The organism is Streptomyces sp. NRRL F-2580 (assembly GCF_000720115.1).
Taxonomy (GTDB): Bacteria; Actinomycetota; Actinomycetes; order Streptomycetales; family Streptomycetaceae; genus Streptomyces.
The window spans coordinates 1-57,671 of sequence record NZ_JOIR01000014.1 but is presented as its reverse complement, the minus strand read 5'-3'; the positions used below and the strand labels follow the sequence as shown (position 1 = coordinate 57,671).

Genomic DNA, 57,671 nt, shown 5'->3' with positions numbered 1-57,671 from the left:
TCGCGGCTGAAGGCGAAGACCATCCGGCTGGCGGCGGCGACCTCGGCGTTGCCGCAGAACAGCTGGGCGACGATGACGACGAGGAGCAGGGCGCTGGCGCCTCCGGAGCCGAGGGCGTCGAGGAAGATCTGGGCCGGCGGGACACCGGTGGCGCTGCCCTGGACGGCGGCGTAGTCCTGGATGGCGAAGGTGAGTCCGGCGAGCAGCGCGAACCCGGCGATCCAGGAGACCCAGATGGCCCGGACGATGCCCTTGGCGGCGGAGACGGAGGCGTTGGAGGTCTCCTCCGAGAGGTGCGCGGAGGCGTCGTACCCGGAGAAGGTGTACTGGGCGAGCAGCAGGCCGACCGCCGCGACGTAGAACGGGTTGGCCCAGCCGGTGTCGTTGACGAACTCGGTGAAGACGAACGAGGGCGACTGGTGGTGGTCGGGTACGAAGGCCAGGGCGCCGACGATCACGGCGACGCCGGCCAGGTGCCACCAGACGCTGACGGAGTTGAGCACGCTGACGAGGCGGACGCCGAAGAGGTTGAGCACGGCGTGCAGCAGCAGGATGGCCAGGAAGATCAGGAAGGTCGAGCCGGCGGTGGGCACGAAGCCGAACTGGAGGTTGAGGAAGGCGCCGGTGAACAGGGCGGCGCCGTAGTCGATGCCGGCGATGGCGCCGAGCAGGCCGAGCAGGTTGAGCCAGCCGGTGTACCAGCCCCAGCGGCGTCCGCCGAGCCGGTCGGCCATGTAGTAGAGCGCCCCCGAGGTGGGATAGGCGCTGGTCACCTCGGCGAGGGCGAGACCCACGCAGAGGACGAAGAGGCCGACGCCGACCCAGCCCCACATCATCACGGCCGGACCGCCGGTGCCCAGGCCGAAGCCGTACAGGGTCATGCAGCCGGACAGGACGGAGATGACCGAGAAGCTGATCGCGAAGTTGCCGAAGCCGCCCATCCGGCGGGCGAGGACGGGCTGGTAGCCCAGTTCCCTCAGTCGTTCCTCCTCGTCCTGCCGGGGCGGGGCCTTGCGGTCCTGGCGGACGGTCGGCGCGGTTCGGGACATGGGGAGGTACCTCCAGGGGTTCGTGGAGCGCGGGGACGGGGAGCGGGGGGTGGGGGCGGTGAGTCGGTGGGGCCGCGGGGCCGCGGGTGAGCGGGGGAGCGGCGGTCAGTCCCGGCCGGCGAGGCTGCGGGACCGGGCCTGCAGGAAGACCTCCGCGGCCAGTTCCTGGTCGGCCGGATCGCGCGTCCGGTAGGCCCACGGCAGCGTGGTCCAGTACCGGTCGATCACGTCGAAGACCTGGGCCGCCTCGTCGAACCGGTTGGCTCCCCACAGGGCGTGGGCGAGGTGGTTCAGATCGAGCGGGGAGGCACGGCGCAGGTCGGCGTACCGGAACCAGGTGTCCAGGGCGTGGCCGGCGTCACGGACGGAGTCCTCGGTGACCCAGTGCAGGTCGAGCGCCCTCTCCTGGCCGCGCTCGCGGCGGTAGCGCTCGATGCTCAGATAGAGCGGCAGGAGGTGGACGGCGGATCCGGGCGATGCCGAACCGGCAGCCCAGTGCACGAAGTTGGCGGCCTCGGTGAGCGGTCCGGGGGTGCCCGCCCAGACGAACTGGAGCATCCGGTGGTACGCCTCGCGGTTGTGCGGATCGCGCTTGTCGGCCTGCGCGAGGATGCCCCAGGGGCCGGGGGGCAGCATCACGGCGGGCGCCCGGAGCCGGTGCTCGTCCATCGAGCGGCGTTCGTCGAGGGAGGCGAGGGCGAGCAGGCAGACCCACGGCACCGGGTCGGCGGGGCTGGCCTCGGCGGTGTCACGGCAGGCCTCCCACGCCTCCCGCCACAGCTCGCGCGTGCGCGGGTGCCGTGCGCGGTGTGCGCGGACGGCGCGTTCGACGACGACACGGGTGTGCATGACGGAGGCGGCGACGCTGCGCGGTTCCTCGGCGCGCCAGGCCTGGACCACGTCCGAGCCGGCGGCGACCGCGGCGAGCACCTGGGTGCGCTGGGTCCACAGCCCCCAGCCGTCCGTGCGGTCCAGTAACTGGGCCATCGACACCCAGCGGCCGGTGCGCAGGTCCTGTACGGCGACGCGCAGCTCGTTGTCGTGGCCGGCGGGGTGGTAGACGGGCCGGAAGTCGCCGCCCGCCATCACCTCGTCCCGGTCGACGGGTGGCCGGGACGGGCGCGTCTTGCGGTGGTCGTGGTCATCGGTCCTCGCATCGCATGCCTTCGCGCCTGGTGATCGGCGATCACTATAGATCGAGTGTGAGCGTTAGGGTCATGCAACCTTCCAAATGCAACTATCAAGCCACGTACGCCATATGAATTCACGTCAGTTCGACCGCCGGGCGACCGCCGCCCGCACGGACGGATCTTGACGGGCGACGTCCGCTGGTGAAGGCTTCCGGGCGACGATCACACGCATGTCGATCCAGGGACGGAGTGGTGATGACGGGCCCGGTGCTCGCTGTGGACCAGGGCACGTCGGGAACCAAGGCCCTCGTCATCTGTCCCGTACGCGGCGTCATCGCCTCCGCCTCCGCCCCCGTACGGCCCCGGTACCTGCCGGGCGGCCGCGTGGAGGTCGACCCGCGCGAGCTGCTGGACTCGGTCCTCGACGCGGGGCGGGCCGCCCTGGCGGCGGCCGGCGAGCCGGTGGCGGCGGTGGGCCTGGCCAACCAGGGCGAGACCGTGCTCGCCTGGGACCCGGCGAGCGGGGAGCCGCTGACCGACGCGATCGTCTGGCAGGACCGCCGGGCCGAGCAGCTGTGCACGGAACTGGCCCCGCACGCCGAGTCGTTGCGGGAGCGGACGGGCCTGCCGCTCGACCCCTACTTCGCCGCGCCGAAGATGGCCTGGATACGCCGCAGCCTGACCCGGCGGGGAGTCGTGACCACCAGCGACGTGTGGCTGGTGCACCGGCTCACCGGCGGCGCCTTCGTCACCGACGCGGCGACCGCGGGCCGCACCCAGCTGCTCGACCTCGACACCGTCGACTGGTCCCCGGCCGCACTCGACGTGTTCGGCCTCACCGGCGAGCGACTGCCGGAAGTCGTCGACGCGGACACCCACGTCGCCGCCACCACCGCGTTCGGGCCCCGGCTGCCGCTGACGGGACTGCTCGTCGACCAGCAGGCCGCGCTGCTCGCCCAGCGCGTGACCGAGCCCGGCACCGCCAAGTGCACCTACGGCACGGGGGCGTTCCTCCTCGCGCAGACCGGCCCGCTGCCCCGGCGCAGCACCTCGGGGCTGGTCGGCTGCGTCGCCTGGCGGCTCGGCGGGCAGACCAGCTACTGCCTGGACGGACAGGTGTACACGGCCGCCTCCGCCGTGCGGTGGCTCACCGACCTCGGGGTCATCTCCGGCGCCGCGGACATCGACGTCGTCGGAGGGGGCGCCCCGGACGCCGGCGGCGTCACCTTCGTCCCCGCCCTCGCCGGGCTCGCCGCCCCCTGGTGGCGCGGCGACCTGCGCGGTTCGGTCACCGGCCTCGGCCTCGACACCACCGCCGGGCACCTCGTGCACGCGCTGTGCGACGGCATAGCCGCCCAGGTGGCGGAACTCGCGGACGCGGTCGCCGCCGACCTCGGCGCGCCCCTGGCCACCCTGCGCGTCGACGGCGGGCTGACCCGGTCCGCGCTGCTCATGCAGGCACAGGCCGATCTGCTGCGGATCCCCGTCGAGGTGTCCGCGCTGCCGGACGCCACCGCGCTCGGCGTCGGGGCGGTCGCCCGGCTCGGCCTCGACCCCTCGCTCACCGTGCACGAAGCCGTCCCGGAGTGGAAACCGTCCGCCGTCTACGAGCCGAGGGCCGGCGCGGCCGACGCCGCTGAGCGCCGCGCACGGTTCCGGACGGCGGTGTCGGCCCTGCTCGACGGGTCGGCATGACGGTCATCCCGGGCGCCCCTGGCACTCCCGGAGCCCCTGGCACCCCCGGCATCCCCGGCGCCACCGTCACCACCCGGGGCCCGCTGCCGGGCGGCCCCGCCTACGACGTGACGGTCGTCGGCGCCGGCGTCGTGGGCTCGGCCATCGCCCGCGAACTGGCCCGGCTCCCCCTGCGGATCGCCCTGGTCGACGCCGGCGACGACGTCGGCAACGGCACATCCAAGGCCAACACCGCCATCCTGCACACCGGTTTCGACGCCGTGCCCGGCTCCCTGGAGTCCCGGCTCGTCCGGGAGGGACAGCGGCTGCTCGCCTCGTACGCCACCGGCAGCGGCATCCCGGTGGAACCGCTCGGGGCGCTGCTCGTCGCCTGGAACGAGGAGCAGCTCGCCGCCCTGCCGGGGCTCGCCGACAAGGCCGTACGCAACGGCTACCGCGCGGCCCGGATCCTCCCGGCCGCGGAGGTGCGGGCCCGCGAACCGGAGCTCGGGCCCGGCGTGCTGGGCGCGCTCCACGTACCCGACGAGTCGATCATCTGTCCCTGGACGACCACCCTCGCGTACGCGACGCAGGCCGTCCGCGCCGGCGTCCACCTGCACCTCAACTGCCCGGTGCGGTCGGTCGCCCCGGGCGATCCGCACGTACTGGCCACCGGCCGGGGCCCGCTGCGCACCCGGCACCTGGTCAACGCGGCGGGTCTGTACGCCGACGAGATCGACCGGTTCCTCGGCCACGCGGACTTCACCGTGACGCCCCGGCGCGGCCAGCTGATCGTCTTCGACGAACTCGCCCGCGGCCTCGTACGCCACATCCTGCTGCCGGTGCCGGACGCGCGCGGCAAGGGGGTGCTGGTGACGCCGACCGTGTACGGGAACGTGATGCTCGGGCCGACCGCCGAGGACCTGGACGACAAGACCGCCACCGGATCCACCGCCGAAGGGCTCGCGCGGCTGCGGGAGAAGGGCCGGCGGATCCTGCCGGCGCTCCTGGAGGAGGAGGTCACCGCCGTCTACGCCGGACTGCGGGCGGCCACCGGGCAGGAGGACTACGCGATCCGGGCGCATCCCGCGCAGCGGTACGTGACCGTCGGCGGGATCCGGTCCACCGGGCTGACCGCCTCGATGGCGATCGCCGCCCACGTGGTGGAGCTGCTCGCCGACGGCGGTCTGCCGGTGGCCGGCGCCCGGGAGCTGGAGCCGGTGCGGATGCCGAACCTCGGCGAGGCATTCCCCCGGCCCTACCGCGACGCGGCGATGATCGCGGCGGACCCGGAGTACGGCCGGATCGTCTGCCACTGCGAGCGCGTGACCCGCGGGGAGATACGCGACGCGCTCGCCGGGACCGTCCCGCCCGGTTCGGTGGACGGCCTGCGGCGGCGCACGCGCGCCCGGGGCGGCCGCTGCCAGGGCTTCCACTGCGGGGCCGCCGTCCGCGCGCTGTTCGAGGAGGCCCGCCGGTGAACCGTACGGTCGACGTGCCGGACGTGTTGGTCGACGTACTGGTCGTCGGCGCCGGGCCCGCCGGACTGGCCCTGGCCGCTCGGCTGGCGCAGGCGGGTGCCGGGCGGGTCGAGGTCCTGGAACGCGAGCCGGAGCCGGGCGGAATGCCGCGCCACCTCCACCACGGCGGCTTCGGCCGGCCGCCGCGCCCCTGGCTGAGCGGTCCCGAGTACGCACGGCGGTCGGCGCGGGCGGCGGCCGCCGCCGGGGCCGCGCTCCGCACCGGCGTCACCGCCACCGGCTGGGCCGGACCGCTGTCCCTGGAGACCACGAGCCCGGCGGGCCTGGAGCGGATCACGGCCCGGGCCGTCATCCTCGCCACCGGCGCCCGGGAGCGCCCCCGCAGCGCCCGCCTGGTGCCGGGCTCCCGCCCGCAGGGCGTGCTCACCACGGGCGAGCTGTTCCAGTCGGTCCACCGGTACGGCCTGCCCGTCGGCCGGCGGGCCGTGGTCGTGGGCGCCGAGCCGGTGGCCCGGCACGCGGTGGGCACGCTGCGCCGGGCGGGTACGGACGTGGTGGCGATGGTCACGGAAAGCCCGCGCGCCGCCGCCGTACCGGGGGTGCCGCTGCTCACGCGGACCACGGTGGGCGAACTGCGCGGCCGGGGCCGGCTGACCGGTGTGACCGTCCGCCACCGGGACGGCCGGTCGGGGGTCCTCGCCTGCGACACGGTGGTCTTCACCGGCGACTGGGTCCCCGATCACGAGCTGGCCCGCCGCGGCGGCATCCCCCTGGACCCCGGCACCCGGGGGCCCGGCGTGGACGCGTCGTTCCGTACCTCGACCCCGGGCGTCTTCGCGGTCGGCAACGCCCTCCACGGCATCGAACGCGCGGCCACCGCGGCCGGGGAGGGCGCCGCCGCCGCGGCCCCGGTACTGGCCCACCTGGCGGGCGCCCCCTGGCCGGAGCCCGGCCCCCCGCTGGAGGTCCGGGCCCCGCTCCTGTGGGTGACGCCGAACCGGGTCACGGGCACCGCCGCGCGGCCGCTCCTCCTGCGCTCCGGGGAGCCCCTGACCGCCCCGCTGGTGACGGTCCACCAGGACGGCCGCCCGCTGTGGCGCCGACGAATCGCGGGCCCGGCGTCCCCGTCCCGCTCACTGCGACTGCCCCCGGCGTGGACGTCCCGCGTCGACCGGACCGGCGGCCCGGTCGTGGTGGCCATCGACTGACGCGGGCACGGACGCACGAGGGGTGCTACTGGGAACGGTCGAGAGGGGCACGCTCTCGATGGTGGCCGGCCCGTGGGCCCGGTAGTCGGCAGTCCACAGGGGGCGGTCTTGATCCGCTGCTCCAGCACGACCCGACGGCGTCCCCCGTGACCACGACCCCGTTCGCGGGGGCGTGACCGCCGACGGCCCACGGGGTTCGGGTCGGCCGCAGACGTGCTGGGCACGGCCTTGCTGCTCGACGGCTGTGGGGCAGGGGGTCGTTGATCGTCCGCGGCCCGCGGAGGAGCTGAGGGGGCGGAGGCGGCCACCGGCTGCCGCGCCCGCGGCTATCGCCGCGCGCTGCCACCAGGCGTTCGGCAGACTGAGGCGGAATGGGCGGCGGGGTTGGCGGTGAGCCGGGAGCGTGCACCGGGGAAACACCTTGCTTTGCGCGTGGTCGGCGTGGATGCTGGCCGGCCGGAGGTGCTGAAGATGATCGATGTCGTGCTGAAGCTGTCGGCCCGTGATCTGGTGCATGCGGACCTGGCGTCGTGCGGTTGGGCAGGGTCCGACCATCATGTGGCCGACGTCGCACGGCAGTTGGAGCGTGCCCGGGCCGGTGAGGTCGACTACCTGGCGGTCTGCCCCGCCACCGACATTCCGGTGGCGAAGGGCGGCGTCGACTACGAGGTCAAGGCGGGCGTCGGCACGCTGTGGCAGCTGGCAGTCCACCCCGCATTGCAGTCGTGCGGGATCGGCACGTTCCTCGTCGAGGCCGCGGAACTGCGGATCAGGAACCGCGGTCTGCGGCAGGCCGAGCTGGCCGTGGAGGAACGCAACCCCCGGGCGCGTGCGCTGTACCAGCGGCTGGGTTATGTCGCGTACGACCGCCGGCCCGACTCGTGGGACGAACGAGCCCCTGACGGATCGCTGCGCCGCTACGAAACGATGTGCACGCTGATGCGGAAGGAACTCTCCTAGGCCCAGCCGCGGACGCCGCCTGCCACGTCCGTCGCCCTGGCGGCGATGCCTGTCTCCGCCCCACGGGGCACGGGTCAGGGGCCGGTCCGGAGAATAACGGAACGGCCCCTGATCGGCCGGGGTCCCGGGCGGGGGGACGCCGGCCGGTGGGTCAGGAGGACTGGTCCGTGAGGATGGCCGGGTCCGAGAGGCCGGCCGCGCCCGTTTCGACCTTGCCCGCGAAGCGGCGGACGAAGTCCGGGGTCTCCGAGGCGGTGACCGTCACGTCGTACCAGCGCCGCGTGTTCTTCAGCGAGACGCTGTACGTGACGGTGGCGCCCTTGGCGACCGTCAGGCGCTTCGGCCCGCCGCCGTAGGCGTTGGTGACCGTCAGGGTGGCGGTCGACGTCCCGGCGTTGGTGGCGGTGAGGTCCAGGTTCCCGGTGGCGGCGTTGTGGCGGGCGGTGACCTCGGGGCCGGGGGTGGTGCCGGGGTTGTGGAAGGCGCGCAGGAAACCGTTCGGGCCGTGCACGGTCAGGTCGGTGACCCCGGCCGAGTACTGGGTGTTCCAGGTGTCCCCGATCGACTTGCCGGCCTCGGTGGTGTACGTCCAGGGGGCGTCGCTGCGGTTGCCGGAGGTGACGTAGAACTGCGCGCCCAGGTCCGGGCCGCCGCTGAACGTCAGCCGGAACTTGCCCTCCGCGACGAGCGCCGCGCCGTCCACGTACGGGGCGTACTTCAGCGCACGTGTGGGACGCAGGCCCTTCTCCTGGCGGGGCATGACGCCCACGGCCGGCGGGGTGGCCCGGAAGTCGGGGTGGCGCTCGCGGTCCTGCGGGAACCAGGGGCCGGTGTCGGGCAGCGGGGCCGTGCCGGTGTCCTTGCGGGCGAAGTCGAAGGCGGAGGTGAGGTCACCGCAGACGGCGCGGCGCCAGGGCGAGATGTTGGGCTCGGTCACTCCGAAGCGCTTCTCCATGAAGCGGATGACGGAGGTGTGGTCGAAGGTCTCGGAGCAGGAGTAGCCGCCGGTGCTCCAGGGGGAGACCACGAGCATCGGCACGCGCGTGCCCAGGCCGTACGGTCCGGCGACGTAGCCGGGCTTTCCGGGGAAGACGTCCAGGGCGGTGGGTGTGGTCGAGAGGCCCTGGGCGGCGCTGGCGGGGGCGTACGGCGGGACGACGTGGTCGAAGAAGCCGTCGTTCTCGTCGTAGGTGATGAACAGCGCGGTACGGGCCCACACGTCCGGGTTGGAGGTGAGGGCGTCCAGGACCTGCGAGATGTACCAGGCGCCGTAGTTCGACGGCCAGTTGGAGTGCTCGCTGAAGGCCTCGGGGGCGGCGATCCAGGAGACCTGGGGGAGGGTGCCGGCCGCGACGTCGGCGCGCAGCTGGTCGAAGTAGCCCTCGCCGGCCTTGGCGTTCGTACCGGTGCGGGCCTTCTCGTACAGGGCGTCGCCCGGCTTGGCGTTCCGGTAGTTGTTGAAGTAGAGCAGCGAGTTGTCGCCGTAGTTGCCGCGGTAGGCGTCGTTGATCCAACCCCAGGAGCCGGCGGCGTCGAGGCCGTCCCCGATGTCCTGGTAGACCTTCCAGGAGATCCCGGCCGTCTCCAGCCGCTCCGGGTAGGTGGTCCAGCCGTAGCCCGCCTCGGCGTTGTCGAGGACCGGGCCGCCGCCCTTGCCGTCGTTGCCCGTGTGGCCCGACCAGAGGTAGTAGCGGTTGGGGTCCGTGGAGCCGATGAACGAGCAGTGGTACGCGTCGCAGATGGTGAAGGCGTCCGCCAGGGCGTAGTGGAAGGGGATGTCCTCGCGCGTCAGGTGGGCCATGGTCGTGGCCGTCTTGGCGGGCACCCAGTTGTCGTACTTGCCCTTGTTGAAGGCGCTCTGTCCGCCCGCCCAGTCGTGGTTCAGGCCCTGGAGGAACTCCATGCCGAGGTCGTCGGACGGCGGGCGGAAGGGCAGCGTCTCCTTCGTGCCGTCGGACTGGTGGAAGACGGACTTGCCGCTGGGCAGGGTCACCGGGCGCGGGTCGCCGAAGCCGCGGACGCCGCGCAGGGCGCCGAAGTAGTGGTCGAAGGAACGATTCTCCTGCATGAGCACCACGATGTGCTCGACGTCGGCGATGGTGCCGGTGGTGCCCTGTGCGGGGATGGCGGCGGCGCGGGCGATGCTGTCGTTCAGCATCGTCAGCGCGGTGGCGCCGCCGGCGAGCTGCAGGAAGCGGCGGCGGTTGAGTTCTGCCATGGCGGGAACGACCTCTGCGGTTGAGGGTGGTTGAGCGCCCTCAGCAGAGCGCGCCCGGGGTACCGGACGGGGAGCCTGGCGTGACGGCGGCGCATACGCCAGGCGAACGGCAGTCGGATTCCGGCGGAGTTCGGCCAGAATCCGCCCGGCGGGGTGCGTGGCCCGGTGGTGAGGGTCGGCGGTCCGGGCCCGCGCGCGGGCCGACGCGCCCCGGTACGGCCGGCTGCCCCGGCCGTCGGCCTCCCTCGGCCTCCCTCGGCCTCCCTCGGCCTCCGCCCGCCCCGCGTGGGACCCGCTCCCCGGCCCGAGGCGGGGTGTCGCCCGGCGCGGTGGCTCCCCTACAGTGCGTGATGACCGCACCCGGTGCCACCGAACAGGAGCACGCCCGTGGCCACCCACGCCCGCCCCGGTCCCCTTCCGAGTCCGTCCTCCGCCGGCCGCCGGGTCCCCGAGCTGGATCCCGGCCTCGTCGGGGAGTGGCGGGACGGGGGAGGGGAGCTGATCGACCTCTTCGCCCAGGCCCGCCAACGGCTCGGCGGGGTCGCCGCGTTCCGGCTCGGGCCTCGCCCCACCGTGCTGGTCACCGGCGCCCAGGCCGTGCAGCACGTACTCGCGCTGCACCCGGACCGGTACGTGAAGCGCTCGCACCGCGCCCGGCTGCTGATCGGCGACGGGGTCCTGGCCGCGACGGGCGAGGCGTGGCAGCGGCAACGCAAGCTCCTGCAGTCGCAGTTCACCGGCCCGGGCATGCGCCGGTACGAGCAGCGGATCGCCACCGCCGCCCGGACCACCGCGGCGCGCTGGGCCGCGTACGCCCGCAGCGGGGAGGTCCTCGACGTCGGCGAGGAGATGCGCCGCTTCGCCCTGGACACCATCTGGCGTTCCCTGACCGGGCACCCCCTCGACCCGGCCACCGAGCGTGAACTGGCCGCCGTACCCACCGTGGTGACCGCGCTGCCCCAGCTGCCCTCCGACGGCGCCGCCGCCCGGCAGGCCGTCTCCGCCGAGCTGGCCGCGATCGACGCCGTGGCGAGCCGCGCCATCGCAGCCGCCCGCGCGGGCGAGGCCGGACCCGACGGCCCCGGCCTCCTGCACGTCCTGCTGGACGCGGCCGGAACGCGCCCCGAGTACACCGACCGGCTGATCCGCGACGAGCTGGTCACCCTGCTGGTCGCCGGTCACGAGACCACCGCCACCACCCTGACCTGGCTCTACCTCCTGCTGGACCGGAACCCGCGGGCGCGGGAACAGGCCCTCGCCGCGGGCGCCGAAGGGTCACCCGAGCGTCGGCGGGCCGTCCAGGCGCTCGTCAACGAAACGCTGCGCTTCTACCCCTCCGCGTGGATCCTGCCGCGCTGCGCAGCGCAGGACGACGTCCTCGCCGGGTACGAGGTCGAGGCCGGAACCGACGTCATCGTCTGCCCCTACCTCACGCACCGGGACCCCGGACTGTGGGAGGACCCCGCCCGGTTCGATCCGGGGCGCTTCACCACCCCCGGCCGACGCCCCGCCCACCCGGGGAGCTACCTCCCCTTCGGCATCGGGCCCCGGGCCTGCCTCGGCCTGCAGTTCGCCCTCCGCGAGTCGACCGTCCTCCTGGAGCGGCTGCTGCCCGCACACGTCCCGCACTTCCGTTCGCTCCCCGCCCGGGCCCTGTACGGCCTTACCGTCCGCCCCGACGGCCCCACCCCCGCGGTGCTGGCGGGCGGTTAGGTCGTCTCTGCGAAAATCGCCGAAGGCGGGATCCGATAACCGTCGTTGTGGGTAATCGACAAGACTCTGGATGCGTTTGTCGGGCGTCAGGCCGGGCTGACGGCCCTCGCGGGGACTCGCGAAGCAGGAGTGGCCGGCGGCGAGGTCGGCCTGGAGGACCAAGACGGCGCCGGCCACTGGCTGCCCGACCAGGTCCCCGACTTGGTCATTCCCCTCACCGAACACCTCGAGGCCCACGCACGGTGAAGGCCGCATCGCCCTCCAGCATCCGCCGCATCGTCTCCGCCGCCTGTACGGACGCGTCGGCACAGCAGTTGTTGAACAGCACGTGGACGGAGGCGGCCCGCTCTGCCATGTCCCGCAGCCGCGGCAGCCACTCGGCCAGCTCCGCCTCGGTGTAGGTGTGGCGGTACTTCGCCTCCTTGGCGCCGGGGCCGCTGGAACCCCACGCGGGGCTCCGCCCGTGGAAACGCACCACGGCGAGGTCCGGGGAGGTGACGCACGCGACCGGAGGAACGGACGTGGGCAGTTCCTGGGCCGTGTCGACGGCCACGGCCGCCATTCCGTGCCGGTCCAGGAGGGCGGCGGTGGCCGTCCGCCGCTCCTCGGCCCACCACCCCGGATGGCGCAACTCCACGGCCAGCGGCCAGCCGACCGCCCGTTCGGCGCACTCCTCCACCGCCGCCTCGGCACGCGCCCCTGGGGCGAGCGAGGCCGGGAACTGGAACAGAAGCGTCCCGAGCCGTCCGGCCTCGCGGAGGGGCGCGAGCGCCCCGCTGAAGCGCTCCCACACTTCCTTGCGGAGTCCGTCGTCGGCCCGCACCCAGGCGGGGCCGCTCCCTGCCGGTCGCAGATCGGCGGGGAGGGCGGCCGTCCGGGTCGGCTGACCGGTGAGCAGTGAGAACGCCTTGACGTCGAACCGGAAGTCCGGTGGGGTCCGTTCGATCCACAGCCGGCTGTTGCGGGAACTCGGCAGCCCGTAGTAGGTCGAGTCGACCTCCACGACCGGGAAGCGGGCGGCGTAGTGCCTCAGCCGCCCCTCCGCGTCCCGCCGCCGGGCGGGGTACCAGCCGCTGGCGACCAGCGCCGGATCCGTCCACGAACACGTGCCCACCGAGATGTCACCCATGGGTCGCCGTATACCCCGCCGGGCCGCCGGCACCGGCGAACCGCTCCACAAGGGGACCGCCAGTCAGGGCAACGGGGTCCCGCCGGTGGCGTCGACGATCTTGCCGGGGACGCAACGCGCCTCGTCGGACGCCGGGAAGACGCACGCGGGGGCCATTCGCGCCGGGTGGGCGGGCGACCCGGCGGAGACTGCTTCCCGATCCCGACGGGTCCGGCATCGTCAATGGGGTTGAGCGGCGTCCACACCGGGCCCGGAGCGGCCGCGTTGACGCGGAGTACGTGGCCTCGATCTCGTCGGGCCGGGACATCCGGTACGCCGCCTTGTCCGCCGGTGACCAGTGCCGCACGCTCCCGCGGGACGTCGGGACCCCGGTAGGAGGAGGACCTGGCGCAGGAGCTCCTCGCGGTCGCCGGACGCCACCGCGCCGAACACGAGGTGCACCACATCGCCACCGACCTGGCCGGATGGTCCTTCGAACACGTGCGGCGCCTGGCCGTGGGCGGCGCCGCCCACGGCCTCACCCTCGACGGCGTCCCCGCCGACACCGGCCGGGACTCGGCCCCCGCGCCGACGGATCCGCGGCCGCCGGCCCTGCTCCTCCTGACGGACCTCCGCGAACTCCACGTGGCCGCCGCCCGGAACTCCCTCCACTGGGAGATGCTCGCCCAGAGCGCCAAGGCCACCCACGACCAGGGGCTCACCGCCCCGCCGCCTCCTGCCACCCGCAGACACTGCGGCAGATGCGCTGGACCAACACCATGACCAAGAATCTCTGCCCGCAGATCCTGACCAGCTCGTGACCCCCGGCGGCCTCACGTCGCGGGCCGTCCCGGTTCGGCGGCGCCGCCCGGGGCAGGCGCCTGGCAGCACGCAATTCCCGGGGGGACGAACCACCGAGGACGAACCCACGAGGAGAGATCATGAGGGCATTGACATGGCACGGTAAGCGGGACGTACGGGTCGACACCGTTCCCGATCCCGTCATCCAGGACCGTGACGACGTGATCGTGAAGATTACGACCACCGGCCTGTGCGGCTCCGACCTGCACCTCTACGAGGTGCTCGGTGCGTTCCTCGAAGCGGGCGACATCCTCGGTCACGAGCCCATGGGCGTCGTGGAAGAGGCCGGCCCGGACGTAAAGGAACTCAAGCCGGGCGACCGGGTGGTCGTCCCGTTCAACGTCTCGTGCGGTGCCTGCTTCATGTGCGGGCAGGGCCTGCACTCGCAGTGCGAGACGACGCAGGTCCACGAGCATGGCACCGGAGCCTCGCTCTTCGGGTACACCAAGCTCTACGGGCAGGTCCCGGGCGGACAGGCCGAGTACCTGCGCGTCCCGTTCGGGAACGCCCTGCCCATCAAGGTCCCCGACGGGCCGGCCGACGACCGCTTCGTCTACCTGTCCGACGTGCTGCCCACGGCATGGCAGGCCGTGGCGTACGCGGACGTCCCGCCGGGCGGCAGCGTCGCGGTCCTGGGATTGGGCCCCATCGGGGACATGAGCTGCCGCATCGCGGCCCATCGGGGCGCCGGCACGGTCATCGGCATCGACCTGGTGCCCGAACGCCTCGATCGCGCCCGCCGGCGCGGAGTTCACACCCTGGACCTGCGCACATGCGGGCCCGACGGCCTCGTGGACGCCGTGCGGTCGCTGACCGACGGACGCGGACCGGACGCCGTCATCGACGCGGTGGGCATGGAAGCCCACGGCAGCCGCGTCGCCGCCGCCGTGCAGGGCATGACCACGCTCCTGCCGGACGCCCTCGCCGCCGCCATGATGAAGCGCGCCGGGGTCGACCGCCTGTCCGCGCTCCACACGGCCATCGACCTCGTCCGCCGGGGCGGCACGGTGTCCGTATCCGGTGTGTACGGCGGCGCGGCCGATCCGCTGCCCCTGCTGACCATGTTCGACAAGCAGATCCAGCTGCGGATGGGCCAGGCCAACGTCCACCGGTGGGTCGACGACATTTTGCCCCTCCTCATCGACGGCGACCCGCTGGGTGTGGACGACTTCGCCACCCACCGGCTGCCGCTGGAGGAGGCTCCGGACGCGTACGACATGTTCCAGAAGAAGCGGGACGGCGCCGTCAAGATCCTCTTCACTCCTTGACGGCCCCGGGCACTGGGCCCCGGGCACTGCGTTGACGGCGTCTCGCCGCGCCATCGGGTGTGCGTGCAGGCATGCTCGGCGCGGCGGCTCCCGCCCAGGGCGGTGACGCGGGGAGCCGAACGAGTGGGTTGCACGACTGTGATCCACCTGAACCGGTGCCGGCCCGGACCGGTGCCGTCCTGAACTGGTGCCGGCCCGGTGCCGGATCAGGCTGCGGTGCCGAGGCCCTCTGACCGGGGAACCGGCCGGAGCCTCACGCGTCCGGCGAAGCCCCGTACGAGCCGCTCCGCCAACGGGGTGGGTCGGCTGGGGGCCGGGTGTGCGGGCGGGACGGGCGGGTAGCCGACCGGTATGCCCCTACTCAAGACGGCTTCCGCCCCCTGGACCGACAGCACTCTCTCCCTCCTCGCCCGCGGCTACGCGTGGCTGCCCGACCGGATGCGCGCCACGGACGGCGAGCCGGTGCGCACCAGGCTGATGGGGCGCCCGGTGATCGCCCTGCGCGGCCCGGAGGCCATCGGCTTCTTCTACGACGAACACGTCAAGCGCACCGCAGCCGTGCCCGGACCCGTGCTCGACACCCTTTTCGGCCGGGGCGCCGTGCACACCCTGGACGGCGACGACCACCGCGTCCGCAAGGCCATGTTCCTCGCACTCCTCAAGGACGCCGCGGGGGTCGCCACGCTGGCCGAGCACGTGGCCCAGCAGTGGTCCAAGGCCGCGACCGAGTGGGAGGACGGCCGGTACGTCGTGCTCTTCGACGAGGTGGCGGTGATCCTGGCCCGCGCCGTCTGCGCGTGGACGGGCGTCGAACTGTCCGACGAGGCCGACCGCCAGATGGGCGAGGACTGCACCGCCATGGTCGACGGCTTCGCCACCCCGGGACCCCGGCACTGGCGCGCCCGCACTGCCCGCCGACGCCAGGAGGAGGCACTCGCCGCCCTGGTCCGCGCCACCCGCGAGGGCGGGGAATTGGTGAGCGACAACGGCACCGCCCTGGAGGTCGTGGCCTGGCACCGCGACGCCGACGGCCAGCTGCTCGACCCGCACACGGCGGCCGTCGAGCTGCTGAACATCATCCGGCCCACCGTCGCCGTCGCATGGTTCGCCGCCTTCGCCGCCCACGCCCTGCACCGCTGGCCGGCCCACAGGGAGGGGCTCCGCAAGGACGCGGACAGCCGGTACGCGCGGGCGTTCGCCCACGAGGTGCGGCGCTTCTACCCCTTCGCGCCCTTCGTCGGCGGCATCGCCGCCACCGACCTGACCTGGCGGGGCGAGACCATCGCGAAGGACACCTTGGTCCTGCTCGACCTGTACGGCCACAACCACGACTCCCGCCTGTGGGACGCCCCGTACCGCTTCGACCCGGAGCGCTTCGTCGGCCGGGAACCCGGCGCCGACGAGCTCGTTCCGCAGGGAGGAGGCGACCCCGCCCGGGGCCACCGCTGCCCCGGCGAGGACGTCACCGTCTCCGTGCTGGCCACCATCGTCACGCAGCTCGCCGGCCTTGACTACGAGGTCCCCGACCAGGACCTGACGATTCCGCTGTCCAAAATCCCCACCCGCCCGCACAGCGGATTCGTCCTCAGGGCGGCGCGTTAGCGTCCGGCCCGGCGTGGCGGGCGCCAGAGCGGCGTCCGCGTTGGGCAGGGCAGACAGGACACGGACCATGGACGAGTGCCGACACCAGTAGGAGGCGTAGTCGGCGGCCGATCGCCGGCGTCCCTGCAGCGGCCCCGTCCCGGTGACTGCGCCGTGCGGGTGGCACGGTGCGGGGAAACGCGGAGCAGTCGGTGGCCCCACCGCGTGCCGGTGCCGATCACGGGGTACGCGTGTGTCGGCGTCCGGCGCGGGGCTTTGGCAGCCCGCGCGCACCGAACGCGACAGGAACACCCCGAACGAAAGGGATCACCGTGGCAGAGAAAGAACACCGCAAGCCGACCCCACCCTCCGAGGCGCCCGGGGAGAGCGGCGACCGCGCGGCTCGCCGCGAAGCGGAGGACGCCATCGCCCCCGGGAACGAGGACGGCGAGGCCGGTGACGCACTGAGCCCCAACACCGACGCCCAGCGCCGCACGGCCGAGCGCGGCGAGCGGGACGGCCGGGGCGGGCACGGCCAGGGGCACGGCAAGAAGCCGACTCCATAGGCGCGCCGGCGCCCCTTGCGGTGCCGCGGCCGAAGCGGACGGCCGACGGCCCCCAAGGGCGTCGAGCGGGGGAGTGGCCGGAGCCGCCCGGGCGCGTCAGGCCGCCGCGGCGGGCCGGGGCCGAGAGCGCGGCGACGGCCTGACGCGCCGGCGGGATGGACGACGCGGCCCCCTACGGTTGGACCGCACGCTGCTCGACCCGGACGGCCGGCCGCGCTCCGGCGGCGACGCGCTGTGCACCCTCATGCAACGCATCACTCCGGTGCTGGAGACGGGTGACCTGCGCGAGGTGAGCGCACTCGTTCAACGGCTCCCGCGGGAGGGGACCCCTGCCGACCGTCACGCCGGGCCCTGCCCGAAGGCGGGCTGCCGGCGCTGGTCGGCCTGGTCCCGGGTGGGGAGCCGGCGGCCCGGCGGCCTGAGCACCCCCGGCCGCGGCGGCTCTGTCAGACGCGCTGGGCGCGGTGGAGGAGCGTTCGCAGACCGTGCGCGCGCAGGGCCGCGCGGGCGGCGTTCGCGCCCGGCGCGCCGTGCACGCCGCCGCCGGGATGGGCGGCTGCGGAGGCGAGGTAGAGCCCCCGGACGGGGGTCTCGGGCCGGCCGGTGCCGGGGGTCGGGCGGAAGACCGCCTGTTGGTGCAGGGCGGTGGTGCCGTTGTTGATGGCGCCGTTGTGCAGGTTTTCGTCCAGGGCCTGGAGGGTGGTGGGGGCCAGGATCCGGCGGGCCCCGATCAGCGCGCGGAACCCCGGTGCGTACCGTTCCACCTGCGCTTCGACCCGGTCGGCCATGGCCTCCTGCTCCCGGGTGTCCCAGCGGCCGGTGATGCGGTCGGGGCCCGCGTCGGAGACGACGCGCTGCGGGAGGTGGGTGTAGGCCCAGGCGGATTCGGTGCCTGTGGGCGAGCGGCTGGGGTCCGCGGTGGTCATCTGGCCGAACAGGGCGAACGGCTCGTCGGGGACGTGTCCCACGGCGATCTGGGCCGCGAACCGGGTCAGACCGTCGACACCGTCGGCCACGTGGACCGTACCCGCCCCGGAGGCCTGGGGCGCCGTCCAGGGCACCGGGCCGGTCAGTGCCCAGTCGACCTTGAACGTGGCGAAGTCCCACTGGAAGCGTTCCAGGTCCTGCACGAGCCGGGCGGGCAGGTGCTCCTCGCCGACGAGCTCCCGGTACAGGGCCGGCGCCGATGTGTCGGCGAGCACGGCCCGGCGCGCGCCGACGGTTTCCCCGCCCGCCGTCCTGACCCCAACGGCGGCGCCGCCCCGGACGACGACGGATGCGACGCGTTCCCCGCAGCGCAGGACGCCGCCGCGGCTGCGCAGCCGTCGCACGAGGGCTTCGGTGAGGGCGCCGGCGCCGCCGACGGGGACCGGGAAGCCGTGGCTCTGGCCGAGCATCGACATCAGCCAGCCGAAGCCCCCGCTCCCGGCGGCCTCGGGCGCCAGGTCGGCGTGCAGGGCGTTGCCGGCCAGCAGCAGCCGGCCGCCGTCCCCGGCGAACTCCTCCTCGCCGAGGCGGCGCACGGGCAGGGCCAGCTTCCGGGCGAGGCGCAGCCCTCCCGCGGTGCGGAGTTTCGCCGCGAGGTGGAGCCCGGACCGTACCGGCGGGAACGGCGTGAACAGCGCCTTCACCAGGTCCGGCCCGATGCGGGTCCAAGCGTCGTACAGGGCCCGCCAGGCGTCGCCGTCGGCTGGTGCGAACCCGGCCAGCCCGGCCGAGGTCTCCTCCACCCGGCGCTCCAGAACGGCGCACCGGCCGTCCCTGAGGGGGTGGGCGAGGACGCGCGGGGCGTGACTCCACCGCAGTCCCTGGGCGGCCAGGTCGAGTCCGGCGAGGACGGGGGAGGCGGCGGCCAGGGGGTAGAAGGCGCTGAAGACGTCCGAGACGTAGTCGGGGTGCACGCCGCGGTCGCTGCGTACGGCGCCGCCCGGCTCGGGCTGGGCCTCCAGGACCTCGACGCTCCAGCCCGCGTCGACCAGCAGGTTCGCGGCCACCAGGCCGTTGGGGCCGGCGCCGATCACCACCGCATCAGGCACGGTGCGCTCCGGGGCGTTCTCGTTCCACGACCTTGGCCAGCCGGGCGAGCATGCCCCGGTGGCGGATCTGCAGCAGTGCCTCGCTCGCGGAGTTGTGCAGGGCGCCGCCGATGCCGCGCAGGGGGTGTTCGTCGCAGACCACGAGCGTTTCCTCGCCCCAGGGCCGGAGCTGGAGGAAGATCCGCGCGGTGCCCAGTCCCTTGGCCAGGGCCTCCAGCTCCAGTTCCCTGCCGGGCTCGTTGTGGCGGACGGTGGTCACGCTCTCCACCGTCCAGGGGCCCAGTCGCACCGTGTAGCGCAGGCGCGATCCGACGGTGGGCCAGTGCGCGTCGAGGGGGGTGGACTCCGAGGGGCCCACGACCCACTCCCCGTACCGGGCCGGGTCGGCCAGGACGGCCCACACCTCGTGCGGGGAGCTGCGGATCAGCTGGTGACGAACGGCCATGGGGATCTCTCCTGCCTCGGGGGCACGGACGGGCTGGCGGGTGGACGAGGGGGATCGGTGACGTCTACCGGTCGGCGCTGGGGACGGCGAGGGGTTCGTCCGGAGCCGTCTTCTTGGCCGCTTCCATCTCCTCGCCCAGCTCCTTGAGGCGGTTGCGGCCCATGGCCTTGCGGACGTCCGGGAACCACTCCTTTTCCTCCTCCTCGACGTGGTGGCGCACGTTCTCCATCAGGACGGACATCTTGGCGTCGAAGCGCTCGTCCGCCGGGTCGAGGCCCTTGAGCTCGGACAGCATCCACAGCACGACGTGGTGCTCCTCGACGCTCTCCAGGACGTGGTCCTTGGCGTCCGGGGCGGCTTCCCGGGCAGCGGGGTAGAAGATCTTCTCCTCGATCCAGGTGTGGGTGGTGAGTTCCGCGATCACCTGGTCGGCGATCTCACGCTTTTCGGTGTGCGCGGACTCGTCCGCCTTCTCGAACCGCTTGAAGAGCTTCTCGACCGTCTTGTGGTCTTCCTTGAGCAGCACGATCCCGTCCACAGCGTTTCCTCATCGTCGGTCCGCCTGGAGGCGGCTGCTGCCGCCCCGCAGGCGTGTACCCCGACGATCCGGTGCCAGACGGAGGCGTGGCGCGATTAGCCCGAATGACGAAGCGACCTGGTCCGTACGCCGGCGCCGGTGGTCGGCGGCCGCGTGGTCAGTGCGCCGGGCTTTTCCCAGGGGGGTCCTGCGGGTCGACGCCGGTGACGGCCGACGCGTCCCGGGTGCCGCTGGGGCGCCGGGATCGGCCCTTGGGGCCGGTGTCGTGCATGCCGTCCTGGTGTCCGCCCTTGCTCTGCTCCTCGCCGCGGTCGCTCGTGCTCTTCACGGGCCTGCCGTGCGGATTGCCCTCCTCTTCTTTGGACACCATGCGGCCGCGGCCCTTCTTGGGGGCGTATTCCTCGGCATGGAACGAGCGGTGCGCGCTCGGGTTGTCCTGCTGACGGGTCGCGTCGACATCGGGCGACCAGCCGTGCTGCTCTGTGCCCTGGTGCGGGCTGGGCCCTTCTCCATGCCGCGGCTGGGACGGTTTCGGCTGCTTGGCCATGGCTGTACTCGCCTCTCCGACGTCGCGCTCCTGGCCCCCGCTTCTCCGCCAGGGGGAGAACCACTTCCAGCGTAGGTACGATCCTGCTCCGCCGCTGGCGGCCCGGCGCGGCCTCGCAGGTGTCCGCGGAGCTTCCCGGGGTAGCCACAGGGAGTGACACCGGTACGCGCCCCGGCTGCTCAAGGGTCCGGCCGATCCCTGGGCAGCTGCGCGCCGCACAACCCGGGAGGACGCATGGCACACGAGACACAGCGGAAGCCGCTGAACGGCCGCGTTGCCGTGGTGACCGGCGCCGCGCGCGGCCTGGGAGCCGCCATGGCCCGGGAACTCGACCGACGGGGTGCGACGGTGGCCTTGCTGGGACTGGAACCGGAGCGGCTGGCCCGCGTCGCCGGTTCGCTGCAGCACGAAGCCGCCTGGTGGGAGGCCGACGTCACCGACGACGCGGCGATGGCAGACACGGCGGCGCGCGTGGCCGCCCGGCTCGGGCCCGCCTCCGTGGTGATCGCCAACGCCGGTGTCGCCGAGGGCGGACCCTTTGCCGACTCCGACCCGGCCACGTGGCGGCGCGTCATCGAGGTCAACCTCATCGGCAGCGCCGTGACCGCCCGCTCCTTCCTCCCCGCGCTGCTCACCACGGGCGGCCACTACCTCCAGATCACCTCGCTGGCCGCCATGGGCACTGCGCCGCTCATGAGCGCCTACTGCGCCTCCAAGGCAGGAGCCGAGTCCTTCGCCCACGCCCTGCGCGCCGAACTCGCCCCCGAGGGAGTCGGGGTCGGCATCGCCTACATCAACTGGATCGACACCGACATGACCCGCGACGCCGACCAGTACGCGGTCCTGCACGAACTTCGCGCCCACATGCCCCGGCCCGCCCGCAAGGTCTACCCGGCCGACTACGTGGCCGCGCGTCTCGCCACCGCCGTCGAACGCCGCAGGGCCTCCGTCTACGTGCCCGCCTGGCTGCGGGCCGTCCAGCCGGTGCGGGCCTTCCTCCCGCCGGTCGTGACCCGTGTCGCGCTGACCGAGCTGCCGAGGCTCGCCCGCTCGGCTCCCTTCGAGGCCACCGGCATGCTGGGCGCCGGCGGCCGTGCGGACGAGGCCGCCCGCGATCGCGGCTGACATGCCGCCCCGTGCTCCGCGTAGCCTCGGGCCCCCGCGGTGGCGCCTGGGGAATGCATGACGTGCGACGTCCCGCACTACCTGCGGTCCGGGTGTCGAGGCGGGCCGGGCCGTACCGGATGCGGTCGACACGAGCCTCAGGTTGCTCCGCGAGGACTGATCCTCCGGCGACGTACTCCGTTGCGGGGTGACGGCGTCGACAGCGGCCGCGCCGGCGCGGGAACGTCGGCAGCGGCCCCCACCATGGCGGCATGACCCTCATCGAGCTGCGGGACGCGGACGCGGTCGACGGGTTTCTTTTCCAGAGCGGGACCGTCCTGCTGTTCGTCGGCTCCAGCCGGTCCGACCCGGCGGCCGCGGTGCTCGCATCGCTCTGTGCGCTGGCTCCCACCGGAAGGGCCGCGAGGACGGAACCGGGCGCCGGGGACGCCGAAACGCGGGTCCGGGAGTTCCTTGCCCATGTGCCCTTGACGGATCGGGCGTTGCTGGTCCTCATGCACGGGTCGACAGTTCTCGACGTGCTGCGCAGCACGGACGTCGAGGCGCACGGATCGCGGTGGGCCACAGGCCACTACGCGGAGCGGTTCCTCACCCGGCTGGCGGACGACTGACGCGACATCTTCTCCGCCCGTCCGCTCCGGGCGGACCGTCATCCCGGCCCGGCCGGCCTCGGCTGCTCCTGGTGCGGGGCCGGCCCGTGTTGCACAGAATGAACCGGCCAGGACGCTCCGTCCTGCGCCGCCCGTTCGACCCGAGGAGCAGACGTGGCTGCACATCCGCTGCCGGACGCCCGAGCTCACGAGATCCGAATCGCCTCGGTGCCTGCGGGCCACGTCTACGTCCGGCACTGCTCCGCGCCGGTATCCGACGGAGTCAGGCGTCTGAAGGACCCTCGGCCCAACGGCGCGCCCAGCACGTCGCAGCGATGGTGGCCGCCGGTCATGCTGGACCCGCGGTGGGTGAGTGCTCACCACGAGGACTTCGACGTCTTCCACCTGCACTTCGGGTTCGATGCGCAGAGCCCCGCGCAGCTCACGGACCTCGTCGACACCCTGAAGCGGCATGGCAAGCCCCTGGTCTACACCGTGCATGACCTGCGCAACCCTCACCAGCCGGATCCCGCCGCCCACGCTGCCGCGCTCGACGTCGTCGTTCCCGCCGCCGACCAGCTGATCACCCTGACGCCGGGAGCAGCCCAGAGCATCCGCAGCCGCTGGAATCGGACGGCGACCGTCCTGCCCCATCCGCACGTGGTGGACCTGCCCCTCCTGGGCCGGGCCAGGCCCCCCAGCGACCGGTTCCGGGTCGGAGTGCACGCCAAGAGCCTGCGCCCCAACATGTCCGTCCTTCCCGTCGTAAGGGTCCTCGCGGACGTGGTCGGCGAACTCCCTGACGCCGAACTGCTGGTCAACATCCACCGTGAGGTGGCCGATCCCGCAGCTCCGGGTCACGCGCCGCACGTGATGCAGGCGCTGGAGGAACTCGCGGACCGTGGCCTCCTCAAACTCACGGTGCACGACTACTTCGACGACGGGCAGCTCTGGGAGTACCTTGCCTCGCTGGACCTGTCGGTGCTGCCGTACCTCTTCGGCACCCACTCCGGCTGGCTCGAGGCGTGCCACGACCTGGGCACCGCTGTCGCCGCCCCCGACTGCGGCTTCTATGCCGAGCAGCGCCCGTGCCTGACGTACGGACACAGCCAGCAAGGGGGTCTGGACGAGGAATCGCTGCGCGAGGCGGTGCGGACGGCTTACGAGGAACGGCCGGCGCCCCGGGCCACGACGACGCACCGCGCCCGGGAGCGGGCGGAACTCGCCGCCGCCCACCGCGCTCTGTACGCGAGCGTCCTGCAGTGAGCAGCAGCCTCCGGATCGCCCTCATCGCGTCCGCGCGTTTTCCGATCGCAGAGCCGTTCGCAGGAGGCCTTGAAGCGCACACCTGGGCACTCGCGCACGCGCTCAACCGCCGTGGTCACCGCGTCCAACTGTTCGCCGCACCCGGTTCCGACCCGGCGCTCGGAGCGCGGGAGCTGCCCGTGCGCACGGTGATACTGAGCGCCGAAGCCCGTTCGGACAGCAGCATGCCCAGCAGTACTTGGATGCAGGAACACCACGCGTATCTCCGACTGATGCTGGACCTGGCGCGGCACGGTGAGCACCGGTTCGACGTCGTGCACAACAACAGCCTGCACTACCTCCCCGTTGCGATGGCGTCGGCCCTGCGCGTGCCGGTCATCACCACCCTCCACACCCCGCCCACCCCGTGGCTGGAGTCCGCCATCCAGACCCATGAGGCCTGTCCGGTGACCTTCACCGCCGTCAGCGAATTCACCGCCTCCGCGTGGAGGGCCACCGTGCCCGCCGCGCGTGTCGTGCACAACGGGATCGACACCGACTTCTGGCGCCCGGGTCCAGGCGGAGACGGCCTGGTGTGGTCAGGCCGCCTGGTCCCCGAGAAGGGGCCCCATCTGGCGATCCAGGCCGCCCGGACCTCCGGCGTGCCCTTGAAACTGGCGGGGCCGGTCGCCGACCGGCCGTACTTCGAGGAACAGGTCGAGCCCCTGCTCGGGGACGACGCGCAGTACGTCGGCCATCTGGACCGGCGTCGGCTCGTGGAGCTGCTGGGGGCGGCCGGAGCCGCGCTCGTGACGCCCAGCTGGGACGAACCGTACGGCCTGGTGGTGGCCGAGGCGTTGGCCTGTGGCACACCGGTGTGCGGATTCGACAGGGGCGCCCTCGCGGAGATCCTCACCGCGGACTGCGGTGTACTGGCTCCTGCCGGCGACGTGGAGGCCCTGGCGCGACTCATCCCTGTGGCCATGGGCCTCGACAGGCGGGCCGCCCGCCGGCGGGCGGAACGGTTCTGCTCCCTCGACCGTACGGCTGACGCCTACACCGCCCTGTACGAAGAGGTCATGCGGTGATCGGCTACTACGTCCACCACCAGGGACGCGGCCACCTGCACCGTGCCCTGGCCATCGCCGCCCACATCCGGGGCCCGGTCACCGTCCTGTCCTCGTTGCTCCGCCCCACGAGCTGGACAAGGCCGTGGATCGTTCTGCCCGCGGACTCCGTCGACGCTCCCACCGACCCCACGGCCGGGGGCCGGTTGCACTGGGTGCCGCTCCACCATGCGGGCCACCGCGAGCGGATGGGGATCATCGCCGAGTGGATCCGCCGGGAGGAGCCCCGGCTGTTCGTCAGTGACGTTTCCGTCGAGGCCGCCACACTGGCCCGCCTCATGGGGACCCCGGTCGTCGTGGCAGCCATGCGCGGCGACCGGAGGGACCAAGCCCACCGTCTCGCCTACGACCTCGCGGACGCCCTCCTCGCGCCCTGGCCGCAGTCCTGCCCCGAGCCGGGCTGGCCGCCTCACTGGCAGGCCAAGACCCTGCACACCGGAAGCATCTCCCGCTACGACGGCCGTCCCCGTCCCGCCCCCGGCAGCCGCTGCGATGCCTCCGGCAGGGAAGTGGTGGTGATGCTGGGCGGCGGCGGCACGGACCTCAGCAGCGCACAGCTCCGGGAAGCGGCCCGGGCCACCCCGGGCTGGACGTGGACCCTCCTCGGCGGACCCGGAGCCGACTGGATCGAAGACCCCTGGCCGGTGCTGTGCCGAGCAGACGTGGTCGTCACCCACGCGGGACAGAATGCCATCGCGGAGTGCGCCGCCGCCCGTGTCCCCACCATCGTCATCCCCCAGGACCGGCCCCACGGAGAGCAACACGCCACCGGCCGGGCGCTGCGACGAGCGGAACTGGCGACCGTACGGGACGCGTGGCCCGAGCCGCACGAATGGCCCGGCCTACTGACGGAGGCCGCGGCCCGGCAGGATCGTTGGGAGCTCTGGTCACTCGGCGACGGCGCCCAGCAGGCGGCGTGCCTGCTGACCGGGCTCGCTCTCAGAACACCCGGGCGGCTCGCGTGCGCACCGCGGTGATCTCGCTCGCTGCGGGCAGGCACCCGCACTTGCTCATGCAGCAGGACGGCCTTGCCCGAAGCGCCCGCCCAGCCGATCACTATGTGATCGTGTCCATGGCCGATCCGGCGATCGAGAACCTCACCGCGGGGCGGGAACCGGCCGCGGACGTCATCATGCTCCTCCTGGAAGACGGGCGTCTGCCGCTGGCCGCTGCCCGCAACGCCGGCGCAGCCCGAGCACTCGCCGCCGGCGCGGACCTGCTGGTCTTCCTCGACGCGGACTGCATCCCCGGCCCCACCCTCCTGGACGGCTATGAACGCGTCGCCCAGGACGACGTCCTGCTGTGCGGCACCGTCGTCTACCTGCCGCCATCGCCCCCGGGCGGCTACGCCCTCGACGGGCTCGCCGACCTGGCCCCGCCACACGCCGCCCGCCCGGCGCCTGCCGACGGCGAGGTTCTGCGCGGGGGTGATCACCAGCTCTTTTGGTCGTTGTCGTTCGCCCTCACGGCCGGCACCTGGAAGCGCATCGGCGGCTTCCACGAGACGTACACCGGCTACGGGGGCGAGGACACCGACTTCGCTTCCACCGCAGCCCAACGCGACGTGGACCTGTGGTGGGTGGGCGGGGCCCCCGCCTACCACCAGCACCATCCGACCGACCACCCTCCGGTCCAGCACATCGACGACATCCTCCGCAACGGCGCGCTCTACAAGGAGCGGTGGGGCAACTGGCCGATGCAAGGATGGTTGCGCGCGTTCGAGGCACGGGGGCTGGTCCAGTACGATCCCGCCACCGACACGTGGTGCAGGAGGTAAGGGACCCCACCGGTGGACACCTGAGCTCGGTGCGACGGAAGCGGATATCCGCCACCCTGGTCCCCGCCCGCCGCAGACGTCGGCGCCCGTAGCGGCCCGGACGGTTGTGGTGATCAGTGGTGGACATCAGCGCATGGTCTGGCGCGCCGCTTCGGTGCTCCGACCGTCCTCGGGTCGGTCCTGGGCGTGTCGAGTCATGGTGTCGATGTCCAGCGGGTCCGAATTGCGGGCCTGTTGGTCGGGCCGGTCCCTGGGTATCGGTCGTACGGGCTGTGGGGTCCTGCCGCTGATGCTCACGGGAGCGTTCGCCTCCTTTCGGTCAGCTCTCGCGTACCCGCGATGGACGGGGCGACGCGGCGTGCGGGCCGTCGGAGGCCGGGCGGCGCATGCCAGGAGGTGGCATATGTCCACGTGGGAGGCGTTGTGGAGATCGATGCGGGAAGCGACGCCGTATGTGCGGCAGGGCGTCCGCAGCCCGCGATCGACCGTACGCTCCGGGGAGCGGCCCGGATCGACGCGGCGATCACCGCGAACGTGCGCCTGGTGCGGTCGCGGCCGGGGGCCGAACCCGAGCTGGCGGCCAGGGTCGCGGCCGGGAGGCTCTCCGTCGTCGGGGCCCGGTACGAACTCACGAGCCAGCGGGTGCGCGGGATCCGCTGACCGGTCCCGAGCCGCCGTTCCCGGCACGAAACCCCGTTCGTCAGCGCGGGGTTGACCGCCCTGCACGTCCGAGTGATCATTTCCCGCCCGGGCCGCTTTCGGCGTCCGGGCACGGGACGGGCCACGAGAGTTGACCCATGATCATGGACTCTTCCCCCACGCCCGACCCCGCGGACGACCCCACGCCCGGCACCGGCGCACGCGCGTCCGCGCCGTCCGCGCCCGCGTCCGCCCGGCGCCCCTCCCGCCGTACCGTCATCGCGGGAGCCGCCGCCGTCGCGGGCGCCGGCGCGCTGTCGGTCGCCGCCGCGAACGCCGGGACCCCGAACGCCCCCTCCGGCTCCGCGCGCCCCGACTGGGACACCTGCCTGACCATCGCCCGGGCGATCCTCGTACGGGACGAGGACGACCAGCCCCTGGTGCCCCGTTACGCGGACGTCCTCCTGAAGACCGGCCTGCCCCGGTCCCGCAGCCGCAAGAAGGTGCTGATCGTGGGCGCCGGGCCGGCCGGGCTCACCGCCGCCCACCTGCTGCGCGAGGCCGGCCACCAGGTCACCGTCATCGAGGCCAACGGCAACCGCGTGGGCGGCCGGATCAAGACCTTCCGCACCGGCGGGCACGAGAAGTCCGACGCCGCCTTCGCCGACCCCAAGCAGTACGCCGAGGCCGGCGCCATGCGCATCCCCGACAGCCACCCGCTGGTCACCGGGCTGATCGACAGCCTCGGCCTGAAGCGCCGGCGCTTCCACCTGGTCGACGTCGACGGCTCCGGCCGCCCCGCCTACCGTACGTGGATCTTCGTCAACGGCATCCGGGTCCGCCGCGCCGACTACGCGCGCAGCCCACAGGCCCTCAACCGCTCCTTCGGCGTCCCCGCGGCCTACGAGTCCCTGCCCGCCGCCCAGATCGTGCGCGATGCCTTCGCCCCCGTGCGCAAGGAGATCGAGGGCAAGAAGGACAAGGCGCTCGTCGAGGGCTGGGCCCACGTCATCCAGCGCTACGGGCACATGTCGATGTACCGCTACCTGACCGAGGAAGCGGGGCTCGACGAGCGCACGATCGACCTGATCGGCACCGTCGAGAACCTCACCTCCCGGCTGCACCTCGCCTTCATCCACAGCTTCATCGGGGCCTCGCTGATCAGCCCCGACACCGCCTTCTTCGAACTGCCCGGCGGCACCGCCACCTTGGCCGACGCGCTCTACGCCCGGGTCGAGGACGTCGTGCGGCTGGACCGCCGTGCCACCCGGATCACGCACGGGGAGGGCAAGGTCACCGTCGACACCGTCTCCGAGGGCCGCGACGGCGCCGTGCGGCGCGAGAGCTTCACCGGGGACACCGCCATCGTCACCGTCCCCTTCTCCGGACTGCGGCACATCCCGATCGCCCCCGCCCTCTCCTACGGCAAGCGGCGCGCGATCACCGAACTGCACTACGACGCCGCCACCAAGGTGCTGCTGGAGTTCAGCCGCCGGTGGTGGGAGTTCGACGAGGCCGACTGGAAGCGCGAACTGGAGGCCGTGAAGCCCGGTCTGTACCGGAACTACCAGGTCGGGCGGACCCCGGCCGACGGGATCCTGCTGGGCGCCCACCCCTCCGTACCCAAGGGCCACATCTCCGAAGCCCAGCGCGCCCACTACGCCGCCTGCCGCGCCGTCACCCGCGACCAGCCCGAGGCGGCCCACGTCATCGGCGGCGGTTCGGCCACCGACAACCCCAACCGGTTCATGTTCCAGCCCTCCTACCCCGTCGAGGGCAGCCCGGGCGGTGTGGTCCTCGCCTCCTACAGCTGGTCGGACGACGCCCTGAAGTGGGACTCCCTGGACGACGCGGAGCGCTACCCGAGGGCGCTCGCCGGCGTCCAGGAGGTGTTCGGGCAGCGGATCGAGGTGTTCTACACCGGCGTCGGACGCACCCAGTCCTGGATGCGCGACCCGTACGCGTACGGCGAGGCCTCCGTCCTGCTGCCCGGGCAGCACACCGAGCTCTTCCCCCACGTCCGCAAGGCCGAGGGGAACCTGCACTTCGCGGGCTGCCACACCTCCATCAAGCCGGCGTGGATCGAAGGAGCCCTGGAATCCGCGGTCCGGACCGCCTTGGAAGTCCACTCGGCCCCCTGATCGGCCGTGCGGAGAACCCCCTCGGCCTCCTCGGCCCCCTCGGCACCGCTCGGCCCGGCACCGCCGGCGGCGCTCAGCTGTCGGCGAGCACGATCAGCCAGTCGTGCTCGCCGAAGCGGACCCGCTCGCGCTTGTCGGGATTGAGCCGCACCCCGAAGTCGGGGCCCGTGGCGGACCGGGCGCGCAGCCGGTAGCCGACCGCGCATTCACCGCGGCGGCGTGCCGACTCGACGAGGGTGGCGAACGCCACCTCGCGGCCGGTGCGGACGTAGTCGGAGACCGGCTTCAGGTGGAGCTCGTTCCCCTCCGCCCTGAAGAGCTCCTCGAACACATCGGCCAGGTAGCGGCTCTCCGAGATCTGGGTCATGAGGAGACTGATGAGCCGGCCGCTGACGATGAAGTCGGCGCCCTCCCGGGCGGGGGCCAGCAGTCGGTTGCCGTCGTCCGACATCTCGGTGGTGAGGGAGAGTTCCCTCTGTGCGGCCTCACCGATCGCGCGCAGGTGCAGCAGCGTGACCAGCGTGCGGTCGTCCGTCCCGGTGTCGGTGTCGGTGGCCGCTTCCGTCCCGGGCGCCGGCTCGCCGATGACGATCACGCTGTCGTACGACGGCACGTCCAGCTTCGCCAGGACCTGGGGATCGGTGATGTCCCCGGCGTGGAAGGACACTTCGAGGCGGCTGCGCACCTCGGCGGCCTCGGGGCTGGTGTGCAGGGTCGTTTCGCCGTTGAGGGCCACCACGTCCAGGGTGGTGCCGGGGCTCACGAACTGGTCGAGCTGTTCCAGGACGAGCGGGGCGCGCCGGTTCCAGCCCAGGAGGAGCAGGCGTTCGGGCAGCGGGGCCCTCGGGCGGGCCGTCACGATCGCGTCCTCCTCGACGCAGGCGGCCGCGTCCTGCGGCACGGCCGTGTGGTCGTCCTCGGAGATGAGGACGATCCGGTCGCCCGCGGCGATCGCCGTACCGGAGTCCGGGTTGAGGACGACGCCGCCGTCACCGCGCAGCAGGCCCACCACCGAGGACGTGGTGAACGCCAGCAGGGTCTCGCCGAAGGTGCGTCCGGCGAGACCCCCGGCGGCAGCGGTGTAGAACTCGTCGCCCGCGAATTCCAGTAACTCCTGGTAGACGAGCGAGAGTCCGGGCTGGCGGGCGGTCTGTACGAGGAGCCGCGCGATGATGTCGTCGACGCACAGGACGCGCCCGCCGGGCCCCGCCGCCAGCCGGGCGGTGAGGTGGTTGCGGGTGTCACGGACGGCGGCGACCACCACCGCGTCACCAGGTCCGGGGACCGCCGCGTCGAGGGCGAGCAGGGTCTTCACCACGTGGGCGTCGCCCGTCTCCCCGGCGGGCGGCAGGACGAGCACGGCCTTCGCGGTCTGCGGGCTCACCCGGGCCAGCACCGTGGGATCCGTGGTGCGGCCGCTGCGGCAGATGATCCTCGTCGTACCGGTCCTCGTGACGGAGGTGGCGATCTCGTCCTCCATCTCCACCTTGTCCATCGGGGCCAGGACGGCGATGGCCGACCTGCGCTGGTTGGCGTTGGCGGCCACCAGCTCCCCGATCACCGGGAAGATCTGATCGGACCAGCCGAGGACGACGGTGTGCCCCGCCTCCAGCACGGTGGAGTGCCCGCGGCGCAGCGCCATGATCCGCCGGTTGATGCCGGTGGTGATCAGACTGACCAGCGTCGACACGAACAGCAACGCGACCAGGGCGAGCGTCACCGAGGCCAGCACGTAGACGGGGGAGCCGACCGCGCCGCCGATCTTGAGTGTCTGCCCGACGCTGACCCACACGGCCGTGAGCCGGCCGGAGAGGGTCGACGGAGCGCCGCGGTCGGCCCAGACGAGCACCGTGCTCGCCGGGATCACGACGGCGAGGCAGGCCAGGGCGAGCCAGCCGATGAGCGCGGCGGTCCCCCCTGCCACCAGATGGTCGAACCGGTACCGGAGGCGCAGCCGCAGGGACTTCGTGTGCTGCTGTGCCATGCGGACTCCCTCGTCTTCCGCGCTGCTAACCCACGGGAGTCCTCCCGGTTACGGGTGAACCCTCTCCGGACTCGGCGCCCGATCGGCGGCGTGCGCGTCACCTTCGGCTGACCGTGGCTATGAAGGGGACCGCAGGGCCGCGATGACCTCGTCGGTGCTGCTGACCTTGCCGATGCGGGGGAAGATCTTGCCGAAGGTGTGGGCGTGGGAGTCGGGGTCGGTGTCGGCGGTGGCGTCCTCCGCGAAGACCAGGTCGTAGCTGAGCTCCCACGCCGTACGGGCGGTGGACTCGACCCCGGCGCTGGTGGAGATGCCGGCCAGCACGATGCGGTGGATGCCGCGGCGGCGCAGCTGGAGGTCGAGTTCGGTACCGGTGAAGGCGCCCCAGTGCCGTTTGGTGACGACCGCGTCGCCGAGGGCCGCGAGCTCCGCGGGGATCTCGGAGAACGCCGGGGGCGGGGCGGCGGCCGGACCCGGGCGGTCCACGTTGGAGGTGGGCATATCGCCGCCGTCGGGGGACCAGGCCACCTTGACCAGGACCACGGGCAGCCGGCGGGCGCGGAACGCCCCGGCCAGCGCGATGCCCTTCGCGAGGATCTCGGGGGCGGGCCGGGCGATGGGCATGCCCAGGATGCCCGTCTGGAGGTCGATGAGGACCAGGGCCGTGTCCCCGCCGAGGGTGAGGCGGTTCGGGTCGTCGGTCATGGGGCCTCCGTCGGGGCGAGTGGACTGGACATGTCTGAAGATAAGCGACATCGAGGGGAACCTGAGGGTGGGACCCCTGGATTCGCCGCCGTGTTCGCCACCCGCCCCCCGCCCTTACGATGGGAACATGAGTACGAATGCAGGGGAGTCCCGGCCGGCCCTGACGGTGGCGCTGACCGGGGCGGAACTGCTGCGCTGGTACTGGACGCTGGCCGAACTGAGTGCGCTGGCGCGCCGGATGGGCCTGGCCGCCGGGGGCGGCAAGACCGCCGTCACGGCCCGGATCGCCGCCGCGCTCGACGGTCTCCCCGCACCGGCGGCCCCCGCGCCCCGCCGTGCCGGACGCCAGCTCGCCGCTCCCGTGGACGGTTCGACCGTGATCCCGCAGGGGCAGCGGTGCAGCCAGGTGCTGCGGGAGTACTTCGTGCGGGAGATCGGTCCCGCCTTCCACTTCGACGCCTTCATGCGGGAGTACGTCGCCCGGCAGGCGGGGCGCACCCTCGCCGAGGCCGTCGCCCACTGGCACGCCACCCGCGCTCAGGCGGCCGAACCCCGGGAGGTCGACGCCCAGTTCGAGTTCAACCGGTTCCTGCGCGACTGGCACGCCCGGTATCCCGACGGAGCCCGCGCCGAAGCCCTGGCCGCCTGGCGGGCCCACCGGGCCCGCCCCCGCGGCTGACGTGGACGGGCGGGAAGATCGGTTTGCCGCGGCCGATCCGCACCGGGTGCTCCGGCATGGACCGCCGGATCCCGGCGAATTCGACCTCGGGTGCGCCGGCCTCCGGGTGGGCGTCGGCCGTCGGCCAGTAGTCCGCCACCAGCTGGTGCGTGACGCGGCCGCTCAGGAAGCCGCCCGGACATACTGATCGTTGTGAAGAGCGAAGACGACACCGCCGGGAACTCCGGCAGCACCGACAGCACGGTCCTGCTCCACGTCGAGGGCCGGACCGGGGTGGTCACCCTCAACCGCCCCAGGGCCCTCAATTCCCTCACCCACCGCATGGTGTTGCGGATCGACGAGGCGCTCGCCGCGTGGGCGGAGGACCCCGCCGTCCACCAGGTCCTGATCCGCGGGGCCGGGGAGCGCGGGTTGTGCGCGGGCGGGGACATCCGGGCCATCCACGACGACGCCAAGGCCGGCGGCACGGCCTCGGCGGACTTCTGGCGTGACGAATACCGGCTCAACGCCCGGATCGCCCGCTACCCCAAGCCGTACGTGGCCCTCATGGACGGCATCGTGATGGGCGGCGGCGTCGGCGTCTCGGCCCACGGCTCCGTCCGCGTCGTCACCGAACGCTCCCGCGTCGCCATGCCCGAGACCGGCATCGGCTTCGTCCCCGACGTCGGCGGCACCCAGCTGCTGTCGCGGGCCCCCGGTGAGCTCGGCACCCACCTCGCGCTCACGGCGGCCGCCGCGGGCGCCGCCGACGCGCTTCTGTGCGGGCTCGCCGACCACTTCGTACCGGCCGACCGCCTGCCGGAGCTGACCGCGGCCCTCGCGACGGCCCCCGCGCACGAGGTGCTGCCCCGGTACGGCGAGGCGCCGCCGCCCGGCGAACTCGCCGAGCGGCGCGCCTGGATCGACCGCTGCTACGCGGCGGACACCGTCGAGGAGATCGTGGACCGGCTGCTCGCCCAGGGCGTGGCCGCCGCCAAGGAGGCCGCCGAGGCGATCCTGGCCAAGTCCCCGACCGCGCTCAAGGTCACCCTCGCCTCGCTGCGCCGGGCCGCGGCGCTCGGCTCCCTGGAGCCGGTGCTCGCCCAGGAGTTCCGCGTGTCCTGCCACGCCCTGCGCTCGCCCGACCTGGTCGAGGGCATCCGGGCCCAGGTCGTCGACAAGGACCGCCGGCCGCGCTGGTCGCCGGCCGATCTGGCGGACGTGTCCGGCGCGGAGGTGGAGCGGTTCTTCGCCCCGCTGGGGGAGGGTCGCGAACTGCGCCTGCCCGAGGGTGGTCTCAGCCGCGGCTGAGCCGGACCTCCAGACCGTCCAGGACCCGCTGGAGGCCGTAGTCGAAGTTCTCCTCGCGCATCCGCGCCGGGTCCGTGCCGTGCTTCGCCGCGGCGTGGTCATGCGTCAGCGGGCGCTCCTCCAAGCCCTCCTGGGCCGCGGGCAGCAGCGACTCCAGCCACTCCGCCTCGCTCTTCCCGCTGCGGGCGAGGAGGGAGAGGTAGGAGGCCTCGCTCGTGGTGGCGCCGATGACGTAGGAGATGACGGCCTTCATCGCGAGCTCCGCCTCGCCCGGGGGAAAGCCCGCCGCCCGGGCCAGCCGCAGCATCCGCTCCGACAGGCGCATCAGGTTCGGGCCGAGGTGCGCCAGCCCGACCTGGCCGAGGACGGAGGCCACCCAGGGGTGGCGCAGGACCATGTCGCGCAGGCTGTGACCGCTGCTCGCGAGGGCCTCGCGCCACGCCCCGGGTTCGGTGATCTCGGAAACCTCCAGCTCGCCGTAGACCTCGTCCACGACCAGCTCGATGAGCTCGTCCTTGTTGGCCACGTGCCGGTAGAGCGAGGTGGCGGCGGCGCCCATCCCGGTGCCCAGCTTGCGCATGCTCAGCGCCGCGATGCCGTCGGCGTCCAGCATGCGCACGGCCGCCACGACGATCTGGTCCCGGCTGAGCGCCGGCTGCTGCTCCTTGCGGCGCGGGCGGGTCCAGACGGAGGGGACCGGGGAGGCGGCGGGCGCGCCGGGACTCTGCTGCTTCTCGTCGGCTGGCATACCGCCACCCTAGCGCACGTGCGAACGTCGTACGCATGGCGCGTACGGCGTTCTCAGTGCGTGTCGGTCCTAGTGACCTGAGTCCGAGATTCCGAGATGCGGTGCCTCCTGACGGGCCGGCCCGCCTGATTGGGTCCCGGCCCGGCCCGGACGACATCCCGTAGCTGCTTCAGAGCCCGTGCGTGAGGCGGTGCAGTCGCAGCGCGAGCTGTATCTCCAGGGTGCGAGCCGGGGAGTTCCAGTCCTCGCCGAGGAGCCGGCCGATCCGGTCCAGGCGCTGCACGACGGTGTTGACGTGGACGTGCAGCGCCGCCCTCGTCCTGGTCAGGCTCGTGCCCTGCGCGAAGTACGCGTCCAGGGTGTGGACCAGGTCCGTGCCGCGCCGGTCGTCGTAGTCGAGCAGCGGACCGAGCGTGTTCCGTACGTACCCGACCAGATCGGCCTGATCGCCGAGGAGTACGCCGACGAAACCGAGCTCGGACAAGGCCCCGCCCCGCCCGCTGTGGCCCAGGGCGCGCAGCGCGGACAGGCAGCGGTGCGCCTCATCGTGCGCGGCGGACAGCCCCGCCGGCCCCGTGGTCGGGCCCGCGGCGCCGACGGTGACCGGGGAGCCCACGGCCTGACCCAGCTCCGCCGCCAGCGCCTTGGCGGTCGGCCCGGGCGCCCCGACCGGCGCGACGAGCACCACGTGGTCGTGGTGGATCCCGGCGAGAGCGCCCCGCGCCGGACCGCTGCGGGCGGCCGCCGCGAGGAGGCGGTGGCGTGAGGCCACGTCGCCGTGCATGACGAAGACGCAGTGCGGCCGGGACAGGTCCACGCCCAGGCGCCGGGCCCTGGCCGCCAGGGCGCCCGGGTCCGTGGTCAGGGCGAGGAGGTCGGTGAGGAGCTCTCCGCGCACCCGGTCCTCGGTCTCCGCCACGGACCGGCGCAGCAACAGCAGCAGCGCGGTGACGACGCTCGCGCGCTCGAACAGCAGCCGGTCGGTGTCCGACAGGGCCGTGCGGCCGGTCAGGGCGAGGCTGCCGAGCAGTTCCGGTCCGGCCAGCACCGCGCACACCCAGGTCCCGTCCTGCGGGACGGCCCGGCCGCTGGCCCGGGAGGCCTCCACGGCCCGGGCGGGCGGGGGCACGGGCCCGGCTCCGGCACGGGCCAGCTCGGCTCCGTGGGCGTCGTGGATGACGAGGGCGCCGTCCAGGATGGCGGCGATGGCGGCGGCCACCTCGTCGGCTCCGCCACCGCGCAGGACGAGGTCGGTCAGCTGGTCGTGGGCCCGCTCCGCCCGGCGCACGTCCTCGCTGTGCGCCCGGATGGTCTCGGAGGCGGAGTTGAGATCGGCCAGGGCGGCCCGGGTCTCCTCCAGCAGCCGGGCGCCGTCGATCGCGATGGCCGCGTGGTCGGCCAGCGAGGACAGCAGCGCCACCTCCTCCGGGGAGAACTGCCGGGGAGCGCGGTCCGCCGCGTACAGCACGCCGATGATCCGCGCGCCGACGCGCAGGGGCACGCCGAGGATCGCCCGCAGCCCCTCCTGCCCGACCGCGCCGTCGATGGCGGATGTGTGGTGGAAGCGGGAGTCGGCCTGGTAGTCGCCCGTGGCGTACGGACGGGCGGTCTGGGCCACCAGGCCGCCGAGCCCCTCGCCCATGCCGAGCCTCACCTGCTGGAACGCGGCGGCGACCGAGCCGTCCGTGACCCTCATGTACGTATCGCCCGCGGCTTCGTCGTTGAGGGAGAGATAGGTGACGTCGGTGCCGAGCAGCAGCTTGGCCCGGTGGACGATCGCCCGGAGCACCGCATCCAGATCGCGCAACGCGGCCAGGTCGCTCGCCGTGTCGAACAACGCCGTCAGTTCGGCCTCGCGCCGGCGGTGCTGACCGAGGGTCCGCCGGATCCGCAGGGCCACGTCGGTGGCCTCGGCGATGTCGGCCAGCTCGCCCGCCGGGGCGCCGGCGTCCCGGGCCTCGGCGGCGGGACGGGCGTAGTCCTCGGCGGGCGCTCCCTCGGCCAGAAGGTCGAGAAGCCGGCGTACGGCGGTGTGGGCGTGCTGGGTGCCTGGTGGTGTCACGGCGGGGAGCATACGGGGATCACCTGCTGAGCGGCTCGGAGTCCCGCAGGCTCTGGCCCCGTTCGGCGGCGGAGGACGGCCTGCCGTCCACGGCCAGGTCGCGGCCGCGGGTTTCCTGCGCCACCCAGACGGTCACGGCGGTGACGAGCGCCGCGAGGCAGACGTAGAGGGAGACCGGGGTGGAGGTCCCGTACTCCTTCAGCAGCTCCACCGCGATGATCGGGGCGAGCGCTCCGCCGACGATGGAGGCGAGCTGGGAGCCCATCGAGGCGCCGGAGTAGCGGACCCTGGTGTCGAACATCTCGGAGATGAAGGCGGCCTGCGGGCCGTACATCGCGCCGTGGAACAGCAGGCCGACGGTGACCGCGAAGGCGATGGCGGGGAAGGACCGGGAATCCAGCAGGGCGAAGAAGGCGAACGCCCAGCCGGCCATGCCGAGCGCGCCGATCAGGGTCACCGGGCGGCGGCCGAGCCGGTCCGAGAGCGCCCCCCACATCGGGATCGTGACGAAGTGGACCGCGGAGCCGATCAGCACCGCGTTGAGCGCCTCGCTCTTGGGGAGCTGGAGGTGGACGGTGACGTAGACCAGCAGGAACGCAGTGAGGACGTAGTACGAGATGTTCTCGCCGAAGCGCGTGCCCATCGCGGTGAGCACCTCCCGCCAACTCCTGCGGAACACCTCGACGACCGGCGGCTCGTCCTTGAGGCCGGCCGCCGCCTGCTCGGCGGCCTTCTCGCGGGCTTCCAGGAAGACCGGGGACTCGGTGACCGAGATGCGGATCCACAGGCCGATGACGACCAGGACGCCGGAGAGCAGGAACGGGACGCGCCAGCCCCAGGCGAGGAAGGCCTCGTCGGACTGGACCGCGGCGAGCAGCGCCAGGACACCGGTGGCGAGCAGGTTGCCGCCGGGAGCGCCGGCCTGCGGCCAGGAGGCCCAGAAGCCGCGGCTCTTGTCACCGCCGTGCTCGGACACCAGCAGAACGGCGCCGCCCCATTCGCCGCCCAGGGCGAAGCCCTGGACCAGCCGCAGCACGGTCAGCAGGACGGGCGCGCCGACGCCTATGGAGGCATGGGTCGGCAGCAGGCCCATCGCGAAGGTGGCCCCGCCCATCATCAGCAGGCTGAGCACCAGCAGCTTCTTGCGGCCGATCCGGTCGCCGAAGTGGCCGAAGACCACACCGCCGAGCGGCCGGGCCGCGAACCCGACCGCGTACGTCAGGAAGGCCAGCAGGGTTCCCACCAGCGGGTCGCTGGAGGGGAAGAAGAGCGTGTTGAACACCAGCGCGGCGGCCGAGCCGTAGAGGAAGAAGTCGTACCACTCGACGGTGGTCCCGACGAGACTGGCGGCGACGATTCTCTTGATGGATCCGGCGGTCGGGGGAGCGGTCTCGGGGGAGGCCATGAACACCACTTCCAGGGGGGTCTGCGGGGACGATCGGTGTCGCCACAACGTAGAAGTCCCCAGGTCAGCGGCATATGTGCCGGCCCAACACATTCAGACGTCCTTCTGTGTGCCCAGCCGCCACACGTGCGAGGGCGGCCGAACGGCCCGGACGTCATCGTCCGGGCCGTCCGCACCCCCCGACCCGCATGAAGTCAGGAGGAATCAGGCTCAGTGCTCGCAGAGGGAGAATTCTCGCTCGTAGAGCTGCTCGTTGTGTTCGTCGACGAAGAACTTGCGTTCCCGCATGAGCTGTTCGCGGTAGTTCCGTGCCTGCTCGAGCGTCATGGTCGAGGTGTCGGACCATGGTTGTTGCGGTGGGACATCGGAGGTCGAGACGATCCTTTCCGACGGATCGACCAGGAAGAACGCGAGAATCTTGCGATGTCCCGGGCGGGTGGCGTCCGTGAGGCCGAATGGGCTGACGCGGTGTTGCAGGATGTTCGGGAACGCCAGGCAGCGGCCCGCCGGGGTCGATGTCGATCCCAGCATCTGGTTCAGCGCGTCTTCGTCCTCCAGGCCGTAGACCTCACGCAGTCCGTTGTCGTCGTTCTGTTCGTAGTTCGGGTCGTCGAGCGCCGCCCGGAAACTCAGCCGGCTTTCGGTGATGTTCTCGCTGTCCCAGTAGTAGATGCCGGTCGAGACGATCCGCTCGTTCAGCATGCCCTCCACGTGCCAGGAACCGCCGGGGTACTCGGGCTTGTCCGGGGTGAGATGGATGGTGGCGAGCTTGACGATGACCTGGAGGCGGCGGCCGCGCAGGTCGACGCGGTCGGAAGGACCGGGCACCTCGGGCGGGGTGAAGGCCGGCGCGTCAGGGACGACCGGGCGGCGGTTCTCCCACCAGTCGTCCTGCGCGCGTTCCCACGTACGAAGGGCTTCTGCGTAGGCCTCGGAATCGCTGTACGAGGACTTGCCCGGATACTCCGGCTCCGAGTCGTACCACCCGTAGGGATCGGCCTCGATCCGCAGGGGCCGCGGATGACGCAGATCGGTGAGCACGTTTTCCAGCAGCGGGCGCAGCCGCGCGAACACGTCCGGGAGGACGGAGAGCAGTTCGTGGTGAATTTCGGGGTGGACGTTGTTGACGTACGAACGGAAGGTGACGTCGCCCTCGTCGCTGACGTCGACGTCCGTGGGCAGCCACTGGAACTTCTCCGAGAACTCGTACCGCGAATAGCGGTCCGTCGGGTTCTGCCACGCCTGCTCGGGCGCGCCACTCGCCTCTCTCACCAGGCAGAACAGTGAGGGATGAACCAGATCCAGCACCTGGCCGTCGGATCCGGGGTGCCAGTCCTGTTCTGCTTCGGGGACCTGCTCCAGAACGTGAACCGCCTCACGCAGCCGGGATCTGAGCTTGTCGTCGATCAGTGTGTCCGACTGCCACACCCCGTCGACGGCGGACACCTCGACGCCGGTTCGCCCGTCCCGCAGCGCGGCGTAATGCACGAGTTCGGCGAGCACGTAACGAACTTGCGCCTCGGTGAGCCCCTGGGCGACCGCTTCCTGCGTCCATCTGGCGACGATCTCGGCATCGTTCATCTTGTCGAACCACCCGGGCTTCGCCCGAATGTGCGAACTGCACTGCATCATCTGCAGTTCCCGCAGCGTTCGGGGTGTCGCGAAGGATATGGAACGGGACGCATGGAAAGGCAGCGGGAAAGCAGACAGGCCGGTCAATTCTCTTGGTCCTCCGAGGCGGTGTGCGGTGGCCGGAAGGATACTTCAGCGGACTGATACCCAGCCGTCCTGCCCGGGACGGGCACGGTCGATGACTCCGTGCCCGCCCCCCGCGTCCGCATCCTGGCGTTCTTCGAACACCGCCTGGGGTCAGCGGTTGCCTCGAAGGCGCCTGAGCATCCCTCGGGCCTGCTCCTGCCTGCGCGGGTCGGAAGCCGCGCGCCGCACTGATGCGATCGTCCGCTGCCCCTTCGGGGTGCGGCTGAACTGCTTGATCCTTGCGAGTAGTCCGGACATGAGCCCTCCCGGTGTGACCTCGTGGTGCTACGCCGTGTGCCCCGGGACCCTCTCTCCAAACGGCGGTGAGCGCCCACCGCCTGCGGCGACAGGCGGTGCCGTCGGCCGAGGGCACTCACGCGCCGAGGAGTACGCTCGCCCGCTCCGCGCGCAGGCGGAGCGCTCCGCGGCCCGACCAGCGCGGACAGGCCCTTGGCGCCGGGGGCTCGACCCGGCCGGAGCCAGGTCCACGGCCCCGGCGGTGACGGGGGCGTGGCCCTAGTTGACCGCGGGGCCGGCATCGTTCAGCCAGCCCCACTCCGACCAGGTGGCGAAGCCGGTCTGCCACCGGTGGAAGACGCCGGCGTGGCTGGTGGCGAACACCTCGATGCGGCCGTCGGCGTTGTTGGCCGCCCCTATCTCGGTGCCGCCGCCACCGAAGGTCTCCCACTCCGAGTACGGCGCGTTCGGACGGGTCTGCCAGGCGTGGCTCGCGGTGCTGGCGTTGATCGCGAACACCTCGACCCGGCCGTCGGCCGACCGCGAGACGGTCAGCTCGGCGTGGGGGATCCCGCCCATGCCGGCCCATTCCGACCACGAGCTCGGGCTGGTCTGCCAGCGGTGGAAGACACCGTTGGCGTTCGAAGCGAACACTTCCAGCCTGCCGTCCTGGTTGTGGCTGGTGGCCAGGTCGCGTCCGCCGCCGCCGAAGTTCTCCCAGGCGGACCAGCCGCCGTTGACCCCGGTCTGGTACAGGTGCTCGAACGTCGCGTCCGAGAGCGCGAACACCTCAAGGCGCCCGTCGGGTGCGCTCTCCATGGCGAGCCGGGCGTTGGCCGGGCCGCCGCCGGCCCCCTCCCACTCGGCCCAACCGCCGCTGGGCGCGGTCTGCCAGCGGTGGAACACGCCGTTGGCGTTGGACGCGAACACCTCGATGCGCCCGTCGGCGTTGTTCCCCGCGGTCAGCCGGTACCCGCCGCCGCCGAAGTTCGCCCAGGCGGACCAGCCTCCGGCGGGCGCGGTCTGCCACATGTGGTCGAAGGTGCTGCCCGACAGCGCGAACACCTCCAGCCGGCCGTCCGCGTTGGACGCCACGGCCAGCTGCGCGTCCCGCGGGCCGCCCTCGAACCGCCACTGCGACCAGCCGCCGTTCACCGCCGTCTGCCACGAGTGGTACACGCCGTCGGCGCCGGCCGCGAAGGCCTCCAGCCGTCCGTCCGCGGACCGCCCCGACACCACCCGGCCCGAGGCGTACGGATGCCTGGGGCCGCCGCCCGTACCGGACCACAGCGCGTTGGCGATGACGATCGCGTCGGCCGCCTCGACCTCGTACAGGCCGCGCAGGTCCTCCCTCGGCTGCTGGACGTGCCAGCACACCTCGCCGATCGCCTCGTTGTTCCACGAGCCGCCCGGATACAGCTGGTCCACCCGGTCGAAGAAGGCGTTGGTGGCGTACGCCGGGTTCAGCCGCTCCTCCCGGGTACCCCACCAGTCCTGCTGCTGGAACAGCCCGAGGCTGGTGTGGTCGACGGCCTGGGAGTAGTTGTTGATGCTGGTCTCCACGATGACCGTGGCGATGGCGATGGCCGCCGCCCGCTGGTTGAGCCCCCGGTCCTTCACCGCCTGGGTGACCATCCGCGCGCACGACACCTTGTAGGCGTTCATGTAGCCGGCCATCTTCGCGTGCAACTGCGGGTTGAGCTGGTCGGCCATGATGGCGTCGGCGGCCGACGGACCGGCCGGATCACACGGCACGGTCGGGATGGCGAGACCCTGCGGGCCGCCGAAGTAGTGGGAGACGCCGAACCGGTCATCGCCCGGGCCCGGAACGGGCGGGTGTGCGGCGAGGGCGACCGGAGCGGTCATGCCGATGACCAACGCCCATGTACCGGCCACGAAAGCCAGTCTTGCGAACGCGCGACGTAAACCATCCATCGCCATTGTCTTCCCTTCTGTCGTGGAGCACCTCGATGAAAGGGCGACGGAACCGGCGTGTCACTCCGGATCGTTCCGGATGCCCCGCCCGGTGGGCCCGGTCCTAACGTGACGACGGTGTCGGCCGGATCGGCAGGCCGGCCCGCGATCCCCGACGCATCGTCAGACTCCCGACCAGGAGGTCACATTGAGCGCGCAGCACCCCAGCCGCAGGAGCATCCTCAAGACCGCCGGCGGCCTCTCGGCCGCGCTGGCCATGGGCGGTGCCGGTGTCCTCGCCGCCGCGTCGGCTGCCTCGGCCGTCGGCGACGGCTTCGGCCTGCACATCGTCGAGCGCGGCGAGGTCGACGCCCGCATGTGGTACTACCGGTTCCAGACGGGGGCGATCGGCTGGAACCCCGCCGTCAACGTGCTCCTCCCCGACGACTACCACTGGAGCGGACGCACGTACCCCGTGCTCTACCTCTTCCACGGGGGCGGCACCGACCAGGACTTCATCACCTTCGACCGCGAGGGCATCCGCGCCTGGACGGCGGGCAAGCCGCTCATCGTCGTGATGCCCGACGGCGGCCACGCGGGCTGGTACTCCAACCCCGTGAACTCCAACGCCGGCCCGCGCAACTGGGAGCACTTCCACATCGAGCAGCTGATCCCGTGGGTCGACGCGAACTTCCGCACGTACGCGGAGTACGACGGCCGGGCCGTGTCCGGATTCTCGATGGGCGGGTTCGGCGCCCTGAAGTACGCCGCCAAGTACTGGGGCCACTTCGCCTCGGTCAGCGCCCACTCCGGCCCGGCGAGCCTGCGCCGCGACAACGGCCTCGTGGTCCACTGGGCCAACGCCTCCTCCGCGCTCCTGGACCTGAACGGCGGCACCGTCTACGGGGCGCCGCTGTGGGACGAGGCCCGGGTGAGCGCGGACAACCCGGTGCAGCGCATCGAGAGCTACCGCAACAAGCGGGTCTTCCTCGTCGCCGGCACCAGCCCCGATCCCATCAACTGGTTCGACACGGCCAACGAGACCCAGGTGCTCGCGGGCCAGCGGGAGTTCCGCTCCCTCCTCGGGAACGCGGGGATCCCGCACGAGTGGTACGAGCTGCCCGGCGGGCACTTCATCCGCCACGACATGATGCAGCGCGACATCGACGGCATCGTCGACCGGCTGCGCAAGGCGTGACCGGCGTGCTTCCCCGACTCTCCCGACGCGCACTGACCTGCGTCCTCGCGGCCACGGCCGCCACGGCCGCCCTGCTGTCGTCGCTGGCGGCCCCGATGCCCGCCGAGGCCCGGACCACGGGCCTCGCGGCGGCCGCGTGCCCGGCCGGCGGCATCGTGTCGCAGCACTTCCACAGCGGCCACAACGGCGTGGACATCGCCAACGACGTCGGTACGCCGATCTACGCCGTCGGCGACGGCGAGGTGACGATCTCCGGGTACACCGGCGACTACGGCCAGTGGATCCGCATCCTGCACCCCGACGGCAGGATCTCCGAATACGGGCACATGTCCCGGCGCGACGTCTTCGTCGGCGACCACGTCGCGGCCGGCCAGCAGATCGCCCTCATGGGCGCCGAGGGCAACTCCACCGGCCCCCACCTCCATCTGCGGATCTGGGGGGACCAGTCCACCTCGTACGGCATCGACCCCGAGGCCTATCTCGCGGAGCGCGGCGTCGTGCTGCCCTGCGTCCCCGGCAGCGGTCCGCGTCCCAAGCCGCTGGTGTATCCGGCGGAGTCGGGCCGGGTGGTGTCGGCCCGGTCGGCGGACGGCCGCCTCGAGGTGTTCGCCGCCGGCGCCGACGGTGTGCACCACGCCTGGCAGCAGGAAGTGAACGGCAACTGGTCGGCCTGGGAGCCGCTGGGCGGGCCGGGCAACGCCGAACTGGCGATCGCGCCCAATGCCGACGGCCGTCTGGAGATGTTCGCCCTGAGCGGCGCCACCTTCCAGCACCGCTGGCAGCTCGCTCCCTCCGGCGGTTGGTCGAACTGGGAGAACTTCGGCGGCGGCGGACGCGACACCGCGGCCGGTGTGAACGCCGACGGCCGCATCGAGGTGTACGCCTCCGGCCCGGCCGGTCTCTTCCACCGGTACCAGACCGCCCCCAGCGGCGGGTGGTCGGAGTGGGAACCCACCGGCGGTGGCCCCGCCGACAGCCGCGTGGAGATGGAGAAGTCCCCTGACGGACGTCTGGAGGTGTTCGCCCTGGGCCGCGACAGCTTCCAGCACAAGTACCAGACGGACCCCAACGGCGGCTGGACCCCGTGGGACGGCTTCGGCGGTGGCGGCCGTGACCTCACCGCCGCCCACAACGCCGACGGCCGACTGGAGGTCTTCGCCTCCGGCCCGGCCGGTGTGTTCCACAAGTACCAGACCAGTCCCAGCAGCTGGTCCGAGTGGGAACCGACCGGCGGGCCCGCGGACGCGCAGCTCACCAGCGAGCACACCCCGGACGGCCGGGTCGAGGTCTTCGCCGTCAACGGCACTACGGCGATGCACATGTGGCAGCGCGCCGTCAACGCGCCCTACGGCGAATGGTCCGCCTTCGGCGGCGGCGGAACCGAGGTCACCGCGGCCGCCAACGCCGACGGGCGGATCGAGATCTTCGGCACGAGCCGCGCCGGCGTCCACCACAAGTGGCAGACCGGCTTCTCCACCTGGTCCGAGTGGAGCTGGCTGAGCGACACCGCCGGCCCCGGCCTCGACTGACCCGCCTCCCGACCGCCCCACACCCGACCCGTGGTCGGCCGTGCCCGCACGGGCACGGCCGGCGACACGGTCCCCTCTGGAGAGACTCATGCCTCCGATCAGCCGACGGAACCTGCTGAAGGGTGCCGCCGGGGCGGCCGCACTCCCGTTCCTGGACGCCGGCCGGGCCGCGGCCGGCGCCGCCGACGCCGTGCCGCCCCCTCGGTGGATCGGCGCGGGCCCCTTCGCGTACGTCTACGACCCGTCGACCGCCAACGGCCCGCGCTACCTCAACGACCACACCCTGCTCAAGGCCCGGGGCCGCTGGCACCTGTTCAGCATCGTCGGTGACAGCGCGCCGCGCGGAGAGTCCCCGGACAGCACGGGGGAGATCTCCTTCGCCCACGCCTCCGCGCCGAGCCCGAACGGGCCGTGGACCACCCACGCCGACGCGCTGACCCTCGACCCGTCCTATTTCGGCGAGGAACACCTGTGGGCGCCCCACGTCGTCGAGGCGGGCGGCAGGTTCTGGATGTTCTACGCGGCGGGCGGCCGCACCGGTGCCGCGATCAGTCTGGCCACGTCGGCCGACCTGTTCACCTGGACGCGCGAGCCGTCCGGCCCGCTGTTCCGCGGGCTCGCGGCGCGCGACCCGATGGTGCTGCGGGTCGGCGGCGAGTGGGTCATGTACTACACCGAACTGTCGGGCGCGGGCGGCCACCACGTCGTGGCCCACCGGCGGTCCGCCGATCTGCTGCACTGGAGCGAGCCGGGCGTCGCCTTCACCGACGCGACGACGGACACGACCGTCTCGGTCACCGAGTCGCCGTACGTCGTCGAACGGGACGGCTGGTACTACCTGTTCATCGGGCCCCGCAACGGCTACGAGGGCACGGACGTGCTGGCGTCCCGGGACCCGTTCCGCTTCGACCTCGCCGGCTACGCGGGCCATGTGGCCGGTCACGCCGTGGAGGTGGTCGCCGACGGGGAGGCGTGGTACGCCAGCGCCGCGGGCTGGTTCCGCAACGGGCTGCACGTGGCGCCCCTGCACTGGCGGGACACCCCACCGCCGTGGCAGAGCCCGGACAACCCGGTGGCCGGACTCGACGTCGGCGGCCGCCTGACGGTGTTCGCGCTCGACGCCTCCGACCGTTCGATGCTGCGGCGCGTCCAGCTCGACCCGGACACCGACACCTGGTCGCCGTGGGAGGCCTTCGGAGGGCCGGCCGGTGCGGTCCCCACGCTCGGCCGCAACGCCGGCGGCCGGCTGGAGGTGTTCTCGCTCGCCCCGGAGGGCGTCAACCTGCACCACCGGGTGCAGCGGCCGGACGGCGGCTGGTACGAGTGGGAGGAGTTCGGCGGCCCGGCCGGCGCGGCACCCGCCGTCGCCCGCGACGCCGGCGGCCGGCTGGAGGCGTTCGCCCTCAGTCCCGGCGGCGCCTCCGTCGCCCGGCGTCGGCAGGGTTCACCGGGATCCCTGGCCTGGGACCCGTGGGAGCCCGGGTTCGGCGGGGCCGCGGGCGCTCCGCCGGTGGTCGCGGCGAACGCCGACGGGCGGCTGGAGGTGTTCGCCCTCTCGCCCGGCGGCGCGGGGATCCACCACCGGTGGCAGGAGACCCCGGGCGGTGCCTGGAGCGACGCCTGGCAGCGCTTCGGTACCACGGCCGGCGCCGCACCGCGGGTGGCCCCGGACGGCAGCGGCCGGCTCACCGTCGCGGCGATCGGACCCTCGGGCATGGGGACCTTCTCCCGGCGGCAGTCGGTGCCGAGCGGCGGCTGGGACGAGTGGCTGCCCCTGTCCGGCTGGAGCGCCGCCGCCCCGGCGTTCGCCGCCAACGCCGACGGCCGTCTGGAGGCGTTCTCCCTGGCGCCCGGCGGCGCCCGGCTCGGCCACCGCTGGCAGACCACCCCGGGCGGTGGCTGGGCTCCCGGCGGGGAGTTCGGCGAGCCCGGCATCAGGCTCGCCGCCACGCCCACGGCCGCGCTCGACTCCACCGGGCGGACGCACGTCTTCGCCGTCACCGCCGGGGGCCGCGTGCGCACCCGCGTCCAGGACCGGCCGAGCGGCGGGTGGCGGCCGTGGACGGCCTTCGGCGACCGCACGGTCGCACCGGTGGTGTCAGGCGCTCCCGCTTTCTGAACGGAGTGCGGATCTCGCCAAGTGAAAGCCAGGTGAAAGGGACGGGCGGGCGGTCCGGCGCAGCCGCGATCCCCCCGAGCACGGTGACGTTCCCCACCCCGCCCGGATCGGGAGGGGGCGTCCGAGCCCGGGGAACCCTCTGGGAAGGGGCCTTTCGGGAGCCTTCCGGGGCAGCCGGGGCGGGTGGTCCGCCCCCGCCGGCGACCCCGCCCGAAGTGGCCGAAGTGCGCCCCTGAACTCCCTCGGGAGATGAGTATTGTTCCACTCGTCGGACCGGTACGACGCGTGGAACAGGGGGCGCGGTGAGCGGCGTGGTCGTCCATCTCCCGCAGGGATGCGGTGGCACCGACGGCGGCGAACCGTACGGTGAGGCGGTGACGTTACGCCTCGGCCCGGGCGAGGTCGCCCGCTTCGGACGGGGTTCCGCGACGACCCCCGTCGAGCTCCGCCTCGCCGACGCGGCCATCTCCCGGCTCGCCGGGGAGATCCGCGTGACCGACGACCACTGGCAGCTGACGAACCACAGCACCACCCACAGCTACCTGGTGGAGAACCCGGAGGGAGCCGGGGAGTACCTCAGGGTCGCGCCGAGACGGGTCGGGGCGCCGGTCCCGTTCGAGTTCTCGCGCGTGGTGCTGCCCACCCGCGGCGACGTCGGCGTGTCCTTCCAGGTGTTCGCGCCCGACCACGTCTACCTGGACCCGGACGCCATCGGCGCCCCCTGGGGCCGCCTCACGGTCACCGCGTACTCCCTGGACGAGACGGCCGCGTACTTCCTCGTCCTCGTCGCGCTCTGCGAACCGCGCCTGCGCGACCAGTCCCGCGTCGCGGTCCCCACCACCCCCCAGATCGTCGAGCGGCTCAAGGGGCACGTCACCGGCGGCACGCTGACCGCGCGTGCGATCAGCTCGCACATCGACTACCTCGCCGAGGAGAAACTGCGCATCGGGGGCCCGGACCTCCGCGAACCCGGCAAGAGCGAGCGCCGCAACGGCAAGCGGGAGGAGATCGTCGGGCTCGCGCTGCGGTTCGGACTCGTACGGGAGGAGCACCTCACGCTGCTGCCGCCCCTGACGGGGGCCGGCGGGCGGGAGCGGCAGACCGCGCGATGACGCCGCCGCACGGCCTGCGCGACACCACCGAATGCGAACGCGGGGAGCTGCTCCCGCCCGGCTACCGGGTACGGGACTGGACGATCACCGAGGTGATCGGGGCCGGCGGCTGGTCCACGGTCTACGCGGCACGGCCGGCCGACGGACACCCGGACGGCAGCGGCGGGGCCCCCGCGGGCCGGGCTTCGGGACCCGCCGAGGTCGCGCTCAAGATCATGCCGACCGCCGGGTTCGCACCGCGCCAGGCACGCAGGATCGTGGAATCGGCCCGCCGCGAGGTCGAACTCGGGCGCAGGGCCGGCCATCCCCGGCTGATCGGCCTGCTGGACTCCTTCGTCCTCGCCGCACCGGACCGACCCTCCCTGGACGGCGCGATCGTGCTGGTCATGGAGCGGGCCGCGGGCAGCCTGCGCGAGCTCCTCGACGCGGGGGTGGCCGATGCCGACCGGGCCCGGCTGATCACCGGCATCTGCGAGGGACTCGCCCATCTCCACCGGTCGGGCTGGGTCCACGCCGATCTCAAGCCGGAGAACGTCCTGCTGGGCGCCGACCGCTCCGTGAGGCTCTCGGACTTCGGGCTCGCCACCGAGATGACGGGCACGCACGGGTACGCGCCCCCCATGGGCACCCTGGACTACCTCCCGCCCGAGCGCTGGCGGGCGCCCCTCGGGGAACTCGGCGTGCAGGTCCGGCCGACCGCCGACATCTGGGCCCTGGGCATCGTCATCCACGAGGTCTTCGCGTCCGGTGCCTCCCCGTTCGTCGGGGCCACCCCCATGGCGCGGGGCGCCGCCGTCCAGGAGTACGGCGAGGGGCGCGCACCGCTGCGCATGGACCACGCCGTGCCGCCGTTCTGGCGCGCCCTGGCCGCCGACTGCCTCGCCCCGACCCACGCGGCGCGCGCCCCGCACACCGCCGAGAGCCTGCTCGCCCGCATCGCCGCCGAACAGGGCACGCGCGAGGCGGGAGCGGGGGTGGGGCGGCCGCGGGGCCGCCGGGCCCGCGCCGTCGTCCTCGCCACCGCGCTGTGCGGGATCGCCGGCGCGACGTTGTGGTCGGACGCGGTACGGGAGGGCTCGTCCGCCCTGCTCGGCCGGGCGGGCGCGACCGCGGGCACGGTCCGGGTGTTCAACGCGGAGCGGGGCTGCCAGGAGCGGGCCGACCGCGACCCGCAGTGCAGTCTGGGGCTGGCGGTCGATCCCCTGCGGCCGTACGCCGCGGACAACGTCGTACCGACCCGGGTGTGGCACGGCGACGTCCTCGCCGCCGAGTGTCAGCTGCCCGACGGGCAGCCCGTCATCAACGAGGAGGACCTGCAGTCGACCCGCTGGTTCCGCGTCCGCCTCCCGCGCGGGTCCGTACCTCCCACGGCCTGGCTGCCCGTCGTCCGCACGAAGGACCGGCCGGAGCTCCCGGGATGCCCGCACCCCACGGCAGGACGGTGATGCCGCGCCGCCGCCGTGGGGGTCAGCGGTACAGCACGACGAGCGAGGCGAGGAGGAGTACGGCCGCGGCCGAGAGCCCGGGGATCCGGTAGCGGTCCCACGCGGCCAGTGCGAGACAGCCCGCCCACGCCCCGCCCGCGAGGGCGGCGGCCCACCAGCCGAAGTCCGTGCGGGCGGCGGCCAGGGGGAACACCGCGAGCAGGACCGTCGGCACGGCGATGGCGAGTCGGGCCCCGATGCCCAGCCGCTTGTAGACGGTCATCAGGACGACCAGGGCAGTGGTCAGGGCGAGGGGGACGGCCGCCCAGTCCCACCAGGTCCAGCAGAGGCCGTCCGTCGTCTCGCACGCCCGGGCGTTCTGCTGCTCGACCCAGGAGAAGAAGCGCACGGCACCGTAGGCCAGAACCGCACCGGTGACGGCCGCTGCGAGCGCTCCCGGTACGACGGGCCGGGGCTCCGTGGTGTGTGTGTTCATGCCTACAGCCTTTCCGTATCCATGGCCGGGGGCCTGAGTACACGTACTCAGGCCCCCGCATCAGTTGCTCGTCACTTTCCGTTGAGGGTCTGTTCCAGGGTGTCCGCGTAGATACGAGCCCCCGCGGGCTTGGGATGGAAGGACTGCATGGACGGGTTCGGAAGCTCGGCGTCCGCCTGCTCCCGACCGGTCATCACGATGCCGTGAATGCTCTCGGGGTTGCCGCAGATGGCCTTGGTGTCGAAGTTCTTCCGCGGGTCGGAGAAGACCGCCCACGTTCCGGCATCCTGGGTCGCCCCCTTCATCTCGGTTGCGAGACCGTCGGCCACCGTGCGGATCCATTCGGCTTCGCCGTCCTCGTAGGCACCGGGAAGGCAGCCGTGGTCCTTCTCCACCAGGCGCGGGTAGCCCATGAGGACGACCTTCGCGTTCGGCGCCTTGGCGTGAATGGCGTTCAGCGTCTTGACGATCTGCGGCCGTACCGAGTCGTGCAGCCACTTCGGCGCCCAGTCCCTCAGGGCACCCGTGGAACCGCCTGTCTTGGCGCCGGTGGCGGGATCGATGTTCTCCAGTTCCGCGGCCGGGCACGTGGACAGAGACGGGATCGGGATGTCGATGCACTTCTTCATGATGTCGGTGAAGCGGGCGTCGTTGCCGCCGACGCTGAGGGTCACCAGGCTGGTGTTCTGGTCCAGGTATCCGGCGTTGATCTGTGCCACCTCGCTGGACTGGCCGTTGGCGAGGATGTTGAAGGTGCGTGCTCCGGAGCACGCCACGAAGTGGTAGTCCATCTGCGGGTCGAGGCCGTCGGCCATGGCTCCGATCGAGGTCGAGTAGCCCGGGAGCTTCGCCTGCCGCGACCAGGCCAGCTTGGACCGGTGGCACTTGTCGATGCCGTTCTCGTTCAGCTTGTCGAAGCGGTCGCTCTCCGGGTACAGGTCCGCGCCGCCCGGCGCGGTGGCCCCTTCACCCGAGGAGTAGGAGTCGCCCATCGCGGTGACGGAGTTGGCCGGCTTGCCCGCGAGGGGCTGGAAGGCGACCGCACCCCAGGCGATGTCCTCGTCGGCCTTGCCGTCCGACGTCGTGTTCGACAGTTCGACCTGCGGGGTGCCGGTGAAGTGGAACACGCCGAGGCTGACCCAGCCGCCGGCCCGCTGGAGCACGACCCTCTGCTTGCTGCTGCTGTCCGAGCCCTGCACGGTGTAGGCGGCCTGCCGGGTCTGGGCGCCGGTGTCGGGCAGGTGGACCAGGACGCGCGCCCAGTTGAGGCTCTGGCCGAGGGTCCACGTGCCGTTGATGGTCATGTAGCCGCCGGGGCCGCCGAAATGGGCCGCGTCACGGGTGTGGGTGTACCAGTAGTGGCCGCCGTAGCCGCCGCCCACCTGGTGCAGGTCCGCCTTCGCCTGGTAGCGGCCCTCCGTGCCGGGGTTGAACCCGAACTGGAAGCTGCCCGCCGATGAGATCTTGCCGCAGTCTCCCCATGATTCGGTGCCGTCGGGGACGGAGGCGACGATCTTGGCTCCGGACGGCGCCTTGTCGCAGACCGGCTGGCCGGACTTGAGACGGTAGCCTCGCCCCGGCTCCGAGACGAGCGTCTGGTACTTGATGGACTCGTGGCCGCAACTGCTGGCGCAGTTGTCCTTCCACGTCGTGTTGGGCTGGTTCCACCAGTACTGCGCGTAGCACTCCGCGTCCGGGCAGTTGGGCGGGGTCTTCGGGTTGCAGTTGTTCTTGCTGTTGCAGAAGGTGTCGAGCGGCGGCGAGACGGCTGCGCGGTCGGCGATGGTGTTCCACCAGGCCGGACGGAATCCGGCCGAGGAGAACCCGGACTCGCCGGGCCAGTCCTGACGGCCCGAGGTGGCGTAGGAGAAGCCGGTGTCGACGGACCAGGCGGCCCAGCCCATCACCTTCGCCTCGTACGGCCAGTCCTGCGGATGCGCCGCGTCCTTGTTCGCCTCCGCACCGTCCACGTCGGTGTTCATGAACGGGTGGCCCCAGCTCTTCTTGTAGAGCGGGTTGGCCGGGTTGTTGTACCAGCCGAGGCCCCAGTGTCCGCCGTGCTGCGACGCTTCCGACGGCGGGTTGAAGCCGAGGTTGTAGTTCCACACGGCGGTGAACCAGTTCTCCACCAGGGACGGATCGTCGTTGTTGACGGTGACCTTCTGCCCCTCGGTGTGGACCTCGTTCCACTTGTCGGCGAGGATCTTCATGGAGGCGGCGATGTTCGACGCGTAGTCGACCGCGACGAGCTTCTGGAGGGCGGGGGAGAGGCTGGTCTCCTTGTCCTTCTCGTGGCCGGCCAGCCGCATGCCGTCGGTGACCTGGCCGACGCCGTAGCCGCAGTCGGACTTGTCCCAGTTGATCTGCCAGTAGGCGGCCGGGTTGTTGGGGTCGGCCTTGTGGCCGTAGTAGCCGTCCACGGCGGCCAGCGGGCTGCCCATCTGGCCGGGGATCGCACCCGACTCGGCCTGCCACAGGTTCGACTCCTGGGCCATGATGCCGAGGAGCACGTTGGCGGGGATCTTGCCCCCGCCGTTCAGCGCCGGCGGCGGGAACAGGCCCTGCGGGTCGACGCTGAGCAGGCCGGCCTGGTTGCGGTAGCCGCCCTGCCGGATGTAGTTCGCGCGCAGGTTGCCGCGCACGGCCATGTCGACGGCCCATTCGACCTGGTTGGGGGTCGGCTGCAGCGCCTGCACCTTGACGTCGTTGCGGGAGACGGAGCACCAGCGGTCGCCGTCCGTGGGGTCGTTCGATCCCCCTGCCGCGGCCGCGGTACCTCGCATCGGCTGGGCCTGCGGTCCGGTGCCGGTACCGGGCGACGCGGGAGCCTTGGCCGGTGTCCCGACGGCCGCGCCGAGGGACGGGGACGACGTGGTCCCGGAACCGTCGGCGGCCTCCTGGCGCACGCTCTGCGTGAGCTTCGTCCCGGTGGCGGTCGCGGTACTGGTGACCGTCACCGGCTGGTCACCGGCGGTGGCGGCGGTTTGCGGAACGGGTTCCTCGGCCTTGGTGAAGTCCTTGCCGGCGTTCTTGACGCGGTCCAGGCCGGCACGGATGCCGGCGGTGAGGACCGGCTCGACGGCCAGCCGGCCGTGGGAGGACACGTCGGTGTCGGCCGGGGCGTCGACGCGGGTGACCCCGGTTCCCGCCGTGGCGGGGGTGTCGGTGGGGTGGCCGGTGAGGAACACCCGGCCCGCCTCGCCCTGCACGAGGTCGAGGTCGCCGAGCTTGCCCGAGGCGATGGCGGCCGGCTTGCCCTGACCGGTGAACACCTTCGCGTTCAGCGTGGATTCGTCCTTGCGGTCGACGAAGGCGATCTTCCCGTCGGCGGCGGGCCGGATGTCGAACGGGACGCTGTCCGCGTCGGCGAGGTTCTTGACCGTGCCCGAGCCGTCGAGGTGGACCAGGCGGCTGCCGAGTGCGGCGACCGTGCCGTCCTGCACCGGGACCGCGCTGGTTATCTGTCCCTTCGCCGCGGCCGTGCTCGTGGTCTTCCCGGAGGTGTCCACGGTGAGCACGCGCGTGCGCGTGCTCTCGGGGTCGTTCATGTCCCGGAAGGCGGTGAACGCGGCCGTGTGGGTCGTCGTGTTGCAGGACGGGTCGAAGTAGGCCAGCGACGCGGTGAACGGCAGCTTCGTCACCTGCCCCGTGGCGAGGTTGACGATGGCGGTGAACGCGCCGCCCTGCATCAGGTCGGGCTTGTTCGTGAAGCCGCGGGGCGCGTAGACGACGGCGGCGTGCTCGCGGTCCATCACGCACTGGTTGCCGATCCACGAGTCCGCCGGCACGGCCGGTTCGGACAGGGTGGCCACGGTCTTCCAGGCGTACGCCTGGTTGCTGTCGGCGACGAGGATGCGCAGGCCGTCGGTGTCCGCGGCGGCGGTCACCGCGCGGTCGGGACTGGTGTTCCAGTCGTTGCCGAGCTTCTTGCCCGGATCCTCGACAGGGCCCGGTGCCGTCGGTGGCGCGGTGGAGCCGGGTTTCGGTTTCGGCGCGGCGATCGCGGGTGTGGCCTGGAGCAGTCCGCCCGTCAGGGCGGCGCAGGCCACGACGGCCGCCAGGGACGAGCGTGTTCGTCTTGCGTGTTTCAAGAGAGGGGTCCCCGAATGTTCGTTGAGAGGTTTCGAGCCGTCTCGGGGAGCCTCGAAGAAGGGGGTGCTAAGCACGAGACGCAAATCGCCCGCGTGTGAGACGTCACTGAACTGCCCCCTGGACGCATTCAGTGGAAGTGGAAAGCGTGATGGACCGAGGGGAATTGACGCAACACAAAAAGACGTCGGACGCGCTCGCCAAGACGGCCGCTCAAGCGGCATGGCGAAACACGTCACCCCCAAGTCGGACCGAGGCCCGAACTCTCCCTGAACGCGCGGTATTCTTCGCTGCCCCCCGTGCCGACGGTCAATCGGCAGAAGCGATTTCGCTTCATGGCAGCTAGATCATTAAAGCACCCGCGCTCTTGGTCAAACCGGATATTCTCCCCGTTACTGGACGGTCAAGATTTGTTATAGACGGTGTGGGAGGAGCGGATGCTCAGTGCGCGCCCCAGCCGCCGTCGACAGGGATCGACGCGCCGGTGATGTAGCCGGTGAGCGGACCGCAGAGCCACACCGCCACCGCGGCCACCTCCTCCGGCTCGATCAGCCGCTTGATCGCGGCGCGTTCCAGCATCACGTCCGTGACCACGTCCTCGGGTGCGATGCCGTGGGCGGCGGCCTGCGAGGTGATCTGGTGCTCGACCAGAGGGGTGCGTACGTAGCCGGGGTTGACGCAGTTGCTGGTCACCCCGTGCGGGGCCCCTTCGAGGGCGGCCACCTTGCTCAGCCCCTCCAGGCCGTGCTTGGCCGCGACGTAGGCGGACTTGAAGGGGCTGGCGCGCAGGCCGTGCACACTGGAGATGTTCACCACGCGCCCCCAGCCGGCCCCGTACATGTACGGGAGGCACTGCCGGATGAGCAGGAACGGCGCGGTGACCATCACCTTCTGGATCACTTCGAACCGGGCCGGCGGGAAGTCCTCGATGGCCGCCACGTGCTGCAGCCCGGCGCTGTTGACCAGGATGTCGACCTCGTCCGGGAGTGCACGCACCGCCTCGGCGTCGGCGAGGTCCACGGCGTGCGGGCGGCCGCCGACCGCCTCGGCCACGGCCCCGGCCGCCCCGGAGTCGAGGTCCACCACGTGCACCAGGGCGCCGGCGTCCGCCAGCGCCCGCGCGCAGGCACGTCCGATACCGCTGCCGCCACCGGTCACCATGGCCGTGCGCCCAGAAAGGTCCACGCCGCCGGCACCGTGCGCGAAAGGTCCGGGGGCTGCGTGAGATTGGCTCGTCATGGCCGGAACGCTAGAGACGCATCGCCGGACATCCCATGTCCACGGTCACCACAGTGGACTGCGGTGAGGTGTGGGCCGACGCCATATCGGCCGCCGCCGACCGGCAGGACACCTCTAGCGGTAGCCGGTGGTGTCCGCCGGGCGGCCGGGGTCCTGCACCTCGACCATGTAGCGCCAGCAGTCCGGCCGGCTGCCGTCGAGGTCGGTGAAGCCGTACTCCCGCGCGAGCTGTCCGCTGGAGAGGGACCGGCCGTTCCAACGCGCGACCTCCGGATCGGTGGCGAGGGCCGCGACCGCCCGGCCCACGTACGACGGGGTCTCGGAGATGGCGAAGTGCGGGACCTTCGTCAGCGCGTCCCGCCAGTTCTCCTCCGTCACCCCGAAGTTGTCGAGCATCATCTCCGAGCGCAGCCAGCCCGGGGTCAGCGCCACCGCCGTGGCCCCGCGCGGTCCGAGCTCGTGTCCCAGCGCGAAGGCCATGCGCAGGACCGAGGACTTGGCGATGTCGTAGAAGAAGGACACCCGGTAGTGGGCCGCGTTGTACTCGGCGGTGCCGTCCGTCATCTCCACCACCAGCCCGCCCGGTTCCCGCAGCAGCAGCGGCAGCGCGAAATGGCTGGTGACGGCGTGGGTCTCCACCGCGAGGCGCATCAGCCGCAGCCCCTTGTCCAGGTCGTGCTCCCAGACCGTGCTGTCCCACTCGAAGAGGAGCTCGCCGCCCCAGATGTCGTTGACCAGGACGTCGAGACGCCCCTGCTCGGTGTCGATCCGCCCCACCAGCGCCTCGACCTCGGCCGGCACCAGGTGGTCGGCGACCACCGCGATCCCGCGGCCGCCCGCCGCGGTCACCAGCTCGGCGGTCTCCTCGATGGTCTCGGGCCGGTCGTACTCCGAACGCTTGCCGCGGGTGCTCCGCCCGGACACGTACACCGTCGCGCCCCGCGCGCCCAGTTGGACCGCGATGCCGCGGCCCGCACCGCGCGTCGCCCCGGCCACGAGGGCCACCCTGCCTTCGAGAGTCCGCTGTGTTTCAGGCACGGACCGACCCTACGACGACCGCCCCGCCCTCCGCCCGCCGGACACGGCGACCGCCGCCAGGGACAGCAGCAGCCCGCCCGCCGCGAGTCCCAGGGCCCGGCCCGGCCCCCACAGGGTCCAGGCCGCGCCGAAGAGCAGGGAACCCGCGAACCGGGCCAGTGCCTGCGCGGTCTGCAGCGCCGCGAGCCCCGTGGTGCGCAGCTCGGCCGGGAGCAGCGGCCCGGCGGCGGCCATCAGTACGCCGTCGGTGGCCGCGTAGAACAGACCGAGCAGGGCGAGCACGCCGGCGACCAGCGGCGCCCCGGCCGGCACCGGGGCCAGGAGCAGCAGGCAGGCGCCGAGCAGCAGCGCGTGCCCGCCGAGGAAGACCCGGCGGCGGCCCAGCCGGTCGGCGAGCCGGCCCACGGGCAGCGCGGCCAGCAGGAACACGGCCGCCGTGCCGACGGGCAGCAGCGGGAAGTACGCGGCCGACAGGTCGAGCCGGCGCTGGAGCAGCAGGTAGAGGAAGGCATCGCCGATGGTGAACAGGCCGAGCACGGCGGCGGTCAGGCACAGCCGCCGCAGGCCGGGGAGCCGCAGGAGGGTGCGTACGGCAGGCAGCGGAGCCCGAGGTGACGCCGCGGCCGGGACGGGCGCGGGGGCAGGGGCCTCCCGTACGAAGAGCGCCAGCATCACCACCCCCAGCACCGCGATGCAGCAGCTCACGGTGAACACGGCCTCGTACCCGTCCACCGCCACCCACAGCACCCCGAACGCGGCCAGCGGCCCCAGCAGCGCGCCCGCCGTGTCCAGCGCGCGGTGCACCCCGAAGGCACGGCCCTGCTCCTCGGGCGGAACGGAGAGCGAGATCAGCGCGTCGCGCGGCGCGGTGCGCAGCCCCTTGCCGGTCCGGTCGGCGGCCAGCACCGCCGCGACCGACCAGGGGGTGGTGACGGCGAGCAGGGCCGCCTTGCAGACGGCGGAGAGCGCGTAGCCGGTGCCCGCGACGAGCTTGCGGCGGTGGGTGCGGTCTGCGATCCGGCCGCCCGCGAGGCGCAGCAGCGCGGTGGCGCCCTGGTGGAGCCCGTCCAGGGCGCCGAACGCGAGCGGCGACATGCCGAGCCCGGCCATCAGGTACAGCGGCAGGACGGCGGTGACCATCTCCGCGGAGACGTCCGTGACCAGGCTGACCAGTCCGAGCGCGAACACCGTGCCGGGGACGGCCCGCAGGGGGCCCTTCGGCGCCGGGGTGTCCCCGGCGATGTCCGCGGCCCGGCTGGTCGACAGGTACACGGATGCCTCCTCGGGAGCGGCCGGGGCGTATGCCCCGGTCTAGAACCAGTTGACGGTGAGCGGGAACGCGGCGGTGACGGTGGCACCGGTGGAGTCGGTGGCCGTCGCCGTGATCTGTACCGTGCCGCTGCCCCAGGGCTTGCCGGAGACGCGTCCCGAGCCGGCGTCGACGGACAGGCCCCAGGGCAGGCCGGTGGCCGCGTACCGGTAGGCGGGCTTGCCGCCGGTGGCGGTGAGCTGGATGGTGCAGGACTGGTTGAACTTGCAGGTCTGCGGGCCGGGGTCGGCCAGCTTCAGGTCACCCGGAGTGGGGGCTGTCTCTTATACACATCTGACGCTGCCGACG

44 protein-coding genes and 1 pseudogene (1 of these 45 running past the window's edge) are annotated in these 57,671 nt (G+C 72.8%); 24 read left to right on the top strand and 21 right to left on the bottom strand.

The features are described 5' to 3' along the window. A protein-coding gene (locus IF88_RS0117680; protein ID WP_030712596.1) for an amino acid permease crosses the window boundary here: on the bottom strand, positions 1-1,049 show its 5' portion. 484 nt of this gene lie to the left of the window's left edge; only the first 1,049 of its 1,533 coding nucleotides appear in the window; the start codon lies at positions 1,047-1,049; its stop codon lies off the left edge, out of view. Positions 1,050-1,154: 105 nt separating this feature from the next. Further along, positions 1,155-2,135 carry a hypothetical protein gene (locus tag IF88_RS0117675; RefSeq protein WP_030712594.1) on the bottom strand — a complete coding sequence of 327 codons (981 nt, stop codon included), beginning with the start codon at positions 2,133-2,135 and terminating at the stop codon, positions 1,155-1,157. Positions 2,136-2,434: 299 nt separating this feature from the next. Between IF88_RS0117675 and IF88_RS0117670 the strand changes: the two genes are divergently transcribed. The 4 genes from IF88_RS0117670 to IF88_RS0117655 all read left to right on the top strand — a co-directional run bounded on the left by IF88_RS0117670 (position 2,435) and on the right by IF88_RS0117655 (position 7,502). Further along, positions 2,435-3,874, top strand: a complete 1,440-nt coding sequence (locus IF88_RS0117670; RefSeq protein ID WP_030712591.1) for an FGGY family carbohydrate kinase — start codon at positions 2,435-2,437, stop codon at positions 3,872-3,874. Further along, positions 3,871-5,334: an FAD-dependent oxidoreductase gene (locus IF88_RS0117665; protein WP_078892953.1), complete on the top strand. Its 1,464-nt coding sequence runs from the start codon at positions 3,871-3,873 to the stop codon at positions 5,332-5,334. The genes IF88_RS0117670 and IF88_RS0117665 overlap by 4 nt, the downstream gene beginning before the upstream one ends. Then, positions 5,331-6,542: an NAD(P)/FAD-dependent oxidoreductase gene (locus tag IF88_RS0117660; protein WP_234323575.1), complete on the top strand. Its 1,212-nt coding sequence runs from the start codon at positions 5,331-5,333 to the stop codon at positions 6,540-6,542. Before IF88_RS0117665 ends, IF88_RS0117660 begins: the two co-directional genes overlap by 4 nt. A gap of 471 nt (positions 6,543-7,013) precedes the next feature. Beyond that, positions 7,014-7,502, top strand: a complete 489-nt coding sequence (locus IF88_RS0117655) for a GNAT family N-acetyltransferase (protein WP_030712581.1) — start codon at positions 7,014-7,016, stop codon at positions 7,500-7,502. Positions 7,503-7,653: 151 nt separating this feature from the next. Here the strand turns inward: IF88_RS0117655 and IF88_RS0117650 are convergent, their stop codons facing one another. Then, complete coding sequence (locus IF88_RS0117650) at positions 7,654-9,720, bottom strand: phosphocholine-specific phospholipase C (protein WP_030712579.1); 2,067 nt, start codon at positions 9,718-9,720, stop codon at positions 7,654-7,656. Between the two features lie 387 nt (positions 9,721-10,107). On the opposite strand from IF88_RS0117650, the gene IF88_RS0117645 reads away from it, so the two are divergent. Further along, positions 10,108-11,433, top strand: a complete 1,326-nt coding sequence (locus IF88_RS0117645; RefSeq protein ID WP_030712576.1) for a cytochrome P450 — start codon at positions 10,108-10,110, stop codon at positions 11,431-11,433. A 214-nt stretch (positions 11,434-11,647) separates the two neighbouring features. Here IF88_RS0117645 and IF88_RS0117635 read toward each other — a convergent pair whose 3' ends face one another. Then, a complete protein-coding gene (locus IF88_RS0117635; protein ID WP_051837081.1) occupies positions 11,648-12,562 on the bottom strand; it encodes a DUF72 domain-containing protein in 915 nt (304 codons plus the stop codon). 384 nt (positions 12,563-12,946) lie between these two features. On the opposite strand from IF88_RS0117635, the pseudogene IF88_RS40445 reads away from it, so the two are divergent. The 4 genes and pseudogenes from IF88_RS40445 to IF88_RS0117615 all read left to right on the top strand — a co-directional run bounded on the left by IF88_RS40445 (position 12,947) and on the right by IF88_RS0117615 (position 16,817). Next, positions 12,947-13,362: pseudogene (locus tag IF88_RS40445) on the top strand (hypothetical protein). 120 nt (positions 13,363-13,482) lie between these two features. Then, entirely contained in the window at positions 13,483-14,670 is a 1,188-nt protein-coding gene (locus IF88_RS0117625; RefSeq protein ID WP_030712570.1) for a zinc-dependent alcohol dehydrogenase, read from the top strand. A 351-nt stretch (positions 14,671-15,021) separates the two neighbouring features. Further along, on the top strand, positions 15,022-16,272 hold the full coding sequence (locus tag IF88_RS0117620; protein WP_030712567.1) for a cytochrome P450: 1,251 nt from the start codon (positions 15,022-15,024) through the stop codon (positions 16,270-16,272). Positions 16,273-16,583: 311 nt separating this feature from the next. Further along, positions 16,584-16,817 (top strand): hypothetical protein, encoded by a 234-nt coding sequence (locus IF88_RS0117615; RefSeq protein WP_030712564.1) that lies wholly within the window; start codon positions 16,584-16,586, stop codon positions 16,815-16,817. Between the two features lie 446 nt (positions 16,818-17,263). On the opposite strand, the gene IF88_RS0117610 is transcribed toward IF88_RS0117615, so the two are convergent. From IF88_RS0117610 to IF88_RS0117595, 4 genes are all read right to left on the bottom strand, one after another. Continuing rightward, positions 17,264-18,853, bottom strand: coding sequence for a phytoene desaturase family protein (locus tag IF88_RS0117610; RefSeq protein ID WP_030712561.1), 1,590 nt, complete (start codon positions 18,851-18,853; stop codon positions 17,264-17,266). Beyond that, a complete protein-coding gene (locus IF88_RS0117605; protein WP_030712558.1) occupies positions 18,846-19,298 on the bottom strand; it encodes an SRPBCC family protein in 453 nt (150 codons plus the stop codon). Before IF88_RS0117605 ends, IF88_RS0117610 begins: the two co-directional genes overlap by 8 nt. A gap of 64 nt (positions 19,299-19,362) precedes the next feature. Continuing rightward, positions 19,363-19,836 carry a hemerythrin domain-containing protein gene (locus tag IF88_RS0117600; RefSeq protein ID WP_030712555.1) on the bottom strand — a complete coding sequence of 158 codons (474 nt, stop codon included), beginning with the start codon at positions 19,834-19,836 and terminating at the stop codon, positions 19,363-19,365. 157 nt (positions 19,837-19,993) lie between these two features. After that, complete coding sequence (locus IF88_RS0117595; protein WP_030712552.1) at positions 19,994-20,383, bottom strand: hypothetical protein; 390 nt, start codon at positions 20,381-20,383, stop codon at positions 19,994-19,996. A gap of 234 nt (positions 20,384-20,617) precedes the next feature. Here IF88_RS0117595 and IF88_RS0117590 point away from each other — a divergent pair, with 234 nt between their 5' ends. The 8 genes from IF88_RS0117590 to IF88_RS0117555 all read left to right on the top strand — a co-directional run bounded on the left by IF88_RS0117590 (position 20,618) and on the right by IF88_RS0117555 (position 29,027). Beyond that, positions 20,618-21,508, top strand: coding sequence for an SDR family oxidoreductase (locus tag IF88_RS0117590; RefSeq protein WP_030712548.1), 891 nt, complete (start codon positions 20,618-20,620; stop codon positions 21,506-21,508). 251 nt (positions 21,509-21,759) lie between these two features. After that, positions 21,760-22,119 (top strand): hypothetical protein, encoded by a 360-nt coding sequence (locus IF88_RS0117585; RefSeq protein WP_030712546.1) that lies wholly within the window; start codon positions 21,760-21,762, stop codon positions 22,117-22,119. Between the two features lie 330 nt (positions 22,120-22,449). Further along, positions 22,450-23,364: a glycosyltransferase family 1 protein gene (locus IF88_RS0117580; protein WP_324617200.1), complete on the top strand. Its 915-nt coding sequence runs from the start codon at positions 22,450-22,452 to the stop codon at positions 23,362-23,364. Then, positions 23,361-24,431: a glycosyltransferase gene (locus IF88_RS0117575; RefSeq protein ID WP_030712540.1), complete on the top strand. Its 1,071-nt coding sequence runs from the start codon at positions 23,361-23,363 to the stop codon at positions 24,429-24,431. Before IF88_RS0117580 ends, IF88_RS0117575 begins: the two co-directional genes overlap by 4 nt. Continuing rightward, positions 24,428-25,447: a glycosyltransferase gene (locus tag IF88_RS0117570; protein WP_030712538.1), complete on the top strand. Its 1,020-nt coding sequence runs from the start codon at positions 24,428-24,430 to the stop codon at positions 25,445-25,447. The genes IF88_RS0117575 and IF88_RS0117570 overlap by 4 nt, the downstream gene beginning before the upstream one ends. 95 nt (positions 25,448-25,542) lie before the next feature. Further along, positions 25,543-26,247 (top strand): glycosyltransferase family 2 protein, encoded by a 705-nt coding sequence (locus tag IF88_RS0117565; RefSeq protein WP_234323585.1) that lies wholly within the window; start codon positions 25,543-25,545, stop codon positions 26,245-26,247. Positions 26,248-26,670: 423 nt separating this feature from the next. After that, on the top strand, positions 26,671-26,907 hold the full coding sequence (locus IF88_RS0117560; RefSeq protein WP_030712532.1) for a hypothetical protein: 237 nt from the start codon (positions 26,671-26,673) through the stop codon (positions 26,905-26,907). 143 nt (positions 26,908-27,050) lie between these two features. Further along, complete coding sequence (locus IF88_RS0117555) at positions 27,051-29,027, top strand: NAD(P)/FAD-dependent oxidoreductase (RefSeq protein ID WP_078892971.1); 1,977 nt, start codon at positions 27,051-27,053, stop codon at positions 29,025-29,027. 73 nt (positions 29,028-29,100) lie between these two features. On the opposite strand, the gene IF88_RS0117550 is transcribed toward IF88_RS0117555, so the two are convergent. Both IF88_RS0117550 and IF88_RS0117545 read right to left on the bottom strand, forming a co-directional pair. Continuing rightward, the gene (locus tag IF88_RS0117550) at positions 29,101-31,011 is read right to left on the bottom strand and encodes a CASTOR/POLLUX-related putative ion channel (RefSeq protein ID WP_030712526.1); all 1,911 of its coding nucleotides are present in this window, start codon (positions 31,009-31,011) and stop codon (positions 29,101-29,103) included. A 117-nt stretch (positions 31,012-31,128) separates the two neighbouring features. Next, positions 31,129-31,716 (bottom strand): isochorismatase family protein, encoded by a 588-nt coding sequence (locus IF88_RS0117545; protein WP_030712523.1) that lies wholly within the window; start codon positions 31,714-31,716, stop codon positions 31,129-31,131. Between the two features lie 127 nt (positions 31,717-31,843). Between IF88_RS0117545 and IF88_RS0117540 the strand changes: the two genes are divergently transcribed. Then, on the top strand, positions 31,844-32,395 hold the full coding sequence (locus IF88_RS0117540; RefSeq protein WP_030712520.1) for a DUF6434 domain-containing protein: 552 nt from the start codon (positions 31,844-31,846) through the stop codon (positions 32,393-32,395). Positions 32,396-32,587: 192 nt separating this feature from the next. Then, positions 32,588-33,685: an enoyl-CoA hydratase/isomerase family protein gene (locus tag IF88_RS0117535; protein WP_030712518.1), complete on the top strand. Its 1,098-nt coding sequence runs from the start codon at positions 32,588-32,590 to the stop codon at positions 33,683-33,685. On the opposite strand, the gene IF88_RS0117530 is transcribed toward IF88_RS0117535, so the two are convergent. The 5 genes from IF88_RS0117530 to IF88_RS0117510 all read right to left on the bottom strand — a co-directional run bounded on the left by IF88_RS0117530 (position 33,672) and on the right by IF88_RS0117510 (position 41,836). Next, positions 33,672-34,433 carry a TetR/AcrR family transcriptional regulator gene (locus IF88_RS0117530; RefSeq protein ID WP_030712515.1) on the bottom strand — a complete coding sequence of 254 codons (762 nt, stop codon included), beginning with the start codon at positions 34,431-34,433 and terminating at the stop codon, positions 33,672-33,674. The genes IF88_RS0117535 and IF88_RS0117530 overlap by 14 nt on opposite strands. A 169-nt stretch (positions 34,434-34,602) precedes the next feature. Beyond that, positions 34,603-36,507 (bottom strand): helix-turn-helix domain-containing protein, encoded by a 1,905-nt coding sequence (locus tag IF88_RS0117525; RefSeq protein WP_030712512.1) that lies wholly within the window; start codon positions 36,505-36,507, stop codon positions 34,603-34,605. A 7-nt stretch (positions 36,508-36,514) separates the two neighbouring features. Then, positions 36,515-37,900 (bottom strand): MFS transporter, encoded by a 1,386-nt coding sequence (locus IF88_RS0117520; RefSeq protein ID WP_030712509.1) that lies wholly within the window; start codon positions 37,898-37,900, stop codon positions 36,515-36,517. Between the two features lie 210 nt (positions 37,901-38,110). Continuing rightward, a complete protein-coding gene (locus tag IF88_RS0117515; protein WP_030712506.1) occupies positions 38,111-39,619 on the bottom strand; it encodes a DUF4246 domain-containing protein in 1,509 nt (502 codons plus the stop codon). Positions 39,620-40,174: 555 nt separating this feature from the next. Next, positions 40,175-41,836: a hypothetical protein gene (locus IF88_RS0117510; RefSeq protein WP_030712503.1), complete on the bottom strand. Its 1,662-nt coding sequence runs from the start codon at positions 41,834-41,836 to the stop codon at positions 40,175-40,177. Positions 41,837-42,086: 250 nt separating this feature from the next. On the opposite strand from IF88_RS0117510, the gene IF88_RS0117505 reads away from it, so the two are divergent. The 5 genes from IF88_RS0117505 (at position 42,087) to IF88_RS0117485 (ending at position 49,212) form a co-directional block, all read left to right on the top strand. Beyond that, entirely contained in the window at positions 42,087-43,007 is a 921-nt protein-coding gene (locus IF88_RS0117505) for an alpha/beta hydrolase (RefSeq protein ID WP_420710987.1), read from the top strand. A 5-nt stretch (positions 43,008-43,012) separates the two neighbouring features. Next, a complete protein-coding gene (locus IF88_RS0117500) occupies positions 43,013-44,536 on the top strand; it encodes a peptidoglycan DD-metalloendopeptidase family protein (RefSeq protein WP_030712499.1) in 1,524 nt (507 codons plus the stop codon). An 88-nt stretch (positions 44,537-44,624) separates the two neighbouring features. Then, positions 44,625-46,655 carry a family 43 glycosylhydrolase gene (locus tag IF88_RS0117495; protein WP_030712496.1) on the top strand — a complete coding sequence of 677 codons (2,031 nt, stop codon included), beginning with the start codon at positions 44,625-44,627 and terminating at the stop codon, positions 46,653-46,655. Positions 46,656-46,957: 302 nt separating this feature from the next. After that, complete coding sequence (locus tag IF88_RS0117490) at positions 46,958-47,767, top strand: hypothetical protein (protein WP_030712493.1); 810 nt, start codon at positions 46,958-46,960, stop codon at positions 47,765-47,767. Next, the gene (locus IF88_RS0117485) at positions 47,764-49,212 is read left to right on the top strand and encodes a serine/threonine-protein kinase (RefSeq protein ID WP_030712490.1); all 1,449 of its coding nucleotides are present in this window, start codon (positions 47,764-47,766) and stop codon (positions 49,210-49,212) included. The genes IF88_RS0117490 and IF88_RS0117485 overlap by 4 nt, the downstream gene beginning before the upstream one ends. 22 nt (positions 49,213-49,234) lie before the next feature. On the opposite strand, the gene IF88_RS0117480 is transcribed toward IF88_RS0117485, so the two are convergent. The 6 genes from IF88_RS0117480 to IF88_RS43630 form a co-directional block, all read right to left on the bottom strand. Beyond that, positions 49,235-49,687 (bottom strand): hypothetical protein, encoded by a 453-nt coding sequence (locus IF88_RS0117480; protein ID WP_030712487.1) that lies wholly within the window; start codon positions 49,685-49,687, stop codon positions 49,235-49,237. A gap of 71 nt (positions 49,688-49,758) precedes the next feature. Then, positions 49,759-53,778, bottom strand: a complete 4,020-nt coding sequence (locus IF88_RS0117475; protein WP_234323572.1) for an SGNH/GDSL hydrolase family protein — start codon at positions 53,776-53,778, stop codon at positions 49,759-49,761. A 439-nt stretch (positions 53,779-54,217) separates the two neighbouring features. Next, positions 54,218-55,015 carry a 3-hydroxybutyrate dehydrogenase gene (locus tag IF88_RS0117470; protein ID WP_037806196.1) on the bottom strand — a complete coding sequence of 266 codons (798 nt, stop codon included), beginning with the start codon at positions 55,013-55,015 and terminating at the stop codon, positions 54,218-54,220. A gap of 114 nt (positions 55,016-55,129) precedes the next feature. Beyond that, the gene (locus tag IF88_RS0117465) at positions 55,130-56,053 is read right to left on the bottom strand and encodes an SDR family oxidoreductase (RefSeq protein ID WP_030712478.1); all 924 of its coding nucleotides are present in this window, start codon (positions 56,051-56,053) and stop codon (positions 55,130-55,132) included. A gap of 9 nt (positions 56,054-56,062) precedes the next feature. Beyond that, positions 56,063-57,325, bottom strand: coding sequence for an MFS transporter (locus tag IF88_RS0117460; RefSeq protein ID WP_030712476.1), 1,263 nt, complete (start codon positions 57,323-57,325; stop codon positions 56,063-56,065). A gap of 39 nt (positions 57,326-57,364) precedes the next feature. After that, the gene (locus IF88_RS43630) at positions 57,365-57,616 is read right to left on the bottom strand and encodes a putative Ig domain-containing protein (RefSeq protein ID WP_267884494.1); all 252 of its coding nucleotides are present in this window, start codon (positions 57,614-57,616) and stop codon (positions 57,365-57,367) included. Between the last annotated feature and the right edge of the window lie 55 nt (positions 57,617-57,671).

Bases quoted from the DNA above. Each gene is read 5' to 3' on its own strand.
- IF88_RS0117675 (WP_030712594.1), bottom strand. From the start codon at position 2,135: ATGGCGGGCGGCGACTTCCGGCCCGTCTACCACCCCGCCGGCCACGAC.
- IF88_RS0117670 (WP_030712591.1), top strand. From the start codon at position 2,435: ATGACGGGCCCGGTGCTCGCTGTGGACCAGGGCACGTCGGGAACCAAG.
- IF88_RS0117665 (WP_078892953.1), top strand. From the start codon at position 3,871: ATGACGGTCATCCCGGGCGCCCCTGGCACTCCCGGAGCCCCTGGCACC.
- IF88_RS0117655 (WP_030712581.1), top strand. From the start codon at position 7,014: ATGATCGATGTCGTGCTGAAGCTGTCGGCCCGTGATCTGGTGCATGCG.
- IF88_RS0117650 (WP_030712579.1), bottom strand. From the start codon at position 9,720: ATGGCAGAACTCAACCGCCGCCGCTTCCTGCAGCTCGCCGGCGGCGCC.
- IF88_RS0117635 (WP_051837081.1), bottom strand. From the start codon at position 12,562: ATGGGTGACATCTCGGTGGGCACGTGTTCGTGGACGGATCCGGCGCTG.
- IF88_RS0117625 (WP_030712570.1), top strand. From the start codon at position 13,483: ATGAGGGCATTGACATGGCACGGTAAGCGGGACGTACGGGTCGACACC.
- IF88_RS0117620 (WP_030712567.1), top strand. From the start codon at position 15,022: ATGCCCCTACTCAAGACGGCTTCCGCCCCCTGGACCGACAGCACTCTC.
- IF88_RS0117605 (WP_030712558.1), bottom strand. From the start codon at position 19,298: ATGGCCGTTCGTCACCAGCTGATCCGCAGCTCCCCGCACGAGGTGTGG.
- IF88_RS0117595 (WP_030712552.1), bottom strand. From the start codon at position 20,383: ATGGCCAAGCAGCCGAAACCGTCCCAGCCGCGGCATGGAGAAGGGCCC.
- IF88_RS0117590 (WP_030712548.1), top strand. From the start codon at position 20,618: ATGGCACACGAGACACAGCGGAAGCCGCTGAACGGCCGCGTTGCCGTG.
- IF88_RS0117585 (WP_030712546.1), top strand. From the start codon at position 21,760: ATGACCCTCATCGAGCTGCGGGACGCGGACGCGGTCGACGGGTTTCTT.
- IF88_RS0117580 (WP_324617200.1), top strand. From the start codon at position 22,450: ATGCTGGACCCGCGGTGGGTGAGTGCTCACCACGAGGACTTCGACGTC.
- IF88_RS0117565 (WP_234323585.1), top strand. From the start codon at position 25,543: ATGGCCGATCCGGCGATCGAGAACCTCACCGCGGGGCGGGAACCGGCC.
- IF88_RS0117555 (WP_078892971.1), top strand. From the start codon at position 27,051: ATGGACTCTTCCCCCACGCCCGACCCCGCGGACGACCCCACGCCCGGC.
- IF88_RS0117550 (WP_030712526.1), bottom strand. From the start codon at position 31,011: ATGGCACAGCAGCACACGAAGTCCCTGCGGCTGCGCCTCCGGTACCGG.
- IF88_RS0117545 (WP_030712523.1), bottom strand. From the start codon at position 31,716: ATGACCGACGACCCGAACCGCCTCACCCTCGGCGGGGACACGGCCCTG.
- IF88_RS0117540 (WP_030712520.1), top strand. From the start codon at position 31,844: ATGAGTACGAATGCAGGGGAGTCCCGGCCGGCCCTGACGGTGGCGCTG.
- IF88_RS0117530 (WP_030712515.1), bottom strand. From the start codon at position 34,433: ATGCCAGCCGACGAGAAGCAGCAGAGTCCCGGCGCGCCCGCCGCCTCC.
- IF88_RS0117525 (WP_030712512.1), bottom strand. From the start codon at position 36,507: ATGCTCCCCGCCGTGACACCACCAGGCACCCAGCACGCCCACACCGCC.
- IF88_RS0117520 (WP_030712509.1), bottom strand. From the start codon at position 37,900: ATGGCCTCCCCCGAGACCGCTCCCCCGACCGCCGGATCCATCAAGAGA.
- IF88_RS0117510 (WP_030712503.1), bottom strand. From the start codon at position 41,836: ATGGCGATGGATGGTTTACGTCGCGCGTTCGCAAGACTGGCTTTCGTG.
- IF88_RS0117505 (WP_420710987.1), top strand. From the start codon at position 42,087: ATGGGCGGTGCCGGTGTCCTCGCCGCCGCGTCGGCTGCCTCGGCCGTC.
- IF88_RS0117495 (WP_030712496.1), top strand. From the start codon at position 44,625: ATGCCTCCGATCAGCCGACGGAACCTGCTGAAGGGTGCCGCCGGGGCG.
- IF88_RS0117485 (WP_030712490.1), top strand. From the start codon at position 47,764: ATGACGCCGCCGCACGGCCTGCGCGACACCACCGAATGCGAACGCGGG.
- IF88_RS0117480 (WP_030712487.1), bottom strand. From the start codon at position 49,687: ATGAACACACACACCACGGAGCCCCGGCCCGTCGTACCGGGAGCGCTC.
- IF88_RS0117470 (WP_037806196.1), bottom strand. From the start codon at position 55,015: ATGACGAGCCAATCTCACGCAGCCCCCGGACCTTTCGCGCACGGTGCC.